Genomic DNA, 57671 nt, shown 5'->3' with positions numbered 1-57671 from the left:
CGCCGCTTCGCGGGCTCCCTGCGGGCCTCGATCGGCTCGCGCGAGGGTGGATTACTGCTCGTGGGCAGCGAGGAGTACGAACCCTGGCACCTGGCCGCGCACCTCGACGACGAGGCCGCCTGGTCCGGGCTCCCGGAGCTGTCCCCGACGCTCGTCCGCCACCGGGTCCCGGCGGGCCCCGCGGTCCCGGCCCATCTGGCGGTCGGCCTGGGCCGCCTGGAGGCCGCCGGGCGCGGCGAGACCCTGCTCGTCGTCGCCCCCGGCGACCCGGGCGCCGGGCTGCTGGAGCGCGTCCACGACGCCCGCCGGGGCGGCGCCACCGTCCTCGCCCTCGACGGCGGCGACGCCGAACTGCACGCCCTGGCCCACGACGCGCTGTCCGCCCCCGAGGGCGCCGACCTCGACCTCGATACGGTTCAGCACCTGGTCAGCGCGGCCGCCGGGGAGAACACCCTCCCGCCCCGCCCCGGCCGCCGCCGCATCCGCGACCGCCTGGCCCGCCTGGCCGACCAGCTGACGTCCCCGCCCCCACCCGGCTGGTAACGGCCCGTTCCCCAGCACACCGCAATCGGGCCTGATCGATACGCGGTGCCGATCTCGCGGCCCACATCACCCCGACCGGCGCCACGACCACCTCGCACCCACAGGGATTCCCCAACAGCCGACCTCAGCGGTCTGCCGCCGCCCACCCCCACGCAATTCGATCTCTGCTACTCGTACGTCCTGAAGCAGTCGGCCGTATTGTTCAGGCTGGAAGGCAGGCTGGAGTTGCGGGTGTGAGGTTTTTCCCACCACAGTTGCTCCGTGCATGAAACGTCGCTTCCGCTTTCGGTGCGCCCCATGACTTGGACGTCCAGGCCGCCCTTGTTCGACCAAGATGACGTCCTGTTGTGGAAGTCGTAATTCGAGAAATAGACCCGGGTGGTGTGATTGGAGTTCCACTGCAGGCGTCGACCCTCGTATTCCTTGGACTGGTAGAAGCAGTACCAGTCCTTACCGATTGCCTCGGTCGGGCACGCGTCTTCACCGAGCGGAGTGGCCTCGGCGTCGGCGGCGCCAGTCCTGTCCTCTTTGATGAGGGACCGGCGGGCGTCTACCGTCTCGGCTTCGAGTCTCTTGGCCGCCGCACTGCTCGGGGGCGCCGTCTTCTGTCCGGGAAACGGGAAGGCCATGATGGCCTCACCGTCGCCCCACGCTATCTCGTACCTGCTGATCTGCACCCCGCCCTCGGTCTTGGCCAAGACGGCGTCGATCTGCTGCTGAAGGTCATCCGGGCCCGCCGCTTCACTCGCCCCGGGAATTGCGGCGACGCCGAGCATCGCGATGAACGCCACAGGCAGCGCCTTGCGCTTGCGGAGCATCATTTTTCCCCCTGGCTGTCGCCTCTGTTCGAGGTCTTCGGTTGATCGAAAAATCTAGCAGAAGTTATATGTGTGGGTAAGGCGTTCGCAAAGAATTCACAAAGGGGTGACTGCTTTCCGGACGCAGTGGTTACCTGGCTGAGATAGATTCCCCGCCCCCTCCAGGCCGCCCTTCCAGCCTGGAGGGGAGCGGCGAGACGACGGCTCCGTCAGACGGGGCGCACGGAAGCCGGCCGGGGGACATAGCCTTCCAGCAGCCAGGTCACGGTCTGGTGGTCCAGGCGCGGACCAGCGACCGGAAGGGGGCGGGGCGGGGGAAGCAACGCCCCGTCAGGCGGAATCGCCCGGGGCGTCGTCCTGCCAGCGGGGGTCGTTCTGCCACTGGGCGTTCCGCTCCTGCGCGGTCTCCAGCGCGCGCCCCGCCTCCGCCGGGGTGGCGTACGGGCCCAGGCGGTCCGCCGCGCGGCATTCGGGGCCCTCTTCGACCTTGTGATGCTTGACGCAGTAGTACCACTCGCCCGGCTTTCCGACGGGACCCTTCCTGAACAGCGCCATTCCGGCCTCCTCTTCCTCGCGGCCATGGTGCCCGATCCGGCGCCGATACACTCGCTGATATGTCTGGCCAGTCACTCCTTGTTCCGGGGAAGCTCTCCCCCGCCCGCCCCGTCCCCGCCTCGATCCCCCGGCCCGAGTACGTCGGGAAGGAGGGTCCCGCGCCGTACGAGGGGCCCGAGGTGCAGGATGCCGAAACGATCGAGCGGATGCGGATCGCGGGGCGGATCGCCGCGCGGGCGATGGAGGAGGCCGCGAAGCTGATCGAGCCGGGGGTGACGACGGACGAGCTGGACCGGGTCGCGCACGAGTACATGTGCGATCACGGGGCGTACCCGTCCACCCTCGGCTACCGCGGCTTCCCGAAGTCGCTGTGCTCCTCGGTCAACGAGGTCATCTGCCACGGCATCCCGGACACCACCGTCCTGCGCGACGGCGACATCGTGAACCTCGACGTCACCGCCTTCATCCACGGCGTGCACGGCGACAACAACGCCACCTACCTGTGCGGCGACGTGGACGAGGAGTCGCGGCTGCTGGTGGAGCGGACCCGGGAGTCGCTCCACCGCGCGATCAAGGCGGTCAAGCCGGGCCGGCGGATCAACATCGTCGGCCGGGTCATCGAGTCGTACGCCAAGCGCTTCGGCTACGGCGTGGTCCGGGACTTCACCGGCCACGGCGTCAACACCTCGTTCCACTCCGGGCTGATCGTGCCGCACTACGACAGTCCGCACCACACGACCGAGATCAAGCCGGGCATGACGTTCACGATCGAGCCGATGCTGACGCTGGGGACGTACGAGTACGACATGTGGGAGGACGGCTGGACGGTCGTCACCAAGGACCGCAAGCGGACGGCGCAGTTCGAGCACACACTGGTGGTGACGGACACCGGGGCGGAGATCCTGACGCTCCCCTGAGCCGGGAGGGTTTTGCCGACAGGGCGTCGGGAAAGGGTGGGGTCAGGTCGCCCTCACCCCACCACGGAGGCTGTTTTGGACGCCGCGCCCACGCCCTTCTCCGCACTCCTCCGCGCCGCCTCGCACGAGCAGCACACCGAGGTCGCCGGGTCGGCCTTCATGGGCGATCTGCTCGGCGGGCGGCTGGGCGTGGACGCGTACCGGCGGTACACGGAGCAGCTCTGGTTCGTCTACCGGGCCCTGGAGTCGGCCCCCGGGCGCCTCGCCGAGGACCCGGTCGCGGGTCCGTTCGTCACGCTCGACCTGGCCCGCACCCGGGAGCTGGAGCGCGATCTGACCCACCTCGGCGGCCCTCGCTGGCGCTCCGGCCTGGAGCCGCTGCCCGCCACGGAGCGGTACGCGGCCCGCGTGGAGGCGTGCGTGCGCGACTGGCCCGCCGGGCTGGTCGCCCATCACTACACCCGCTATCTCGGCGATCTGTCCGGCGGCCAGATCGTGCGCGCGATGGCCGAGAAGACGTGGGGCTTCGACCGCAAGGGCGACGGGGTGCGGTTCTACGTCTTCGAGTCGATCGACAATCCGGCCGCCTTCAAGCGCGACTACCGCGCCCTGCTGGACGCGCTACCGGTGGACGATCTGGAGAAGCAGCGGGTGGTCGACGAGTGCAAGCGCGCCTACGGGCTCAACAGCGCGATCCTCGGCGATCTGGGCCGCCACTTCCCGCTCAGCGCCTGAAGGCCGCGTAACGTCTCCCTGCCGCATTCAGGCCACTTGGCCGAAACTTTGCCATGTGCAGACGGATCTTTGGAAATACTCGGGCGACACACAGGTAAGGCTCAGTTAAGTTAGGTCTGCCTTATTCGTCCCCTGAGTCGTGTCTGGAGCCCGCATGCGAGCCGCTCGCACCCCTGTCGTCGCCGCCATATCGGCGTTGACGACGCTCACCGCCGTCACCGGCTGCGCCGAGAAGTCCGACGCCAAGGGGTCGGACGCCGTCCAGGTCACGGCCTCGGACAGCGCGTGCGAGGTCTCCCGGACGTCGTTCCCGGCCGGGCATGTGAAGCTCGCGGTGGAGAACAAGGGCTCCAAGGTCACCGAGGTCTACGTCTACGCCCCCGGCGACCGGATCGTCACCGAGCGGGAGAACATCGGGCCCGGCACCAAGGCCGTGATCAACGCCGAGGTGAAGGCCGGCTCGTACGAGATCGCCTGCAAGCCCGGGATGAAGGGCCACGGCATCCGGCAGAAGGTGTCCGCCACGGGCAAGGGCGCGGCGGCGAAGCGGGATCCGCGGCTGGACAAGGCGGTGGCCGCGTACCGGGCGTACACGCAGCGGCAGGCCGACGAGACGCTGCCGAAGGCCCAGGCGTTCGCCGACGCGATCAAGAAGGACGATCTGGAGGCCGCCAAGAAGGCGTACGCGCCCTCCCGCGTCGGCTGGGAGCGCACCGAGCCGGTCGCGGAGTCGTTCGGCGACATCGACCCGAAGGTCGATGTGCGCGAGGACGGGCTGGAGAAGGGGCAGAAGTGGACCGGCTGGCACCGGCTGGAGAAGTCGCTGTGGCAGGCGAAGAAGATCACCAAGGCCGACCATGACCTCGCCGACCAGCTGATCAAGGACCTCAAGGACTGGCAGAAGCGGGTCGGCACCGCCGAGATCACCCCCACCGGCATGGCCAACGGCGCCAAGGAGCTGCTGGACGAGGTGCAGACCGGCAAGGTCACCGGCGAGGAGGAGCGCTACAGCCACACCGACCTGGTGGACTTCGAGGGCAACGTCGAGGGCGCCGAGACCTCGTACAAGCTGCTCAGGCCCGTGGCCGCGAAAAACGACCCGGCGCTGGCCAAGGAGCTGGACAAGCAGTTCGCCGCGGTGCGGAAGCTGCTGGACGAGTACCGCGAGGGCGACGGCTTCGTCTCGTACGACACCGTCTCGGAGAGCAAGCGCAAGGAGCTGTCGGACGGGGTCAACGCCCTGGCCGAGCCGCTGTCCAAGCTCGCCGCCGCCGTCGTCTCGAAGTAGGAGAAGGTCATGACCGACGAGGCCACGACCTCCCCTTCCCGCCGCACCCTCCTCGGCTGGGGCGGTGCCGGGCTCGCGCTCGGCGCCGCGGCCGCCGGGGGCACCGCCGCCGCGCTGGGCACCGACGACGGCCCTGGGCAGGCGGCCGACAGCGGCGGCGCCGTCCCGTTCCACGGGGCCCATCAGGCGGGCATCGCCACCGCCGTCCAGGACCGGCTGCACTTCGCGGCCTTCGACGTGACCACCGACGACCGCGCCGAGCTGATCGATCTGCTCAAGGAGTGGACGAAGGCGTCGGCCCGGATGACCCAGGGGCACGCGGTCGGCGGCGGCGCGGTCGGCGACCTGGTCGAGGCGCCGCCGGACGACACCGGCGAGGCGCTGGGCCTCAAGCCGTCCCGGCTCACCCTCACCTTCGGCGTCGGGCCCACCCTCTTCAAGGACAAGAAGGGCAAGGACCGGTTCGGGATCGCGGGCCGCCGCCCCGACGCGCTGATCGACCTGCCCGCCTTCCCCGGCGACGACCTCGAAGCCGCCCGCAGCGACGGCGATCTGTGCGTCCAGGCGTGCGCCGACGACCCGCAGGTGGCCGTGCACGCCATCCGCAACCTGGCCCGCATCGGCATGGGCAAGGTGGCCGTCCGCTGGTCGCAGCTGGGCTTCGGCAAGACGTCCTCGACCACCCCGGACGCCCAGACGCCGCGCAACATGATGGGCTTCAAGGACGGCACGCGGAACATCCCCGGCACCGACGCCGCCGCCCTGGACAAACACGTGTGGGTGAGCGAGAAGGCGGGCCCGGCCTGGATGGCGGGCGGCTCGTACCTGGTGGCGCGGCGCATCCGCATGCACATCGAGACCTGGGACCGCACCTCGCTCAAGGAGCAGGAGGACGTGTTCGGGCGGGACAAGGGCGAGGGCGCGCCGTACGGCAAGCAGCACGAGCGCGACGCGCCGAACCTGAAGGCGATGCTGCCCGACGCGCACGTCCGCCTCGCCCACCCGGACTCCAACGGCGGCATCCGCATCCTGCGCCGCGGCTACTCCTTCACCGACGGTACGGACGGTCTGGGGCGGCTGGACGCGGGGCTGTTCTTCCTCGCGTACCAGCACGACGTGCGCGAGGGCTTCGTACCGCTGCAGCGGCGCCTGGCGCGCTCCGACGCGCTCAACGAGTACATCCAGCACGTGGGTTCGGCGCTGTTCGCCATCCCGCCGGGCGTCCGGGACACGGACGACTGGTGGGGCAGGGCGCTGTTCACCTGACCTCCCACAGCACACAGGGACAGAGAACGAGAGGAAGGCGAACCCCGTGTTCGGCAACTATCTGATCGGGCTGCGCGAAGGGCTCGAAGCGAGCCTGATCGTGTGCATTCTGGTCGCCTACCTGGTCAAGACCGGTCGCCGGGACGCGCTGCGGCCGGTGTGGCTGGGCATCGGCGCGGCGATCGCGCTGGCCCTGTCCTTCGGCGCGGCACTGGAGTTCGGCTCGCAGGAGCTGACGTTCGAGGCCCAGGAGGCGCTGGGCGGCTCGCTGTCCATCATCGCGGTCGGCCTGGTGACCTGGATGGTGTTCTGGATGCGGCGCACCGCCCGCCATCTGAAGCGCGAGCTGCACGGCAGGCTGGACGCGGCGCTCGCCATGGGCACCGGCGCGCTGGTGGCCACGGCGTTCCTGGCGGTGGGCCGGGAGGGCCTGGAGACCGCGCTGTTCATCTGGGCCGCGGTGCGGGTGGGCAACGACGGCTCGGCGGACCCGCTGATCGGGGCGGCCCTGGGCCTGCTCACCGCGGTGGTGCTGGGCTGGCTGTTCTACCGTGGCGCGCTGCGGATCAACCTGGCGAAGTTCTTCACCTGGACGGGCGCCATGCTGGTCGTGGTGGCGGCGGGCGTCCTCGCGTACGGCTTCCACGACCTCCAGGAGGCGAACTGGCTTCCGGGGCTGCACTCCCAGGCGTTCGACATCAGCTCCACGATCGCACCGGACACCTGGTACGGCACCCTGCTCAAGGGCGTCTTCAACTTCCAGCCGGACCCCACGTGGCTCCAGGTCACAGTGTGGCTGCTGTATCTGGTCCCCACGCTGACCTTCTTCTTCGCCCCGGGTAGGGTGGCGCCGTCCAACGCAGCCCCGAAGGAGCCGCAGCCCCATGACACGCAGGTCACCCCGCCGGCCGTCCGTCCTTCCGACCGCAGCGGCGGCACTGGCGCTGGGCATGACGCTGACGGGGTGCATGACGGTGCACGGCGAACGGGAGAACATACCGTCCGTCGACAAGGCTGAGGCCGCCGAAACGCTCAAGGACTTCACCGCCACCTACAACAAGGCGTACCAGGAGCTGGATCCGTCGGTGGTGAGCGAGGTGGAGACCGGCCCGCTGAAGGAGATCAGCACCGCCGATCTGAAGGCGCAGCACGCCAACTCCCCGCAGGGCAACCCGAACTACCCGCCGCTGAAGCTGTCCGACGCGAGCTTCCACATCCCCCGGCAGATCGGGTGGCCGAAGTTCTTCGTGGCGGACACCGACAGCAACCGGGACGCCAACCGGTGGCTGGTGGTCTTCACCCGGGAGGGCGCCGATCAGCCGTGGAAGGCCGCGTACCTGTCGATCCTCAGCCAGGAGGAGGTACCGGCGTTCGCGACCGACAAGGACGGCTGGGCCAAGCCGGTCAAGGCCGCGGGCGCCACGCCCCGGCTGGCGGTACGGCCGGACAAGCTGAGCGGCGCGTACACCGACTACCTGATGACGGGCGAGGGCGACACGTTCGCGGACGGTTCGGCGACGTCGGGGATGCGGGAGTCGCGGGCGAAGTTCAAGAAGACGCCGAAGTTCTGGACGCAGTACATCGACACCCCGGCGGCCGGCGGCGGCTCCGACGCCCCGGTGGGGCTGCGGACGAAGGACGGCGGCGCGGTGGTCTTCTTCACCTCGCACCACCGCCAGAAGCAGACCATGGCGAAGGGTTTCCGGCCCAACCCCGATCCGCAGGTCAAGGCGCTGATGACGGGCGAGGCGAAGAGGGCGGTGACGCTGATCCGGGTCGCCGAGTCGGCCGTCCGCGTGCCCGCGAAGGACGCGGCGGACCCGAAGGTGGTCTTCCTCAACCGCCTGGAAGGCGTCACGGGGGCCGCGGGCGAGTAGCGCGACCCGCTACCGCCCTATCGGCCACGCCGCGCCCTCGTACTCCTCCTCCACGGCCAGGCGGCACGCGTCGGTCAGCGCCTCCAGCAGCGTCAGCGGATCCGGCAGCGGCCGCTCCGGCCCGAGGAGCCACGCCACGCGCCCGTCCCCCGGCAGCCGGGCGGGGGGTACGAGCACATAGCTGCCGCGGCAGTGCCACCGCAGCCCCGGGTGCTCGTCCATCGTCTCGGGGTGGCAGTCCAGCTCGCACGGCCACCACTCGTCCTCGTCCTCCGGCGTGCCGCGCGTGGCCGTGAAGAACAGCATCCGGCCCTGCCGCAGATCCTCGCCGCTCGTCGCGACGGGCCCGACCTCCACCTCCGAGGCCCCCAGCCGCTCCAGGGCCTGCCGCCCCGCCTCGACGGGGACGTCGAGCACGTCGTGGACGAGGCCGGTGGCGGTGATGAAGTTGGCCTGCGGGTCGGCGCGCAGCCACCGGGTGACCTGCTCCGGGTCGGTCGAGGCCTGGGTCGCCCAGGCGAAGGAGACGGGGTGCCGGGCGGGGGTCGGACAGCCGATGCGGTCGCAGGAACAGCCGTAGCCGGAGGGGTACGCGGCCGGCGCGAGCGGGAATCCGGCGGCGGCCGCGGCCAGGAGCAGGTCCTCGCGGGCGCCCGCGGCGCCCGCCCCCGAGCCGGTATCGCCGCCCGTCGCGCTTCTCGGCCGGCGCAGCCACTGGGTGAACCTGCTCTTGCGTTCCATCTATCGCCTCGCTTCACCGCCGCGACCGGCGGTACCGCCGGTACCCGATCAATGCTGCCACCATCCTGCTCCCGAGGTGGCCGGTGTCCGCATCCGGGGTGATGCCGGGATCCACGTCCGGGCGCCGATATCAGGACATAGCCGGACGAGCACCCCTAGCGTTCGCTTTATGATCACCAGGTATTTTCTGACCGGTGCGGCGGTCCTCACCCTTTCCATACCGGCGGCCGTCCTGGCGTGCCCCACCGCCCGTCCGGCCCTCTCCCCCGCCGCCCGCCCGCCGGAACCGCGCCTCGACGACCGGTCCGCCGCCCTCGCCGCCGCCCCGCGGATCATCTACACGGCCCACCGCGGCGGCGCCCTCGAAGTGCCCGAGAACAGCATGGCCGGGCTGACCACCGCCCTGGCCCGCAAGGACGCCCAGGTCCTCGACTTCGACGTCCGCAGCCTGCGCGACGGCACGCTCGTCGTCATGCACGACGCGACGCTGGACCGTACGACGTCCCGGACCGGGCCGGTGAACGCCCTGACCGCCGCCCAGTGGCGCACCGTACGCCTCCGCCCCGCCCCCGCCCTGCGCGGCGCCTGGAAGCCCGAGCGGCCGCCGACGGTGGCCGAGGCGCTGGACCGGCTCGGCGGCCGCACCACGCTGATGATCGAGGCGAAGGACCCGGCCGGGCTGCCCCGGCTGGCCCGCATGATCCGCGACCGGGGCCTGACCCGCTCGGTCTACGTGAACTCCAACCACCCGGACGTGGCCCGCCAGGCCCACCGGATGGGCCTGCCGGCCCAGCTGTGGCGGTCCGCCCGGCAGATGCGCCACGACCAGCCGGGCGACTGGCGCGGGTTCGTGGACCTGCTGGACGTCGACTACCGGGCGCGGGACGCGGACATCCGGCGGGCCATCGCCTCCGGTGTGCCCCATGTGTGGGCGCACACCGTCAACACCCCCCGGCAGCGCGACCGGATGGTGCGGCTGGGATGCGACGGGATCATCACGGACACCCCGAGCCTGATGATCACCACCCCGGTGCGGCTACGGGCCGGCGGAGGACCCGGCGGCGGCCTCAGCGGGGGCTGAGCCCGCGCAGCGCCATCTCGACCACGGCGTCCGCGTAACGGTGGCTGAGCGGCAGCGTCCGCAGCAGCCAGCGGGCGGTGACCGGGCCGGTCACCAGCTCCAGGGCGATCCGCGGATCGAGGTCGGCCGCGACCTGCCCGGCCCGCTGCGCGGCGCGCAGCCGCTCGACGTAGAGCTGGAGCGACGGCTCCATGACCCGGCTCACGAACTCCGCCGCGATCTCCGGGTTCACGATGCCCTCGGCCGCCAGCGCCCGGTACGGCACGTCGTACGTGGGCGACCGCAGCTCGTCGACCGTCGCGCGCAGCACGAACTTGAGGTCGGCCTCCAGGTCGCCGGTGTCGGGGAACGCGTACGGCGCCTCGCCTCCGGCCTCCCGCGCGGCCCGCTCGCCGAGGGCGACGAAGGCGTCCAGGAGGACGGCCGCCTTGGAGGGCCACCAGCGGTAGATCGTCTGCTTGCCGACCCCGGCGCGGGCGGCGATGGCCTCGATGGTGAGTTTGGGATAGCCCAGCTCGGCGACGAGTTCGAGTGCGGCATCGAGGATCGCGCGGTGCGAACGTTCACTGCGGCGGGTCGCGTTGGGAGCCATGCCGGTCAATGTAGCGGCCCCCTTTGCACCCCGTAGAATCGACGGAATGCACGCCCCGCACGCCGCCCCCACCGCCGAGACGCTGCGCACCGCGCTCGCCGGGCTCCTCGACGGGCTGCCGCCCCGCCAGGCGGCCCAGGCGGTCGACCGGCTGATCGCCAACTACCGGGGCCGCACCCCGACCGACGCGCCCGTTCTGCGCGACCGCTCCGATGTCGCCGCGTACGCCGCGTACCGGATGCCCGCGACCTTCGAGGCGGTGCGCGCCGCCCTCGACGCCCTGCGCGAGCGCGCCCCCGAGTGGGTGCCCGCCTCGCACCTGGACATCGGCGGCGGCACGGGCGCGGCGAGCTGGGCCGTGGCCGCCGCGTGGCCGGAGGGCGGCCACACCACCACCGTCCTGGACTGGGCCGAGCCCGCCCTCGCCCTCGGCCGCGAGCTGACCCGGCGCTCCCCCGCCGCCCCGCTGCGCGAGGCCCGCTGGCAGCGGCGGGCCCTGACCGCGGACCTCGCCCTCCCCGACGCGACGGACCTGGTGACCGTCTCCTACGTGCTGGGCGAGCTCACCGCCGCCGACCGCGGCGCGGTCGTCGGCGAGGCGGCCCGGACGGCCCGGGCGGTGGTACTGGTCGAACCCGGCACCCCCGACGGCTATCTGCGCATCCGCGAGGCCCGCGACCAGCTCGTGGCGGCGGGCCTGCACATCCTCGCCCCGTGCCCGCACAGCGCCGCCTGCCCCATCGAACCGGGCGCCGACTGGTGCCACTTCGCGGCGCGGGTGAGCCGTTCGTCGCTGCACCGGCAGGTGAAGGGGGGCTCGCTGGGGCACGAGGACGAGAAGTTCGCGTACGTCGTGGCGACCCGCTTCCCCGCCCCCGCCCCGGCCGCCCGCGTCACCCGCCACCCCCAGACCCGCAAGGGCCAGGTCCTGCTGGACCTGTGCACCCCCGACGAGGGCCTGACCCGCCACACCGTGACCAAGCGCCACGGCCCCCTCTACCGCGCCGCCCGCGACACCGCCTGGGGCGACACCTGGCCACCCCAGGAAAACGACTAGCTAGTGCCGCGTCAGTCAGGGTTTGCCCGGTAGCGAGGCGTCCTGGTGCGGTCAGCTGCAAGGCGCCGGATCGGCCTCGTAGTGGGCCTACTCGGCTGATTCGGCAACGCCGCAGATGGCCGTGCCAGGGCGGCGAGCGGGGCGAACCTTGGCTGACGCGGCACTAGACGGGTGCGGGGGTGAAGACGACGGGGAGGGACGACAGGCAGCGGTACCACAAGGAGGCCAGCCACTCCAGCTCGTCGGGCTCGACCGCCAGCTCCAGATCGGGAATCCGGTCCAGCAGCACCTCGATCGCCGTCTCCGCCATGATCGTGCCGAGTTCGGGGGCGCCCGCCGGACACCCGTACTCGCCGCCGCCGAAGGCCAGATGCGCGTTGTTCCCGGCGTAACCCGCCTGGGGGTCGGGCCACAGTGCCGGGTCCGCGTTCGCGGCGGCGATGCCGAGGACGAGGAGGTCACCGGCGCGGACATGCCGGCCCCCGAGCGTGGCGTCCCGGGTGGCGAAGCGCCCGATGTTGTTCCGGATGGGGGCGTCCGCCCACAGCACCTCGTTCATGGCCTCACCGACGCTGCGGCGATTGCCCGCGAGGGTCAGGGTGAACCTGTCGTCGGTGAGCATCAGACGTACGGTGTTGCCGATCCAGTAGGACGCGGCGGGCATGGCCGCGGCCATCATCACCATCAGGTCCCCGACCAGCTGCTCGTCGGTGAGGCCGGGGCAGTTCTGCAGGTATCGCGAGGTGACGTCCGGACCCGGCGTCGTGCGCTTCTCCGTCACCAGTTGCTGCACCAGCGCGGCCGCGCGCTGCTGGGCCGCCATGGCCTCGTCGGTGGTCATCAGCGAGACGGTCACCGCCTCCGCCAGGGGCTGCAGCCGCTCCTCGGGCATGCCGAATATCGTGCCCATGGCGAGGGCGGGCACCGCGAAGACGTAGTCGAGCACCAGGTCCGCCTGGCCCTTGCCGATGAACTTGTCGATCGTCTCATCGGCGAAGCGCTCGCAGTGCCTGCGCAATTCGAAGGGGTCGACGGCGGCGAGGGCTTCGCTGATGGCCTCCGAGCGCCGCCGGTGCTCTTCCCCCTCCGTGAAGAGGATCATGGGTCCGTAGGCCACCCAGGGCATGAGCTGCCAGTCGGGCGGCACCTCGTCCCAGCGATTCCAGTGGCGTGAGTCGCGGCTGTAGGTCTGGGCATCGGCGAGGACCTGGCGCATCTCGCGATAGCCGAGAACGAGCCAGGCGGGGACATCGGCCTCCAGCAGAATCGGGGCCACCTGTCCGTGATCACGCCTCATCTGCTCGTGGCTCTCGGCCGGGTTCCGCAGGTAGCGCTCCCCGTGGAGCAACGCGGGGCCGGCGTGGGCGGGGCAGCCGGGGGGCGCCGCCGGGCCAGGGCCACCGGATGCGCCCTCCGCGCCTGTGGGGTCCTGAGAGTCCTGCGGATCATGAAGGTTCGTCACAGCGGTCTTCCTCATGGCGGTGGAGCAGCATGCCGTCCAGGCGTACACGGCAGGGGCACAGGCTAACCAAGCGAACGGAACAGGCCAACTGCGACGACATTCCCAGATGTTGAGCAGTCGATCAGCCCAGGGCGCGGGCCAGGGCGTTGGCCGCCGCGGCCCTGGGGGTGCTGTCGCCGGGGCGGCGGCGGGGGTGGACGGTGTTGGCCAGGAGGATCAGATAGCAGTCCCGGGAGCGGTCCAGCACCAGGCTGGTACCCGTGAAGCCGGTGTGCCCGGCCGCGCCGCGGCCCGCCAACCCGCCCATGAACCACGGCTGGTCGACCTCGAAGCCCAGCCCCGGCGCCGTCAGCATCAGGTCCACCGAGGCGGGTGAGAGCACCGGACCCCCGCCCGCCAGCAGGGCGCGGCACAGCGCGGCCAGGTCGGCCGCCGTGGAGAAGAGCCCGGCGTGGCCCGCGACACCGCCGAGCGCGTACGCGTTCTCGTCGTGCACCACGCCCCGCAGCATGCCCCGGTCGAGCTTGCCCCACGGGCGCCGCTGGTCCTCGGTCGCGGCGATGCGCGGCAGCCAGCTCGGGGGCGGGCGGAAGCGGGTGGACGTCATGGCCAGCGGGCCGGTGACGCGGTCGTGGACGAGGTCGGCCGGCGTGCCGCCGGTCACCCGCTCCAGCACGCGCTGCATCAGCAGCAGGTTGAGGTCGGAGTAGCGGCGGGCGGCGCCGGGCGCGGTGCCGGGCGGCTCGGCGTACAGCCGCGCCCAGCGTTCCTCATCGCTGTGGTACTCGTACAGCGGCAGCTCCGGGACCAGACCGGAGCGGTGGGTGAGCAGATGGCGCACCGTGATGCCGTGGGCTGCGGCGGCCGTGCACTCGGGGGCGTAAGCGGCGACCGGGGCGTCCAGCTCGATCTCGCCGCGCTCCAGCGCGCCCACCGCCACGATCGCGGTGAACAGCTTGGTCAGCGAGGCGAGGTCGAAGACCGTGTCGGCGCGCGTCGGGACCCACTGTGCGCGCGGCAGCTCGCGGTCGTGGCGGGCGTACCGCACCGCCCAGCCGAAGGCGCCCTCCGCCAGGGGCCCGGCGCCGGTTCCGGCGGCCACGACGGCGCCCGCGCACCAGGGGCGCTCCCCCTCGGGGAGCGCCTCCACGGTGCGCAGAAGTTGGCTCAGGCCACCGTCAGGCTCTGCTTGGTGCGTCGCTGCCACGGGCGGCAGAGTCCCATGAAGCAGCCCATGGCGGCCAGCGCGCACACCAGCTGGACGACGGCCATCGGCACCGCCGTGGTCTCGCCCGCGATCCCCACCAGCGGCGAGGCGGCGGCCCCGAGCAGGAAGGTGGAGGTGCCGAGCAGCGCGGACGCGGAACCGGCGGCGTGCGGGGTGCGCATCAGCGCCGAGGCGTTGGTGTTCGGCATGGCCAGGCCCATCGAGGACATCAGCACGAACAGGCAGGCCGCGACCGGCGCCAGGCCGACCTCGCCGAAGACCCCGGCGGACAGGACCAGCAGCGCGGTCGCCGCGAGGGCGATCAGCGTCAGCGCCACGGCCAGCACCTTGTCCATGCTGACGCGGCCGACGAGGACCCGGCCGTTGAGCTGGCCCATGCCGATGAGGCCGATCGAGTTGAGCCCGAAGAGGAGGCTGAAGGTCTGCGGCGAGGCGCCGTAGATCTCCTGGACGACGAAGGACGAACCGGAGACATACGCGAAGAGGGCGGCGAAGGCGAAGCTGCCCGCGAGCATGTAGCCGGTGAAGGCGCGGTCGGCGAGCAGCCCGCGCATCGTACGGAGGGTTTCGCCGAGCCCGCCGTCGTGGCGGCGCTCCGCGGGCAGGGTCTCGCGCAGGAAGCGCCAGACGACGAGGGTGAGCAGGGCGCCGATCACGGTGAGGACGACGAAGACGCCGCGCCAGTCGGTGAACCGCAGGATCTGGCCGCCGATGACGGGCGCGGCGATGGGCGCGACGCCGGAGATCAGCATCAGCGTGGAGAAGAAGCGGGCCATCGCGATGCCGTCGTACAGGTCGCGGACGACGGCGCGGGCGATCACGATCCCGGCCGACCCGGCGAGCCCCTGGAGCAGCCGGAAGCCGATGAGCAGCCCGGCGGAGGGCGCGAAGGCGCAGATGGCGGTGGCGATGACGTAGATCACCATGCCGATGAGGAGGGGACGGCGGCGGCCCCACTTGTCGCTCATCGGGCCGACGACGAGCTGGCCGAGCGCCATGCCCAACAGACAGGCGGTCAGGGTGAGCTGGGCGGTGGCGGCGGAGCTGTGGAGCGCGTCGGTGACCTCCGGCAGGGCCGGGAGGTACATGTCCATCGAGAGGGCGGGGAGAGCGGTGAGCCCGCCGAGGACGAACGTGACGAGGAGGCTCGTACGGCGCTGCGCGGTCAGCGGAGCGGTGACCTGGGGCGCGGCGGCGGAGGGGGAGAGAGAAGAGGAGTCGGGTCTGTGGGCCCGGTCGGGAGCGGCGGCCGTTGGGCCGGGCTGCTGCATGCTGGCCTTCCATGAGTCGTTGAATCGTTGTCTATGCTCTCAGCTGAATCGGTGTGCTCACGACCGATTAAGCCGAGGGATCGAGGGTGCAGCGGATGTCCGGAACCAAGGCCGAACCCGTGCGGTGGGGCATCCTGGCGACCGGCGGGATCGCCGCGTCGTTCACGGCGGATCTGCTGGACATGGAAGACGCGCAGGTCACGGCGGTGGGCTCGCGCAGCCCGGAGTCGGCCAAACGGTTCGCCGAACGGTTCGGCATACCCCGCTCGTACGGCAGCTGGGCGGAGCTGGCGGCCGATGACGAGCTGGACGTGATATACGTCGCTACCCCGCACGCGGCCCACCGCGCCGCGGCCGGTCTGTGCCTGGAGGCGGGCCGGGCGGTGCTGTGCGAGAAGGCGTTCACCCTCAACGCGCGCGAGGCGGACGAGCTGGTCGGCCTCGCCCGCTCCCGTGACCGCTTCCTGATGGAGGCGATGTGGACGTACTGCGATCCGGTCATCCGCCGCATGACCGCCCTCATCCACGACGGCGCGATCGGCGAAGTCCGCGCGGTGCACGCGGACTTCGGCCTCCCCGGCCCCTTCGCCCCCGGCCACCGGCTGCGCGACCCGGCCCAGGGCGGGGGCGCGCTGCTCGACCTCGGGGTGTACCCGGTGTCCTTCGCGCACCTGCTGCTGGGCGAGCCCGCCGAGGTACGGGCGCGCGCCGAGCTGTCGCCGGAGGGCGTGGACGTGAACACCGGTCTGCTGCTGGGCTGGGACAGCGGGGCGGTGGCGCTGCTGAGCTGTTCGATCACCGCGGACACGCCGATGACGGCGGCGGTCACGGGCTCGGCGGGCCGCATCGAGTTCCCCCGTGGCTTCTTCAGCCCCGAGCGCTTCGTCCTGCACCGGCCGGGCCGCGATCCGGAGGAGTTCACGGCGCCGGACGGCCTGCGCTCGTACCAGCGGGAGGCGGCGGAGGTGATGCGCTGCCTGCGGGCGGGCGAGCGGGAGTCACCGCTCGTCCCCCTGGAGGGCAGCCTGGCGGTGATGCGCACCCTGGACGCGGCGCGGGCGGACATCGGCGTCCGCTATCCGGGCGAGATCTGATAGCGCTCCGCCGGCCTGTGTCGCGACGGCGTGCGGCACTCCAGCTATGCGGGCTCGAGAAGGTTCACAACCGAAACCCCCGTCTCGCCTCCGACGAGCCGGAGTGCCACCTCTGCACGAGCGGCCAGATCCAGTGGGGTGGTCTGATGGACCTGATCGGCATGGACGATCCGGTCGAGCCCCGCACCGACCAGTGGCGCGGCTGTCCGAAGGGAGGCGTGGAGGGCGACTCCTTGGGTGGACCCGCCGTGCAGCACGATGTTACGAGTGCGGTACAGGCGCCGTAGCGCGATGCGATAGGTACTCATGACTTCTTCCAGGACGCGGCGAGGTTCCGCCAGCAGGGCGACCATCCGTTCCGCTGCTGGACGGTCGCTGTGCTTGGTCCGTGTGCCTGAGAAGTCCAGAGCTTCGCCGCCGGATGTTCGCAACACTTCGGCCACGTATGTTGCCCGCTCGAGGTTTGTTCCGCATGCGGCGAGTCGCCTGCCGAGGTCATCGGGTTGCTGAGGTTTGTGGCGATGTGCCAGAGCGGTGAGTTCAGCTCGTGGCCAGGAGCAGGCGATGACCGCCGCCAGTCGATCAGCGGCAACGGCCTTCCCAGACCGCTCTGTTTCCTGTGGATCATCGGGATGTGACAGCAACGCCTCGATGGCTGCCCATGCGCCGGCGACGGCAGGGCCGAATGCTCCTTGGTTGATGGGAGCCGCCAGTTCAAGTGCATCGTCTATACGGCTGCGTGAGCCGCTGACGCGGTAAAGGTGGCCTTCGTTGACGAGCGTCAGCACATCCGCGCCGCGGGCCGGTGGCGTGAACGGGATTGGCTGTACATGTCCGGCTACCCAGATGAAGGGCAGCGGCGTGATGCCACCACGGTTGCGGCGCAGGAATGAGGAGCGGGCGACCATCCGCTCGACCATCTGCCGGGCCTGCTCAGCCGCACCGTGGGCATCCCGTGCGCTGAACCGGTACAAGAAGCCACCGCCCGGGCGCACACCGGCGGTGTCGTGTCCGTGCTCCCGCAACCAGGCCACCACTTTCCCCTTGGGCAGCCAGTTCGTCAGCGACTCCGCCAGCTCGCGCTGGGGCAGCCCGGACAGGGCGACGAGAACTTCGAACGGTTCACGAGCTGTCCGCGCGAGGCCGGCGGCGCTATCGGCGATATGGGCGATGTCCGCGCGGGCGGCATAAAGCCTCTTCGCCCAAGCGAGCAGGTAGCTCGCGCTGTATCCGAGGTCCAGGAGATGCGCTGCAACCGTACGGGAGAATCGCTCGGGGCCCGGACGGTTCTCCGAGGCCACCGCCACAGCCCAACGCTCCAGGTATCCGGACCGGGCGTGATCGACGACCTCCCGCAACCGCCGCCGAGCAGGACTCGGATCGAGAAGTGGAGCGCTGAGGAGAGTGGTGATTTCCTTGCGCAGCTCGCGCTCCCCTAAGCCACGGTCCGGACCGATCAACTTGCGCAACTCAGCACGCTGCCAGTCACAGGCGGCAGAAGACAGGACACCCTGAGCTTGCCAGCTGCCCGCCTCCCAGAGCTCCTCCAGCGCCAGGAGCGAGCCGATGTCCCACAGCCTTCGTGCCCAAGGAGTGCCTTCATCGGTGAAGTAGTCGATCATGCGCGCGAGAGTGTGGCGCGCATAGAGGCCATCGGGCACGGAAGGTATCGAGCTGGGCACGAAAGGTACGGTAGCGGAGGGAGCGGACCCATGCTAATCTGTACGCAGACTTAAAGGGGCACTCGCTGTTTACAGCCACTGCCCCTTTCTTCATGCCCGGCATCACCCACGCACGGCGACACCCCCGCCGGGGTCCCCAGAAGACGTTTCGACTCGGAGCAGCCGCCTCCCCCTCATCCGGTTGTGCGCACTGGCGTCTTCCCATGACACCTGACCGACCCCCGGGCCGAGGCCGCCCGCTCACGGGTGGAGAGTCGGCTGGCCGGTCCCGGCGGCTGAACGTGTTGTCAAGGCAACGCGATGGCCTCCACCGGAATGGGGCCGAACGACCGTACTTGCGGAGCCGAGCACGGGTACCGTTCTGAGTGTCGCCAGAATGGAGTTCAGCATGCCGTACGGCACCGACGAACACACCGGCGGAATTGGACGGCGTATCGCCGAACTGCGCGTCGTTCGCGGTTACTCACTACGACAGCTTGGTCAACGCGCTCACGTCTCTGCCTCCATGCTCTCCATGGTGGAAAAGGGAGACCGGAACGCGAGCGAGGAGATCGTGGCGGCCGTCGCCCGCGCCCTCGATGTAGGCGTCTCCAACCTGCGCGGCCAGCCGTACCGCGAACAATTGCAGCAGGACCGCATCGACCGCATGATCGAACCCCTCGGCGGAGCCCTTGATAACTGGGACCTCGCCCCGGACCCGGCCGCGCCCCCGCCTCGGCCGCTGGAGAAGCTGCGCGCCACTGTGGCACGCACAGTCGAGATGCGCGCCGCTGCCAACCTCGGCGGACTCGCCGAACTCCTGCCACCGCTCATTGCCGAAATCGTCCATGCCATCCACCTTCACGATCGCCCCGGCCGATCCCGCGAGGAACTGCACGGGCTCCAGGCCGAGGCCGCACGCGGAGTGTGGCGCGTGGCGTACCGGGTCGGCGAGATGCACCTCGCCCGGCTTGCCCTGACCCGCATGGCCCAGGCCGCGGCCGAGTCCGGTGACCCGCGGCAGGTCGCGGTCGAGCGGTGGATGCGCGCGCAGACCTCATGCGAGGGAGGCAGGCCAGGACTGGACGTCGGGCTGCGGCTGGTGAACCAGGCGCTTCAAGACCTCGGCGACGACGGCACCCCGGAGACCCGGGCGGTGCGCGGGGCGCTGCACCTCAAAGGGTCTATCTTGTCGTCCCGCCAAGGCGACAAGGACGCCTCGGACGCGTGGCTGGAAGAGGCACGCGGGCTGTCCCGTGAGACCGGCGAAACGCGATCCTACGAGCTGACGTTCGGTCCGACGAACGTGAAACTGCACGCCGTCGCTGCGGCTGCGGACCGGGACAAGCACGGCTTGGCGTTGAAGCATGGGGCCGGAGTGCACATCCCCGAGGACTACCCGCCGGGTCGTGCCGGGCATTTCTACATCGATCTGGCGCGGGCACAGGTGTGGACTGCTCGGCACGATGAGGCGTTCGCCTCGCTGGTCAAGGCGCGCGAGGTGGCACCGCAGATGACCCGGCATCACCCGCAAGTGCACGAGACAGCGGCGGCGCTGCGCCGGGCGCGGGTGCGAGTTCCGGATCCGTTGCGTGACTTCTCCCTGTGGTGCGGCGTGTAGCGATTCGATCACACTCCGTCAAGAGCGTTGGCGTTCACAACCTGTGAACGCCAGGGCCTTGCCCGGTCGGCACGATGTGACGGTCACAGCACCGTCCGTAATGGAGCCGACCATGATGTCCGAAGCCCTGCCATGGAAGCCGCCGTCCTCCGCAGATGTGGAGGCGTTACCGGTTGGCCACTGGTGGGACGCCGTCCGCGTGGCCGCGACCGTCGGGGACCACGCCCTCAAACTGCTCGGCGACGCGACCGGCGCCGTCATCCAGGACAGCTACACCACCCTGTACTGGCTCATCGCGGTGGGCGGCGCCAAGAGCTGGCACCTGCGCCAGGTCCACGTCCTCACCAAGATCGCCGACGAGGACCACTACCTCGGCGTACCCCCGGTCCACTGGACCACAGGGCCGGGCACCCACTGGCGTGTCCCCCTGGGCCGCGACCGCTTCCTCACCGACACCCGGGCGCTCTGGGACGCACTGGCCGAGGCCGTTCGCACCGAACTCCGGCCCGTACCGGAAGGCCGCCAGCTGTGCTACCGCTGCCAACTGCCCACCGATGAGCCGATCCCGCTCACCGTGGAGCACAGCGGCAGCGTCGCCAGTCCGACGGTCTACGCCTGTCCCCGACATGCCCCCCACCACCGGCAGGAGCGGTCCTGATGACGGGAAGCCGGCGGATCGATCCGGACGCCCTCACCCGCGAGCAACTCCAGGGCTGGGACTGTGTGCTCTGCGGCGCGCGCCTCGCCGCCGACCGGTCGGCCGGAACGGTCACCGTCGACCGGGGGCCGACCCGGACGACGTACGAGGTGTGGGCCTGCGCACCCGCCTGCGGCGGGAGCGCCGCCGCGCAGGAGCCGACGGCCTGGAGCCGGTTCCTCGATCACGCCGCCACCGGATGCGCCGGCTGCCGGACCGGGCGGCGGTGCGCCACCGGGAGCGAACTGCACGGCATGGCCCGGGCCGAAGCGCGCGCCGCCGCGGTCGCGGCCCCCGGTGACCGGCCTGGGCCCGCGGCGTCGGACGTGGCGCCGCGGGCCCTCATCGGTCAGACCTGCTGGAGTCCGGGGTTACCGGCTTCGCTGACGAACGACGCCGCCGTGGTGAGCGGCGCGCCCGGGGTGGTGACCGCGGAGACCGTCTTGTAGTCGGCCCGTGCCTGATGGCCGTCCAGCGTGACCGTCACATAGCCGCGTCGGCCGTTGTAGAACTTCATGTGCGGGTTGGCGGTCGTCATCGTGGACCAGTTGGCCGGTTTGTCGGCGCCGTCCTTCCCGCTGGTGATCGACGTGCCGACGAACTCGACGCCCAGGGTCTTGGACGACGGGTCGTTGAAGTCCTTCTTGATGTCGAAGGCGTAATGGACGTGGACGTCGCCGGTCAGGACGACGAAGTTCTCGATGCCCGCCTGTTCGACCCCGGCCAGGACGCGGTCCCGCGAGGCGGGGTAGCCGTCCCAGGCGTCCATGGAGAGCTTGGAGCGGTCGGCCGTGGTGTTCTTCCGCTGCGAGAAGGTGACCTGCTGCGGGAGGACGTTCCAGGTGGCGGTGGAGCGCCGGAAGCCGTCCAGCAGCCAGCGCTCCTGGGTGGCGCCGGTGAGAGTGCGGGAGGGGTCCTCGGACTCGGGTCCGGGGTACTGCCAGCCGTCGCCGTACGCCTGGTCGGAGCGGTACTGGCGGGTGTCGAGGATGTCGAACTGGGCGAGCCGGCCGTAGTGGAAGCGCCGGTAGAGCCGCATGTCGGGCCCGTCGGGCCGCTGCGGCATGCGCAGCGGCATGTTCTCCCAGTACGCCCGGTACGCGGCGGCCCGGCGGATCAGGAACTCCTCGGGCGGGTCGCCGTTGTCGTCGATGTCGCCCGCGTAGTTGTTCTCGGTCTCGTGGTCGTCCCAGGTGACGAACCAGGGGAAGGCGGCGTGGGCGGCCTGGAGGTCCGGGTCGCACTTGTAGAGCGCGTACCGCAGCCGGTAGTCCTGGAGCGTCATCGTCTCGGTGTTGAAGTGCGCGGGGAGGGTGCGGTCGGTGTAGTTGCGGGCGCCGCCGACCGCGCTGACGGCGTACTCGTACTGGTAGTCGCCGACGTGGAAGACGGCGTCCAGGTCCTCGCCCGCGAGGTGCTTGAAGGCCGTGAAGTAGCCGTCGTGGTACGCCTGGCAGGACACCAGGCCGAACCGGACGTCACGGACCTTGGCGCCGTGGGACGGGGTGGTGCGGGTGCGGCCGACGGGGCTGATCCACTTGCCCGCCCGGAAGCGGTACCAGTAGACGCGGTCGGGGTCGAGCCCCTTCGCGTCCACGTGCACGGTGTAGTTGAACTCGGCGTGGGCGGTGGCGGTTCCGCGCCGGGCGACGCGCCCGAAGTGCTCGTCGCGGGCGACCTCCCACTCGACCCGGACGGCGCCCTCCTCGGGCAGGCCGTTGCCCGGCTCGTAGGCGCGGGGCGCGAGTCTGGTCCACAGCACGACGGCGTCGGGCAGTGGATCGCCCGATGCCACGCCGAGCGTGAAGGGGTTTTCGGTGAGCGCGTCGTTGCGTACCTGCGCGGCCTGGGCGCTGGGCAGGTTGGTGGAGAAGGCCAGTGCGGCGGCTGCTCCGGTGACGGTGAGGAAGCGGCGGCGGCCCAGATGTGCTGCCGCGGCTCGCATCGCCTGCTGATGTGCGGCGTGTGCCATGTGCTCTCCCCTGGCTCGTGGCGTCAGAGGAATTGGAGTGTCGGGGGGAGGCCGCACGCTTGCCTATACACGACGCACACATGTCGGCTTGGTGAGGTCCGTTTCCGGATAGGACGTTTGCCGCCATATACCCGCGCTACGCAGGCATGTGGCGTGGCGTACGCTGCGGCCCCATGAACGGACGCGAGGGTGTGCCGGTGGTGTCGAAGGTCGCCGTGGTGACGGGCGCGGGCTCCGGGATCGGCCGGGCGGTGGCGATCGAACTGAGCGAGTCGGGCTGGTCGGTGGTGCTCGCGGGGCGCCGCGAGGAGGCCCTGGCGGAGACGGCGCGGCGGGCGGGCGACGGCCCCTCGGTCCTCGCCGTGCGGGCGGATGTGACCAGGCCGGAGCAGGTGGACGCGCTGTTCGGGGCCGTACGGGACCGCTTCGGCCGGCTCGATCTGCTGTTCAACAACGCGGGCAGTTTCGGCCCGCGCGGGGTGCCGGTGGAAGATCTCCGCCACGAGGACTGGCAGGCGGTCGTGGACATCAATCTGACCGGTGCCTTCCTGTGCGCGCAGGGCGCCTTCCGGCTGATGCGTGATCAGGATCCGCAAGGCGGACGGATCATCAATAATGGCTCGATTTCCGCCCACGCTCCCCGGCCGCACAGCGTCGCGTACACCGCGACCAAGCACGCGCTGACCGGGCTGACGAAGTCGCTGTCGCTGGACGGGCGGGCGTACTCGATCGCCTGCGGCCAGATCGACATCGGCAACGCGGAGACGGAGATGACCGGGCAGATGCGGGCCGGCATCCTCCAGGCGAACGGTGAGGTGGTGGCCGAGCCGGTGATGGACGTGGCGGACGTGGCACGTACGGTGCGGCACATGGCCTCGCTGCCCCTGGAGGCGAACGTGCAGTTCGCGACGGTGCTGGCGACGGCGATGCCGTACATCGGTCGCGGCTGACGGGCGGTGGGTCGTCACCGATCGTAGATAACCTCCGGCTCGATCGAATAATGTGACTGAGCGGAAATTCACCCCAAGAGATCAGCCCCGCCCGCAGATCCGACCGCCCCACGATCGAAGAAGACCGCCGTGCGTTCTCTCCCGCTCACTCTGGTCGCCCGGCTGCTGCCCGTCGCCGTCCTCGCCGTCGCAGGCGTGGCCATGACCACCTCCGGCTCCGGCGACACGGACGACACCCGCTCCCAGGCGGCCGACGCCTCCCCGACTCCGTCCGCCGCCGCCCCGACCGGGGGCGGGGCGGGGCTCACCCCGGACGGGGGCGGGAGCGGTGACACCAGCGCGCCACCGCGCTACGCCAGGCCGCCGGCCGAGGCGTGTACCGCGCTTCCGGCCGCCACGGTCAAGGAGCTGGTGCCGGGCGCCAAGACCGGCGGCACCGAGATGAAGACCAGCGACCTCACCCGCCGTTCGGGCTGCTCCTGGCACGCCCTGGACGGCTTCGACTACCGCTGGCTGGACATCAGCTTCGACGTCACCGGGCGGGCGCCCGCGGGCTCCGGCGACCCGGTGTCCGGCCTCGGCGACAAGGCGACCGTCGAGGACAAGCTCACCAGCGACGACGACCAGCAGGTGCGCGAGGCGGTGGTGACGGTCCGCAAGGACAACGCGACCATCGTGGCCACCTACAACGGCGGCGACTTCGAGAGCCACAAGGCCCCCTCGTCCAAGGAGATACGCGACGGCGCGATCAGCGCCGCGAAGAATGCGCTCTCCGCGCTCGACGAATGACGCCTGGCGGGCGCTCGACGCGGGATGGAAGGTGCTCTACGTCCCCGAACTGCTCCTCCAGCACCCCCGCACCTCCCCCGCCCGGCACGCGGTCTACCACCGGATGACCGCCCGCAACCGGGTCTGGCTCGCCCGCCGCCACCTCCCGCTGCCCCTGGTCCCCGTCTACCTCGGCACCTGGACCCTCCTCACCCTCGCCCGCACCCGCGCCCTCGACGGGCTGCGGGCCTGGGCGGGCGGCTTCCTGGAGGGCGTCCGCACCCCGTGCGGCACCCGGCGGCCCATGCGGTGGCGCACGGTGTGGCGGATGACCAGGCTGGGCCGCCCGCCGGTGATCTGAGACGCCCTCCCTCCCCTCAGCCTGTCTCCGACGTCTCCGACGTCTCCGGTGCGTCCGCCGGCTCCGGCGCCTCCAGCAGGTCGCGCACCTCCTCCGCCGACGTCTCCCGCAGCTCCTCGCCGACGAGCAGCCAGCGGGTGATGCCGACCGACGCGAGGAACGGCAGGTCGTGGCCGGCGATCAGCAGCGCGCCCCGGTAGGAGGCGAGCGCGCCGGTCAGCCGGCGCACGCTCGCCAGGTCGAGGTTGTTGGTGGGCTCGTCCAGCATCAGCAGCTGCGGGGCCGGGGCAGCGAGCAGGGTGGCCGCGAGGGCGGCCCGGAAACGCTCACCGCCGGAGAGGGTGCCCGCGGGCTGTTCGGCGCGCGCCCCCTTGAACAGGAACCGGGCGAGCTGGGAGCGGATGTGGTTGTCGCTGACGCCGGGCGCCAGACGGGCCACGTTCGCCGCGACGCTCAGCTCGTCGTCCAGCACGTCCAGGCGCTGCGGCAGGAACCGCAGCGGTACGAAGGCCCTGGCCTCGCCGGACAGCGGGGTCAGCTCCCCGGCCAGGGTGCGCAACAGCGTCGTCTTCCCGGCGCCGTTGCGGCCGACGAGCGCGATGCGTTCGGGGCCGTGCACCCGGAGGTCGGCGCCGCGCAACCGGCCGAAGCGGGGGCGCAGCGCGCTGAGGCTGAGCACGGTGCGGCCCGCGGGGACGGCGGTGTGGGGCAGGTCCACCCGGATCTCGGCGTCCTCACGGACTGCGGCCGCGGCCTCCTCGCGCCGCTCGCGCGCCTCCCGCAGCCGGTCCTCGTGCAGCCCTCGGAGCCGGTCCCCCGACTCCTGCGCGGACCGCTTGCGCTCCCCCGCGACGATGCGCGGGGCCCGCCGCTGGGCGTCCATCTTCTTGCTGTGCCGCTCCCGGCGGGCCACCTTGACCCGGGCCTCCTCCAGTTCGCGCTTCTGGCGGCGTACGTCCGCCTCGGCGCCCCGCAGCGTCCGCCCGGCCGCCTCCTGCTGGACGGCCAGCGCCTCCTGGTACGCGGACCAGCCGCCCCCGTACCAGCTCACCGACCCGGACCGCAGCTCGGCGATGCGGTCGACCCGCTCCAGCAGGTCCCGGTCATGGCTGACGACGATCAGCACACCAGAGCGCCAGGAGTCGACCGCCTCGTAGAGCCTGCGGCGCGCGAACAGGTCGAGGTTGTTGGTGGGCTCGTCGAGCAGCAGCACATCGGGGCGCTCCAGCAGCAGCGCGGCCAGCCGCAGCAGCACGGTCTCCCCGCCGGACATCTCGCCGACCGTGCGGTCCAGGCCGAGGCCGTCGAGCCCGAGGGAGCCGAGCGTCGCCAGCGCCCGTTCCTCGACGTCCCAGTCGTCGCCGACCGTCTCGAAGTGTTCCGTGCCGACGTCCCCGGATTCGATGGCGCGCAGCGCGGCCCGCCGCTCGGCGATGCCCAGCGCCCGGTCGACGCGGAGCGTCGTGTCGAGGGTGATGTTCTGCGGCAGATGGGCGAGGCCGCCGGTGACGGTCACCGAGCCGCGCGCGGGCCGCAGTTGACCGGCCAGCAGCCGCAGCAAGGTGGACTTGCCGGTGCCGTTCGTGCCGACGAGCCCGGTGCGGCCCCGGCCGACGGTCAGGGAGAGCCCGTCGAAGAGCGTGGTGCCGTCCGGCCACTGGAAGGTCAGGTCCGAGCAGGTCACGGCGGCGCCGGGCGTGGGCGTGGTGGGATGGGCCATGGTGATCTCGCAGTCGTCAGCGCTGGGATGGGGGCTTCGTATGCGAGCACCACGCGGCGGCCGAGCCGGGAGGGGCGAGGGAGTGCGGGGCCTGTCGGGGTGAGGGACGGCTCATGCACCGAGGTCGCATCCACGCGTACGGCAACGCCGTACCGCGTGATGATCGCGAACCTCAGATGCGCAACGTCCACCTCTATCGGAGACAACAGGACGCGACAACTGTACCGCGACCGGCGACCTCGGGCATGTGTTTTGCACGCGACCGGGCCCCCTCCGCCCTGCGGCGGAGGGGGCCCGGCGGCGCCTGCGAGTGGCCGTCCTCAGATGATCCACTCGTGGTTGCGGTCGGACCTGCACGGCCCGATGGCCAGCTTGGCGGAGGGGTCAGTGGAGCCCCGGTCCGCCTTGATCGCCAGGCACATCTGGTTGCTGGCGTAGTTGTGGATCCACCACGTCTTGCTGCCCCGCTGCTCCAGCCACCACAACTGGTTGTCCTTGGTGGTGCCGTCGCAGTGGTACTCCGTGACCTCGTCCCCGTGCTCGGCACCGCCGTAATACGGCAGGTCCATGCAGAGGCCGTCCTTGACGTTGCGGATCTGGAAGAGGTTGGCGGAGGCGGGCCCCTTGTCCTTGTACCGCACCTCGAAGTTCCAGAGCTGGTTGTCCGCGCTCGTGCCGTCGCAGTAGTACTGCTGGATCTTACCGTCCACCTCACCCTTGCCGTAGCCGGGGATGTCGGCGCACCTACCGGTGACCGCGTTCCTGAGCAGGACGTTCTTCTTGTTGGAGTAGTCGATCAGGGCCATGGCCCGCTTCGGCGAGGCCTTCTTGCTCTTCTTGGGAGCAGGAGCGGGCTTCTTCTCCTCCTTCTGCTTCTCCGTCACGCTCGGGCTCGGCTTCGCCGCCGGGCTCTTCGGGGCCTTGGACTTGTCCTCGGGCGTGGGCTTGGGCCTGTCGGGCGACTTGGGCGCGTAGACCCCGGGGGCCTTGTCCTCGTCGTTCGCCGGCATGGTGTGGGCCGACGCCTTCCGGGCCAGCGCCGCCGGCTCGCTGTCGTCCTTGCTGTTGTTGGTGCCGGCGACCAGGAACGGTATGGCGATCAGCAGCGCACCGCCGATCCCCGCCGCGGCCAGCAGCGCCTTGGTCGGACGGCCGGACGGCGGCTTGTCCCCGCCTTCCCCGCCATCGCTCTCGGACGTGCTGCCCGGGGGGTTGCCGCCCGCGGCGGCCACCAGCGAGCCGACATCGCCCTCGCGGTGCTCGTCGCTCCGCTTGGCGGAGGACGAGGCCGCCTCGGACGACGCGTCGCCCGATGAGGTCTTCATCGTAGCCGTCACCGTCGCGGCGGAAACCGTTTCGGGCTCGGCGGCCCTCTTCGGTTCGTCGCCCTCCACGGGCTCGGCGGCCGTCTTGGAGCCGACGGGCCCGGTGACCTTCGTGCTCTCCTTGGTCCCGTTCGCCTCCTCGGCCTTGTTCACCTCCTGGGTTTCCTTCGCGTCCTTACGCGCCGCCCGGGGACGGAGCGCGGATTCCGGATCGGCCACCGTGCCAGGCATGCTGACGGCACGGCGCACCGTGGGGCCTACGGGCCCCGAGCTGTCCTGATGAGGCATCAAGTCTCCGATTCTGTAGTGCTGGACCGGCGGTCAGGATGCCGCCGACCGGTCTGCGGCGCGCCCCAGCGGACCGTGGCACAACTCCGGCCAGCTGAACGGCCCCGGCGCCACCTGTTGGGCGCCCAGCGCCTGCTCCAGCCGGCCGAGTGCGGCCCGGTCTTCGGCGTCGAGCCCGGCGCCGTGCGGGGGCTGTGCGTTCGGCGTGGTGAGAGGGACCTCGCGCAGCAGGATCAGTGGTGCTCCGTCCTCCTCGCGGACATCGAGCACCCGCAGCACCGTGCCCGGGGAGAACACCACCTCGTCCCGGGCCGGGCCCGCCCCCGGCCGGTCGGTCAGCTGGCGCACCCGCCGCCCGGTGACCGACCAGATCGCGTACCGCGCGCCGCGCGGGCGCGGCGCGCCGGTCGCGAGTGGCAGCGCGCACACCGGCGCCGGATCCCGCAGCAGGTCCCCGGGCGCCGGGACGTCGCCGAGGTCCTCCGCCTCGGCGCCGCGCAACGCCACACCGCGGTAGGAGGGCAGTCGGCGCAGCCCCGAGGTGAGGCAGGCGGCGTACGGCAGCAGCGGCTTGTCGGCGTCGCGGAGCGCACGGGCCAGTTCGGCGTGGCCCAACGGGCCTTCCTTGGTGTGCAGATACAGGTGCACCGCGATCAGGTCAGCGCGGGCCGCCTCCTGTTCCTGCCCGCGCAGCGCGGGCAGCCTGGTGAGCATACGGCCCACGGCGGTCCCGTGCCGGTCCCACACCGTGTCCGCGAGCGCCCGGAACATGCCGCGTTCGGCCTCGGTACTGACGTGGCCGGGCTGAAACGGCACCGGTGCCAACGGCGCTGCCACCCGCCGCGCCGGTGGCTCCGGCTCCGGGTCCGGCTCCGGCTCCGGGTCGGGGTCGGGCTCCGGCTCCGGGTCCGGCTGGGTGGGTTCGGCGGGTTCGGGCTCGGTGGCCCGGGGTTCGGTGGGCTCGGCTTCGGTGGGCTCGGCCCGCTTCTCGTCCGGATCGCCGGAGCCCGAGGACACGCTCATCATCGGCGGACGCGCCGGAGCGGGCGGCGGCTCGGGCACGTCCCCGGCGGGTTCCGGCTCCGGCTCCGGTTCCGGCCCGGGAGCGGACGTGACGGACGGCGGCGTGCCGGGCGCCGGACGCCCGTCGGACGCCGCGTCCGTGCCCGGCCCCGGATCCGCACCGGGCTCCGGGGGCGTACCCGAGGCGGTGTCCGCGCCGGGGGACGGGGCGGGGCCGGACTCCGACGGTGTGTCAGGCACCGGGAACCAACCGGCCGCGGCCCAGGAGTCGGCGCCGAACCGCGGGCCCGGTTCCGGGTTCGCGCCGGGGGACGCAGGCCGGCCGGTCGCTGGCCGTCCACCGGTTCCCGAGGGTTCGGGCCCGGGCCCCTTACGGGGCGCCGGGGAAGTGCCGGACGCCGGAGCCGGATCGGTCGCGGACCCCGCACCGTCCGTCGGGCGCGTCCCGGCGGCGGGTGGCGCACCGGGGGCCGGCGGTACGTCGCCCTGCGGCGGAGTCGTGCCGGGCGCGGGCACCGGAGCGGGCGCGTCCGGGCCGGGCCCCGGAGCCAGGTCCGCATGAGGCGGCGTCGGCGTGCCGGGGGCCGAGGGCGCGCCGACGGCCGGCGGCGGGCCGGCCGGGTCCTGCCCGGACCCCGCACCGGGTGCCGGGGGTGTGGCGTCGGACGCCGGATTCACGCGAGGGGACGAGGGCGTGCCCGGCACCGGGCGGGTGCCCCACCGGTCGGGGGCCGGGGGCATGCCGCCGGGCGGCGGAGGTGCCCCGGGCTCGGGGCGCGGGCCGGGCCCACCCGGGCCGGGACGCGGCGCCCCAGGCGCGCGCGGCCCCGAGGGCGCGTCGGCCGGCGGGCGCGGGCCGGCCTCCGGGCGCCCACCAGGCGCCGGGGGCGGGCCGGTCACGGGGCGCGGACCGGGCCCCAGCCTCGGCCCGGGGCTCAGGCCCGCACCATGCGGCAGCGGCCCGCCCGGCACCGGGCGGTCGCCGGGCGCCGGGGGCACGCTGCCGGGCGGGCGGGAGCCGGGGGCCGACGAGCCGTCGCCAGCCGCGCGCGGGAACGGAGGAGGAGGCGTACCGCCCGCCGGGCGCGGGCCGGGACCCGGGTGCGGTCCACGTCGCGGGCCGGTGCCGGGCGCCGGGCGGCTGCCGGGCTGTAGGGGTGCGCCGGGGCTCGGGCGGGTACCGGGTGCCGAGCCCGTGGCGGTGGCCGGGCTCGCGGCCGCGGCGGCCGAACCGGTTGCGGGGGCCGCGGCGGCCAGGCCGGGGCCGGGAGGTGCGGGCGCGCCGGCGGCCGGGGTGGGGTGGGTGCCCGTTGTGGGGCGGGCGACCGGGGGCGGGGTGGTGCCGGGCGCCGGGCGGGGGGCTGGGGCGGGGGCCGGCCGGGGGGTGAAGCGGAGGGTCCGGACGCCGTGCCGCGCCGCGATCGCGCGCAGTTCGCGGCCGCCGTCCGCGGCCGTGCCGTGTACGTACAGCCGCGCCCGGCCGCGCACATCGGCCCCCAGCCGCTCGAAGAGCCGGGTGAGGTCGGGCCACAGCGACGGGTCCAGCTCCTCGCCGGGGCGGCCGACCTCGATGGCCGGGCCCTCGGCGTCCACCGCACGGGTCGAGGTGGACGGCGCCTGGCCGTCGCGTTCGGTGATCCACAGGCCCGCCCGGGTCACCATCGCCTGCCAGCGGTCGGAGAGCCGTACGATGCCGTGCTCGACGTTGCCGGGGCCCGGCAGCGGCGGGCTCCAGCGGAGCAGGCGCGGGGCCGGGGTGGCTTCGCCCTCGGGGGTCGGGGCGCACACCACGGCGTCCACGAAGGGCCGCCACCGCGGGTTGCCGTCGGCACCGATGAGCATCGCCCGTGCGGTGCCACGGTCCGCGGGGCCGCTGGGCGCCAGGAGCGGCAGACCCGTGTAGACCACGATCTCGGTGTTGAGCGTCTCGGCGGCCAGCTGCCCCGTGCGCAGGATGTCCCGGGGGCTCCCGGGGGCGAGGCGGACCCGGGACCACAGGGACGCGGGCAGGGACGACAGCACCTCGCCGATGTCGGACGCCGAGACGTCCCCGCCCTCGGGGACGCCGACCAGAACGGTGGGCCCCCGGGGGTCGGCCGGCACCGAGTAGCACAGGTCGCCGCGCTGCGGCGCGGTGGCGTGGGGGGAGCGGGCCAGCAGCCCCGCCGGGATCTGCTCGACGACACATCCGCTGTCGGTCCGCTGCGGCACCTGCTCGACGCCGGGCTGCCACGCGGGGGCGGGCTGACGCGCGCCCAGGGCCACCGGCTGGACGCCCGGCGAGAAGCTCCACCAGCCCCTGCGCCGCGGCGGGTCGGGCTGGACGAACAGCGACCCGCCGGGGACGATCTGGACCTCGCCGTCCGGGGCGATCACCTCCAGCTCCCACCCGTCGGCGACCCTGCGGGCCACGGACGGCCGGTCCGGCCGGTCCTCCCCCGCGCCGGACATGACGAGCCGTACGGTGCCGGTGCCCGCCTCGCGCAGCGAGTCGAACACCTCGGCCAGGCGCTCCCAGAACTCTTCCGCCGACGTGCCGTCCCCGCCCGCCGCGCCGGTCACGACGGTGGCGATGCCCGCCTCGGCCCCCATCGTGTCGACGAGTTCGTCCACGGTCGTCTGACTGATCGTGGTGTCCCGGGCCGAGCGAAGCAAGATGAGCGCGCCGTACTCCTCGGCGAGCAGCAGCTCGTCCGGCTCGGCTTCGGTGGCCTCGCCGCCGAAGCCACCGGTCGGGGCTGGGGCGGGGGCGGCGGCGCGCCGTGCCTTGCCGCGACCGCCGAACCACCGCGACCGGCCACCGGAACGGGTCACGTCGTCTCTCCTTCGCACCTGGGTGTGTCACTCAAGCCGTTGTCACCTGGTGGCCGATGGGCTGAAGTGGCCCGCCATACCAGGGGGCTTGGAGTGTACGCAGTAAATATGGCAAACAGGTGTTTCTGTCCAGCCATGGGCCGCAGAACTAGGCTTTCCACTCGTGGTCGGCCACCGCACGGCCGGTGCCGGTGCCGGTGAGGACGGTGCCGACCGCCGCCGCGCTGCCCCGGGGCTGGTTCTTCGACGCGGTCGGCTCACCGTCCCGTCGGCGGACGACACCGCCACCATGCGCCGGCGGCGTCGTCCGCCTCGGTCACCCGCTCTCGCCCTCGCCGGAGTCGGGAAGGTCCACGTCGGTGACGCGCTTGCGGCGGGCCGCCGTCTTACGGGCCGCCGTCTTGCGGGGCGCCGCCGTACCGTTCGCCGCCGCGGTGTCCGTCGCCGCCTCGCCCGCCGTCGTCCCGTCCTCCGCCGGGCCGTCCTCCGCCGGGCCGTCCTCCGCCGTGGCCGGTTCGCCGGCCCCCGGTGCGGTGCCCTCGCGGGGCACCACCGACGGCCACTCGACCCCGGACTCCTCGTCCCCGGCCTCCCCGTCGGGCGCCTCGGCCGCGGCGGCCATGATGTCCGCCAGGCCGTCCGTGGTCATCACCATGCTGACCGGGGCGGAACTGTTGATGCACAGGCTGTGCCCCTCCGGAAGCCGCTCCAGGAACGCGGGCACCCGCACCCGCTCGAACCCCAGGCGTCCGGCCGCGTGCAGATAGCGGGGCGAGGTGTAGATGGGGACGACCGCCGTGCCGTCCGGCGCCGACGCGCTCACCGGTTCGCCGTTCGCCGTGACCAGCACCGCGACCTCCGCCTTGGCCAGCGCGGCGGTGACGTCCTCCGCCGGACCGTAGCCGGTCGTGGCGAGCTGGATGGCGGCGTCCACGTCGTCCTCGGGCTCGGGCCAGCCGAGCGCTTCCGGCGAGGGCTGGTAGTTCTCGTTGTCCTGCCACTCCACGATCTCGCCGTCGTCATCGGAGCGCCACTGGCCCACCACGGCCCAGTCCGGCGGCGGGCCTTCGCCCTGCCAGGCGGGGTCGGTCAGGTAGAGCCAGTGGTTCGGCGCCAGCTTGGCGGCCTTGACGAACTCATCCGGCGGTTCCGGAACTTCGGTCTCGTCGGACGCCCCGGGGGCGGGTGCCGGGGTCTCGGCGGTCGGCTCGAAGTCCGCGAAACCGGTTGACGGCTCGCCCGATTCGGATGGGGTGACCGCGGCGGAAGCGCCGTTGTCGCTCATGCTGTCCTCGCTTACTGGGCCGACTGGCTCACTGCTGGTAATGCTCGGCATGGTCGGTGATGCGGGCGCACCCGTGCGGGATTGCCCGGTGTGCTCCCGCTCCGTTCCCCGGGGCGCCTCGCGCCCCTCCACTGCCCGGCTCACCCGCAACTCGCTCACCGGGACGAGTCGGGCCACCGGGGCGGAGGAGCTGAGGAACACCAGTTCCCGATCCTCGGACAAGCGATCGAGGAGATCGGGTACCCGCATCATCACATGAGCGGGCGGCCCCTCGTCCACCACCTGAGGTGTTCTTGAGACTACGGCCGCCGCCGGATGGCCCCGATCGCGGGGGCGGAGGTAAGGGCACGGACGCGTTCCCTCGCCCCGTCACCACCCCGTCGCCGCCGGCCCCCCGTCCGCGGCCTCCGCCTCGTACCGGTCCACCTCGGCCTTGCCCTCCCGCAGGGCGCTCGCCGTGACGAGCTGCCCCACCGGGGCCGAGGAGCTGAGGAACAGGATCTCCTTCCCCTCGGGCAGCCGGTCCAGCAGATCGGGTACGGACATCACCTCGTGCGCGGGCAGCTTGTCGTCCTCCAACTCCGGCGAGGGGGAGAAAACGGGCACCGCGGGGGTCCCGTCGGGGGCCTCGGTGACCGCCGGTTCGCCCCCCTCGTCGACACACACGGCCACTTCGGCGTCCGCGAGCACCAGGGCGAACAGCTCCTGTGAGCCGTAGCCGGTGGCGACGAGCTGTACGGCGGCGTCCGCGGGGCTGACCGGGCGGGCCCAGCCGTGCGCGTCGGGTGAGGGCCGGTACTCGGTGTTCTCCTCCCACTCGACGATCTCGCCCCGCTCATCACTGCGCCAGCGCCCGAGGATCGCCCAGGACGGCGGAGGCTCGTCCTCGTCGCCGTCCCAGTGCCGGTCGATGATGGACAGCCAGTGGTCGGGGGCCGTCCTGGCGGCCTTGACGTAGTCCCCGGGCGGCTCGCGGAAGCCGGATTCGCCCTTGAGTACCGCGTTCGGGCCGCCCTGCTTCCCGGAAGCACTCGAACTCCCGCCACCGGATTCGCCCGTGGCCGGTGGCTCCGGAGTGGTGTCGTGCCCGTCGTCCGGAGTACCGGAAGAACTGGTCATGGGGAGAACTCCATCGGTGTACGTGGTGCGGAAATCTGGATCAGTTGTCGGTCGTCCGGGCGGGGAGCGGCGGCCTTTCGGCCTGCGGGTTCCCGGCGACAGGCGCGTGCGGCACATCATGACGGCCGCCGGCCTCCGGAAGCCGCATCGAGGTCGGTGTCCGGGGCACGGAGGGCTTGACGTCACGGCTCCGTCCGGTCATATCCCTCCCAGCCAATTCCCCTCCTCCCACAGTGCCACCTCGAACTCCGCCATCGCCGCTTCCAGCTCCGGGAAGACCGCGGACACCTCCCCGCCCTCCAACCAGGCCCGCCGCAGCCGCGACAGGCTCTCGGACACGGCGCGCAGGCGGGCCACGGCCTCCGGCAGGTCGGAGCTGTCGCTCGCGAGGAGGTCGTCGATCTCCGTTTGCAGGCTGCCGAGACCGCGCGCCAGGATGCGCCTGGCGCTGGGGGTGGGCGCTGTGGCGGCCCGCTTGACGGCCGGGACCAACACCTTCAGAGCCTCCCAGCGCGCTTCGAGCCTGCGGGCCTCCTCGACCGCCTCCACCCGGGGCCCAGTGGCGGCGGGCCCCTGCGACAGCGTCGGGTTGTAGCCCATGGCCGTCGTGAACTCCCTCGCCACGAGGGGAACGGTGAGGCCGTTCAGCGGCGCTGAGGGGGGACGGTAGACCGCGGCGCGCGCTTCGAAGAAAATGAGCTGGTTGTCCTCGTCGACACCGAAAGCTCCCATGCCGAAGTCCACGTCCAGATCCCCGGTGTGCAGGGGGAAACCGGGCGGCGGCGAGAGGAGGTCCTTCTTGAACTCGCCCTCTCCCCTGCCGTACACGATCGACCGCAGCCAGTCGGCCTGGGTGGGGCCCTCGTTCAGGTTGTTGTCCTTGTCCTCGTAGGGATTCCGGAACACCCGGTCCCCCGGGGCGTGCCCGAGCGCGCGCAGGAGGTCCGGGATCTCCTGGCCCGGCCGGCTGAGCAGCAGGAGGTCGACGTCCGCGCGTTCCTCGTCGGTGAGCAGCTTGTCGCGCACGGCGCAGAAGTCGCTGCGGGACATCAGGCGGAAGGCCGCGGCCACATGGCGCCGTATCAGCCGGTCCTTCACTGGTCCGTTGGCCCTCCCCGCTCGCTCCAGGTACAGGACGATCAGTCGCGTGAATTCAACGGCGCGGGCCGCCGGGGGCCGGCCGTGTTCCCCGGCGAAGAACCTCTCGACCCGGGACACCTTCCGCCGCACCCCCTCCGCCTCCGCGGCCGGGTACAGATCGGCGATGGCGGTGGCGAGGTCGTCGAGGCCGACACCGTAGGTGGCCTGGAGCGTTGCCCGGAGCCTGAGGTCGTTGGCCGTAACGGTCTCGTCCCGCTCCAGGGTGAGGCCCGCCCGGTCCGGCGCTCCTCCCAGCAGGCCGGACAGCGTGAACCGGTGATCCGGGTCGGTCCGGGCCAGGGTCCGCATCCGCACGACGAGCGCGATGATCTCGCGGAGGGCGTTCTCGGTCTGTCCGAAGTCGGACGCCGGGTCCAGCACGAATTCCAGGTCGGAGCGGGTGTACGGCGGATCGTCGGGGGTGTCGGTCTCCAGCCGCCAGCCGTTGCCGCGGGCGAGCACCACGCCCCGGGCGTAGAAGGGCACCGTGGCACCGAGTTCCAGCTCGATGCCGAACTTCGCCCGCATGGAAGGTGAGTGGCGCGGTGGCTCCGGCCGCGCGGCGACGTCGTCCGGGGCCTCGACCGTGGGAGCGTCGGCCGGCGCGGAGGAGGTCCGGCCGGCCGCCGGCGTGGCCGGCTGCCCGGCCGCTTTGTCCGGCCTCTCCCAGCGGGTCTGTACCCACTTGCCCCGTTTCCCGTCGCCGTCCCTCCGGTGCGCCGCGATGCGCAAGCGTTCCGAGGCATCGGTCCCCACCACGTCGAGGGGCGCCGTATAGCTGTAGGCGAACCGCCCGGTGCGGTAGGAGTACGCCTGTGACACCGGGCGCTGCCGCCCGCCTCCGGGACCGGTGGTGAGGAAGACGGCCGGGGTCTTCACCGGGATCGCGTAGAACCTCGTCATGAGGTCCGTCAGGGCGAGGAACTCCCCCTCGGACACCGGTACGGGGCCGAGTCCGGGCAGGTGCAGCACCATGCCCCCGGCCTGGTCCGTATCGGTGACCAGCAGGATGGGCATGTCCGTCTGCTGCGCCCGCCACATGGGCTGGTACGGCCTGGTCGTTCCGCCGGACTCGGTGGCGACCTCGTCCACGCTCTCCCATGTGATGCCGTTCGGTGCCGGCCTGCCACTCCAGTTGACGCCCCGCAGGGTCTCGCCGCCCGCGTCGGGCGCCGTGTTCTTCAGCAGGATGGAATCGTCGAACGCGCCGTTCTCCTCCAGGTGGTACGCGGCCAGCACATCGGCGTCCGACACCCGCGCGCCGCGGGCGGCGGCCCTGGCCGTCACCCGCCACAGCTCCTGGGCGTTCGGCGCCTCCCACGGGGTGCCGGGCGCCAGGTGGAGCACCTTGCGGCCCAGCTCCTCCACCTCCGGCGGCGGCAGGGCGAGGCGCTGGGACGCGGCGACGCCCGCCCACAGGGCCCGCGCGACCTGCCGGGGACCCACCGGGGCGGAGTCGTCCAGCTTCAGCACGGCCCGTACGTGCGCGTCACCATCCTTCGCCATCCGGTCGAGGGAGTACACCAGGGCGGGGTCGGGGTCCGGGGTGAGCCGGGCGTCCGGCCGGTCGGCCAGCCGGGCGCGGGCGTCGTCGAGCACGGCCAGATAGTCGGCCCGGCTCGGGGCGAACCCACCGGCCCGGCGGGCGAGGAACGTCCACAGGCCCAGGCGGAAGGGCGTCAGCCCGCTCAGCTCGGGGTCGTTCGCGCGCATCCGCTCCAGCGCGCCGATCCCCCGCAACGCCGTGAGGTACTCCGCCCGGTCGTCCTCGATGCCCTTGCCGAGCATCCTCCGCAGTGCCCGCACCAGCCGCAGCGTGGTCGCGCGGGTCTCCGGTGACACGGGCTCCGGGCCGGTGTGCAACTCCGCGTCCCGCGCCAGAGCGTCCAGTTCGTGGTCCAACGGCTCGGGGCGGGCGGTGACCCGGCGTGTGACGGTACCGCCGGGTGCCTCGGACAGGACACGGTTCTGGGGGTTCAGGCCAGTGGGCCTGGTGGGCGCATCCGTGTCACACCGGCTTTCGTTGGCGGTGTACTGGAAGAGCGGCACGTCCTCCAGCGGATCGTCGACGTGCGGAGCCGGCTGAAGCACGGAGACGGGCTGCTTCGGGTCGCCGTCCGTCCCGCTCCAGCAGACCTCCAGGCTTATACGGTGCCCCTTGGGCAGCCGGCGCACCTCCGGCAGCCCGCCGATGTACCGACCGGCGTCCTGCTTGCCCAGCCATACCGTCCGGCCATCGCGGAGGACCAGTTCGAGCCCGCCCAGCGTCCCGTGGCCCGCGTAGACGTAACACGCCGGGTCCGGAGTGATCTCTTCGGTACTGACGACCCGTTCGACGCCACCGGCCGGTGCGACGTGCGCGATCCGCCGCATCCGGCGGTACGTCCGGAACAGGCGCTCACGACGCCGCAGATCTTCCGGCACGGAGATCCGGCCGAAGTGCTCGTGATCATCGGAGAGCAGCGGCCGGGTGTACACATCGCTGTCCCGGAACGTCGTCCCGTCCAGCGCCGTCCACTCACGATCCTCGTACGGCTCCCGTACGGCGGGCGCGTCGAACGGCACCCAGCCGCCGTGCGGCAGATCCGGGTCGCGGTCGACGATGACGGGGCGGTGCCCGCCCGCCGCCGCGTCGGGCTCCAGCCGGGCCGCACCGCTGGGTCCCCACACCTTCCGCCGCAGCCGGTCCTCCACCTCCTCCAGCATCTCCTGGTACTGGTCCCCCGCCTCCGACAGGACCAGCACCACCGGTACGTCCGCGGGCAGCGCCGCCAGCTCCGGATCGGCCGCCAGCACATCGGCCAGCCCCCGCTTGTCCAGCACCCGGCCGTCGGGAAGAAGCATCCGCCCGTTCTCGCCCTCGGCCCAGATGACATACGCCGAATCCGGCCACGGCGCGTCCTCCTCCGACACCACCACCGGGGAGGCGCCGGGCCGGGTCTCGATCAGCCGCACCTTCCCGGGCAGCAGCCGGCTCACGGGCTTCCCCGTGAAGTTGCGCCCCTGCGGCGTGCCGGACGGGCCCGTCAGCACCGTCCGCGACGACAGAAGGGGGTCGTTCGGACCGGTGAAGCTCCCCGACACGGGCGGAGGCGGCGGCGCCTTCACCGTGAGCGGTGGCGCGGAGGGCCCCTGCGGCGGCGGGAAGAGAGCCGTCTCCTCCGGCTGCGCCGAGTAGCCGCCGCCCGGGACCCAGGCGCGCGGGGCGTGGTGGCGGGGGGTCAGGGCGAACCGGGACAACTCCAGATCCATCCCGACCGAGCCCGCCGCCGAGACCAGCAGGAACGGCAGGGCCATGGGCAGCGGCGGCTCGGGCCGGGCGTTGGCGGTGAAGTACGAGCTGATCGAGGATCGCAGGTCGCTCCAGGTCAGCGGGGGCCGGCCCGCCCTGGTCAGCTCCAGGGCCCAGAACCCCCTGAGCAGCGCCCCGAACGCCGCCAGGTCGTTCTCCAGCATCGGCCCGTAGACCAGCCGGATCGCCCGCACCCACCGCAGCACATCCGGGGCGCGGCCCCGGTCGCCGGTCAGCTCCTCGGCCATCCTGCCCAGTTCGGCCGTACTCGGCTCGGGCCGGAAACCCACCCACCAGTCACCCTCGGCGAGCTGGAAGCGCGACGGCGCGTCCCCGGCAGCCGGAACCAGAACCGGCTCCCGCCCGCTCGCGGTCGTCCACACCCACCGGTCCAGACCGTCACCGCCTGCGAGCACCTGACCGGCGAGGGGCCGCTCCAACGGGTCATGCGACGGCGGGCCCGCCAGGTCCGCCCCGGCCACCAGCACCGGCGTCTGTGGCGGCAGCGCCGTCAGATCGCCGTCCACGGCGAACAGGAAGTCCACGATCCGTTCGTAGTCGAAGACCGCGCCACCACCATCGGACAACGCCAGGGAGGCAGCCCAACCGTCCCCGCGCAGACCCACCAGATACGCCGCGTTGAACGGCAGCGGCCGCGGCGCGCTCTCGGCCGGCACCGGCCCCGGCCGCACCCAGGTGAACTGCCCCGTACCGGACACCAGACCATAGGTGTTCTGCCGCCCGTCCCAGTCCCCGGCCGGACGCGAGGAGATACCCACCGGCTTGCCGTCCGGACCCCGGTGCTTGACCACCGATATCCGGTCCAGCTGAACACGGGTCCCGTCCAGCGCCACGAGCTCCGACGCCCAGTGCATGACCGGCGGCGTCCGCGCGGGGTCGTGCAGGACGCCGAGGGCGTTGCGCGCCGCCTCGAAGATGGTCCGGGCCCGCTGCTGCCCGCCCGGGGGCACCTGGGGCAGCAGGTCGAACGCCTCCGCGACGGCGTCCCGCAGACGCCGCGGCGCGGGGTGGTCCGGGCGCAACGGGGTCCCCAGGGCGTAATCGCCCAGCGCGAGCGCGATGTCCGTACTGTCCGACACGGTCATCAGCGTCCTGGTGGCGGCGCCGGCCTGCGGTATGCCCGTCATCGCGGCCACCACGAGGAACCCCGCGACATCCCGCACCACCGGGTTGTTCACGATGCGCAGAACGGACTCGCGGAGGACGTCCTCGGGCAGTGGCGCCCGGAACCTCACCGCCCGCTCGTAGGCGGCCCGGCTGCGCGCCGACAGTTCCTCGACGGCCCGCGACATCTCCTCGGGGGTCATGTACTGGCCCGTGTAACCGAAGTGCCGCAGCTCCTCCAGGGCCACCGCGACCGCCAGCCGGCCGTCGTCGGTGTCCAGGGTCGGATAGTCGGCGTCGCTCATACGGGTCGCGTCCCACTGGCTGACGGTGGTGCCCCGGGACGTGCGCCCGGTGAGGATGGCCGTCCACACCTCGCGAGGCGTCGGCACACCGCCGATGGCGGGGATGTCGAAGAACCTCGGGGTCACGCGCTCGCCCGGGGTGATGCGCCGCAGATAGCGCTCCATCACCGTGAGAAGTTGCCGGGCGACATCATCCGACAGCTCGTCATGGCGCTTTTCGAGGAACGCCCGCGTGCGCGGCCGCAGCGCCCGCCGAACGCGGTCCGGAGCGTGCCGTGAGGCGGTCGGCAGGAAATTCTTGGGGATGAACGGATCCTCGCCCTCGCGCCTGGCCTTGTTGAAGACGGCGAAGAGCGGCCAGGCCGCGACGCTCTGGAAGCCCTGCCATCCGTAGCCCCAGACCTCGTCGATGTCCGGAATGGCCGCGAGGAACGGAACGAAGTGGTCTTCCACCACGCCGTGGCCGAGGACCCGGTTCACAAACGCCGTGGTGGCCGTCTGCCCGAAGACGCGCCCCGCGGCCGTCAGACGGGCGACCGACGGATCGCTCAGCCGCTCGAAGGCGAGGTCCTGGAGATCCCTGAGGCCGAGGACGGGGTATCCCACGGTGAGCTGGGTGTAGGAGGCCCAGTCGAAACCCTCGGGGGCCGGGTTGACCAGCGCCTCCTTGCCCACGTCGGTGAGCGTCCAGCCGCCGAGGGGCAGCAGCACCTCGGAGAGCGGGACCGGGACCTGCCGGTCGTCCGCGATCCGCGCGGCGGCACGCGCCCGCCCCAGCTGGGCCAGCGCCTGCTGCCGGGACTGCCGGCGCTCTCCCGGGAGGGCGGCCATCGGCTCGACGACGAACTCCCCGATGACGTACCTCTTCTGGACGGGTTGCTGCGCCCCCGGTGCCACCTGCGGCCGCCGGATGTGGAGCAGCCCGTCGGCCGTCTCCCAGAAGATGTGGGCCTCCGTGACGAGCTTGAGCCCGGGGCCGTGGGCCAGCACATGCGCCCCCCTGCGGGCCACCCCGCTGACGAAGAGGTCCCGGCGTTCCTCGGCCTCCAGGCCGACGGCACCGTAACGGTCCTCGATCGCCGCGTCGGGTGCCGCGTGCGCCGTGGAGGACGAGTGCGCGAACGGCGGCAGCGCGCGCTCCGCGACCCGCCCGGCGGGGTCGATCACCACCGCGCGGGCGTCGGACGGCGCGATCCGCGGCGGGCGGGCCGACACCCGGCGGCCCTCACCGGCCAGCACGTCCACCCACACCACACCGTCGTCGCCGCCGAGGTGGTACGCCGCCCACGCATGGCCCAGCGCACCGCCCTGACGCCTCGCCAGCACGAACGCCGCGGACCCCGGCCCGGCCGCGGCCACCGCGTCCGCCACCACATCCCACGACCGCACCCCGCGCCACCCGGGCCCGGCCGCGAGCGAGGACGCCGCCGACCTGACGCCCACCGCCGAGTCGTCCAGCGCGACCGCGGGGGCCACCCCCTGCGGATACATCGTGCCCCGCAGCGTGTGCAGCAGCTCAAGGCACCGCTCCACCGTCGCCTCCTCGGACGGCGCCTGCTCCGCCACACCATCCACCAGCCGCCGTAACTCCTCGCGGCTCCGCACCGGCAGGGGCCCGCGGGCCGACACCGGGCCGGGCACCGTCGACGGCGACGTGGTGTCCGTACGGGAGTCCACGCCCCGCCCACCGGGCGTCTCGGGGGCCGGCGAAGCCGGAGGAGCCGGAGAACCGGGCGGGGGCGGAGGACCGGGAGGGGACGGAGGGGTCTCGGGGCCGGGAGGGGCCTCGGGGCCGGGAGGCGGCGGAGGGGACGGGCGGAGGAGGGGGCCCAGCGTGGGGTCGTCCTCCAGACCGTCGGCAAGCTTGCCGGTGTTCTTGTCCACCGGCAGCCCGCCATAGAGACCGCCCGGCACCTTGATCCGTACGGTGCCGTGCGGCCCGTCGACGACCGCGGTCACATCGAAGCGGTAGGCCCGGTAGGGCCGCTTTCCTTCCGCGTTGCGTTCGTCGGTATCGCCCAGCGCGGCGCTTCGGCTCTCGCTGTTCTCCCAGTTCATGATGTCGATCGGCAGGCGTTCCAGCATTTTCTGATCGTCCAGCGGACCGCCGGCCTCGGGACCGGCCGCGATCCGCCAGCCGCTGTCACGGTGTGCCTCGTAGCTGGGTTCCTCGTCGGCCTGGTGGTACCTGCGCTGCTTGAGCAGTACGCCTTCCGGGGGGCCGAGGATCTCGGCGCCGTCCAGCTCCAGGCCCACGACGGCGGACCGGTCGCCGAGCGGGACCCGGTAGGCGTGCCTCAGCAGCTGCTGGACGCGGGGGCGCATCACGTTGCCGCTGGTGCGGTGGTGGTAGCGCACGCCCGCGGTGGTGGTGCGGTCCAGGCCGGAGATCTGCGGCGGCTCGCCCACCTCGGGGGCGGGGGCGGTGCGGTGGCGTACGGCGGTCAGCTTGGCCCAGCGCCCGATCGACGCGGCGGCGGGCACCGTCCACGGGTGGAGGTTGCCGAGGAACGCGTCGGGCAGCGCGGGCGGGGCCGGTGAGGGGTCCGAGTCCCAGGTGACCTGCGTCTCGCGTGGTGCGGTGAGGTCGAGGGGCCACTGCTGCGGACGGTCGGTCAGGGCGGTGAGGTGGCGGGGTACGAGCAGCCGCACGTCGCCGGCCACGAGCTGGTCCGGGCCGTCGCCGGGGTCGTGCCAGGTGAAGACGGACGGGCTGCCCTGGGGTCCGCCGGCCCGGGAGAACAGGCGCGCCAGGGACAGCGCACCGCGGGCGGGGGTGGTGAGGACTTCCGGCAGTTCGGTGGTCATCCCCATCTCGACGCGGAAGGTGACGCCGTGTTCGAACTCCTCGGAGGGGTCCTGGGGGTTGGCCCGGTAGATCCCGACCTTCTTCTCGGCGTTCTCCTCCTTCGTGCCCCGGGAGGCGGAGTACTCGGCTTCGGCCTCGATGCCGCCGTGCCCCTTCTCGTTTCCGGCACGGGCGCGGACATCGACACCGGCGTCGAATTCCCAGCCGGTATCGCTGCTCACGGACTCCTCCTCGACCGCCTCGCCCCGCAGCGTGAGCTTGATCTCGTCGCGGGGACGCTGCTGATGGGGGCGGTCCAGCTCGGTGGCCGTGACGTTCACCCACAGGTAGCGGGTGGTCCCCCACGGTCCGGGCACGGGGAACCAGCGCAGCACGCCCTCGTTGGTCAGGGCGTACCACTCGCTCTGCAAGGCCTCCGAGGCGAAGGCCGCCTTCAGGGACCGCTGGAGGCGGTTGGGGCGGGGTGCCGTGGTCCCGTCGTGCTCGGTGCGGATGATCCCCTTGGCGCGCAGCCGGTCGTTGATGGGCTTCAGGACGTCGACGCGCAGGAGTTCGGAGTGCGCCGTTCCGGAGAGCAGGCCGGTGTCGAGATAGGTCCGGGTCGTCCCGGCGGTCGTAGCGGTGGCCGTAGTGGCGGTCGTCTCGGCGGTCGTCTCGGCGGTCGTCTCGGCGGTCGTCTCGGCCGCGGGGGGAAGGATGTCGGACATCCGCCGCTCGGGGACGAGCAGATCGAGGGCCTCGGTGGCGCGCAGATACCGGGTGGTCTCGGTGAGCTCGTCGCCGTGCCAGCGGACGTAGGTCAGTTCGAAGACCGGGTCGGTGCGCAGCGTGTGCACGGATCCGCCGTAGGTGGCCCGGGTGATGTCGATCCGGCCGGCGCTGTCGGCCGTCCCCTTGCCCCGGGTCCCGGTGGCCGAGGCGCTGCCGACGACGGCCAGCCTGCCGCCGGGGCCGGAGGGGTGGTCACCCCTGCTCGCGTCGGCGCCGAACCGCATCTGGGGGCCGACGGTGCCGGTCACGCCCAGGCCCCATTCGCCCTCCCGCTCGGATTCGTACCTGGCGTTGCCCTTGAGGTAGTGCTCGACCTCCGTGTCCGGGCGGGCCCCGAGGTCGTTCACGTTGTCCACGAGAATCCGCAGCCGCAGCGCCTGCTTGTACTTGCCGTCCTTCGCCAGTTCCTTCTCGTATCCGCCCTGGCCGACCTCCTCGCCGAAGTGGGAGGCGAGAGCGGTGGGGTGGGCCAGGTCGCGGATCTCCTGCGGCCACTCGGCGGGGTTGCCGAGCCAGGCGTCGATCAGCCTCTGCCGCGTGTCCTGGTTCCCTTCCCCGGCGTACAGCCGCTCGGCGTACATCCGGGCGCCGAGTTCGGCCAGCTCGGGCATGAGGTGGAAGACGGGGTAGATCCCCTGGGCTCCGCCGGAGAAGTCCAGCCCCCGGCCGGTCTCGGTCGGCGCCGTCCCCACGACGGTGTGACCGGCCGCCCGTGCCTGCTCCGGTGTGACCGGGGTGGCGGGGGCGTGCTCCTGGGGGACGACCACGCGGGCGACGAAGGGGTTGCGCCCGTTCATGAACCGGCGCCTGCTCAGCCAGCCCGGCTTCCACCGGCTCTTCTTCGCCTCGGGTGTGACCGTCCAGTACAGGGACATCTGGTAGCGGTGCTCGTCGACCCGCTGAGCGGTCTCGGTCCGGCGGTAGCCGCCCGCGGCGCCGCCGTACTTGGCGCTCTTCTTCCTGGACCTGCTGATGACCCCTCGCACGGCACCGAACTGCATGCGTACGGGCGGGGTGGTGAAGTGGAGTTTGCCGAGTGAGAACTCGTACTCGGGGATGGCCAGACGGGCGCCGGCGCCGGCGGTGAAACTCACCCTCCAGCCCGTGCCGCGGGCGCCGACTGTCGTGGCCCCGGTGGCGGCGCGGGTGTTGACCTTCATGGCGAAGTCACCCGCCGGGCCGCCCTCGGTGACCGGATCGGCCAGCGGGCTGGGTCCGTCGATCCGGTGGCCCCACCTCGCCTTCGCGGAGACCTTGTAGCGGCGTCCGCCGACCTGGATGGTGCGGTGGATGCCGAGGAGCGCCGAGGCCGGGTCCCCTTCGAGGGCCGGCCGCCCGTAGAAGGCCGCCAGGTCCCGGTCGGCCTGGGCCCAGTCGCTCTTCTTCGCCGCCTTGGCACCGACGTCCAGGACGTGCAGCCGCTCGATGGCGTCCCGCAGGTCCGGCTGGAGGGTTTCCGCGCCCGGCAGGGCGATCGGCACGCCGAAGCCGAGGCCCCGGCGGGAGGCCAGTGCGAGCGGTTCCCGCGGGTGGGGGGTGAGCAGCCCCGCGACCCGCTCCACGGCCATCCGGAACCGGAACCGCGGCCCGGTCTCCGGCAGCCTCAGCCACCTCCTCGGCGGAGGAAGGGAGACCACACGGTGCCGCGGGGCGTCCGGACCGTCGGCCGCCGGCCGCAGGTCGGCGGTCCACCCCGCGCCGACGGTGCGCCGCACGAAGTGCTGGGCTTCACGCCGCGGGACGCTGAGTTCGCCTTCGGTGGTGACCTGCACCGGGGCGATCTTGTGCGTACTGGATTCCATGGTCACTTCGAGGCGCAGCCCGGCGCGGTAGCGGGACTGCTCGGCGAAGTCGTTGAGGACCGTGTGGCTCGCGCGCGAGGAGTCCAGGGAATGGCCGGTTCCGCGGCTCGCGCCGAATTTCACGCCGAAGGCCGGCAGGAGGCCCGACAGCTCGGTGGACGGCTCGTCCTCGGAGTGGGAGGAGGCGTCCTCGTTCACCTCGGCCGAGGAGTCCCTGCCCGCGCCGACTCCGGCGGTGTTGTACCCGAAGCCGAACGCCGTGTCCGAATCCCCCTGGCTGTCGGCACTGGTGCTGTCGCCCGTGCCGATGTCGTCACGGGTGGCGATCTTGCTGTCCCCGAGGTACTGGAGGCTGTCGATCTCCCGGCGGATCCGCAGATGCCCCCGGAACGTGCCGAACAGGGACCCGGAGACCTCGACTCCGTTGGAGGAGTCCCCGCCGGCCCACCAGAGGTAGCGGCTGCGGGCGGTCGGTTCGGTCAGGAAACCCTGGGCCTGGTCCATCTTGACCTGCCGCAGGATCTTCCTCACGGCCGGGGCGGGCAGCCCGGCGGCGCGCAGGTTCCGGTGCAGCCCGGCGATGGCGGGCGTGAGGTCGACCGCCTGGAGCAGTTCCCGGGCCTGGGAGGGGCGTGTGGCGCGGTGGTGCCGGGAGCGCTCGGCCTCGGGGGCGCCGTAGTCGGGGCGGAGCCCGTCCTCGCCCACGTAGGGGCTGGGAATGCCGACGTGGATCCGGTCGGCCACCGTGACCTGGTGGAAGACGGTCGGAGTGGCGTCCTCGCCGTCGACGAACACCTTCATCCGCAGACCGGCGCTGAAGGGGACGAGCTCGTTGATGAAGGGCTTGCGCCCGGACACGACGGTCCGCGACCAGCCGCTGTCCGTGGACTTGGAAGAGCCCACGTGGAGCTGGGGGGCGGGTACGGCGGCCGCGGACGCGACGATGTTCGTTCCCAGGCTGACGAGGCTGAGCAGGGTCGACTCCACTCCCTGGGCGGTCTCGTGCCCGCTCCGGCCGCCGGTCGTGGTGGAACCGAAGCCGACGGGGTATTCGTTGACGTCCCCCTTGATCCGGGGCAGGGGCTCCAGGTCGCGCAGCACGGGCCGCAGCCACACCAGCCGGCCGTCCACGACCACCGTGCGGCCGGCCGCGAGGATGTCGTCCCAGTCCTTCGGCTTGGAGGTGAGCAGCAGATCGCTGATCGCGGACCTGATGCCCGAACGCAGCGTGGTGTGCGGACCGGGCCCCTGGAGGTCCAGGCGTGCACTGATCTGCTCCGCCCAGAAGTCGGCGTGCTCCCGCCGGAAGTCGATGGTCTGCACCGACTTGGCGACGATGGCCTGGCCCATCGCCCCGTGGGCGAGGTACCACGGAGCGGGATCACGCGTCCCGGCAGCCGGTGCCGGGGCCGCCGTTCCGGTGGGCTCCGCGCCGGGGTCGCGGTCCGCGGTGGGCTCCTCCCCCTCGGGGGGCGTCACCACGATCGCCGGCACCCCGCCGGGCAGCGGCGACGTGCCCTGGGGTCCCGGGGCCGCGGGCGCGGGGGCGTGCGGCAGGGGGCGGTGGACGCCCTCCTCCTGATCCCAGAGCGCGCGGAAGGCCGCCCAGGTCTCGGCGTCCTCCCTGGGGTTGGCGGTGGTCCCCGCGGGGTTTCCGTACAGTCGCCGCAGCAGCGGGAACAGTGTCTTCTCGTGCTGCCGCACCCACGCCGCCCCGTTGTTGCGGGGCAGACCGGTGTACTCGTCCACGCCCCCGTTCGTCCCGAAGTAGACGTTGGTGAGCTGGGCGAAGTACTCGTACTCGTCCCGCGAGGAGTAGTTGGGCCCCCTGCCGTCGCTTCCGTACAGGTCGCCGTCCGGCCACGCGGCCGCGCTCCCCTGCCGCTTCTTCGCGTGGTACGCGTCCCGGATGAGCTGTTGGTCCTCAGTGCTCAGATTCTGATGGATGGCATGCGCGTACTCGTGCCTGCCCGAGGAATAACCGTGCGCGTAGGTCGCGCCGAGCGGGCTGTCCTCGCCGAGGAGGTTCTCCTCCGTGACCGCCGTCCGACCCCGCTCACCGTGGTGGACCCCGCGCGTCTCGTCGTACGGACGGCCGTCCCGCGCGTGCTTTCCCCGGAGGTCGTCAAACTCCTCCAGCGAGGTCATGGCCATGTCCTTGGGCACGACGACGACCCGTTCGCGGGCGAGCATCCTCGCCGCCACCCCGGGGTCCTGGAGCATCTGCGCCACCTGCGCCTCGGCCTCCAGACCCGCCGACACGTTCAGGTTCACGCCCGGCGGCACATGCACCGTCAGCTGGGCGACGACGCGGGCGAACTCGGGCGCGGGCAGAGCGCGGCGCAGGAAGTCCATCAGGGTCGCGTCCGACGCCAGCGCCTCACGGTCCGCCGCCGACAGCGGCGCCAGCGCCGCCCAGCGCCGCTCCGCCGGAATCCCCGGCAGACGTGCCGCCAGGTCCGCCACCGCGGCGGACGGCCGCTCGGTCCGCCGCTGCGGCCCGGGGCCCGGCGCCGGCACGGTGGTGCCGGCTCCGGCCGACGGCCGCGGTGCTTCCGCCGGGGGCGGCGGCAGGAGAGGCAGCCGTCCGAAGCGGCCGGGCCTCAGTGGCCGGGCCGGCGCCGCGGACAGGGAACCGAGCAGCGACGGGCCCTCGCCCGTGCCCTCCGCGCGGCGGCCCGCGTCCAGCGCGGCGACGAGACCCGGCAGCCCGTTCCACGCGTCCGTGTGGCGGCGCACCACGGCCGCCAGCCGCCGCTGGATGTCGTCCAGCTGCCGCTCGATGGCATCGAGCTCGCCCCGGATCGCGTCATGGGCGTTGGTCCTGCGGGTCAGCTCCTCGGCCGCCGCCTCACGATCCTCCCGGGCCTGGATCGCGGCGCCCTTGGCCCGTTCGAATTCCGCGTCGAGGGTCTGTTCCCGCTCCCGTGCCGCGTCGAGGCCGGCGCGGATCTCCTCGGCCTGCCTCCGCGCCTCGTTGGCGGCCGTGAGGTGCCGCTGACGCTGCCGCCCGATGTCGGCCAGTTCCTGGTGCGCGGTGGAGGCGAGCTCCCTGGCCTCGGCCAGTTCCTCGTGATGGCGGGAGGTGGCGGCGGTGTCGGCCGCCGGGGGCGCGGCGATGAGCGCCTCCAGCCGTTCGACCTCGGCCTGCGCCGTGCGCCACCGCTCGGTCGCCTGCCGCTCCGGCGTCGCGGCGGCGTCGTAGCCGCGCTGCGCGTCGCGCGCGGCCGACTCCACCCGATCCCGTTCCCGCTCCGCCTCCCGGATCCCGGACCGGACCCCGGTGAGCGCGGCCTGGACCGCCTTCCCGTGCCGGATGGCGTCGTCCTGGGCCCGCTCGGCCGCCTGGTGGGCGGTGGTGGCGGTGTCCAGTACGGCCGAGGCCGTCGCCAGGGCCCGCCTGGCGCCGGGCTGCCGCCGCAGCAGCCGGGCCTCCAGGTGGCGCCCCGTGGCCTCGGACGCGACCGAACGCCCATGCGTGTCGATCGCCTCCCGCACCTGTCGCCAGACGTCGCCGGTGGCCGGTGTGACATCGGCGAGGGTGCCGTCCGCGGTGAACGGCCAGTTGCGCGGGCCCTCATCGGTCCGCACCACCAGTTCGACCGGCTTACCGGAGAGGGCGGCGGTCCGGGAGGCCGTGTACAGGGCGCGGGCGAGCCGTGTGCCGTTCGGGTCGTCGCCCAGCGCCAGCCAGAGCTGCGCCGCGTCGTCCTGCTCGTCGATCCCGTCGGCGAGCACCTCGGACAGCTCGGTGAGGGGGTGCCGGGCCCAGTCGCGCAGGTCGTCGGCGTCCTGGTCGGCGAGCATGGCGGGCAGGTCGTAGATCCGGGGGCCGGAACGCGCGGGCGTGACGCCGAACCCGAGCACATCGCGTTCCCACAGCCGCACGGTGGCGCTTCCGGTGACGTACCGGGTGCCCTCGGGGCCGTTCACCGTGATGACCATGTCGACCAGGGCCTCGTAACTGCGCATGCCGCGCCGGTCTTCGGGCTCGGTCGTGTTGCCGATCCTGAGGCGGCCGAAGTCGAAGGCGGAGGCGCCGCCCCCCGAGGAGTGGCTGTGGGGCTGTTGCGCCGCCAGGGGCACTTGCAGGGCCAGCAGTTGGACGTTGCCGCTCACGAGGCTGTAGGTGCCGAGCTGGTTCAGGGTGAAGGAGCTGCCGGCCGACGACGTCGTCGAGGAGGCACGGCTCTGCTTGCGCACCCGGTCCACGGCGACGTCACCCGCGTCCGTGAGGGGCCGCGGGTTGTGCAGCGTGATGCCGAGGGACGGGGCGGCACCGGGCTGTGCCAGGGGCCAGCTGCCGGGCATCCGCGAGGTGAGGCCCGCCGCCGCGCGCGGCGCGTCGACCTTGATCTCGCCGGACTGGACCAGTTCGCCCAGACGGGTGGCCGCCGCGCTCGAGGAGGAGTTCGCGGGAAGCCCCCAGGACGCGGCCAGATCCGGTGCGACGGCCCGCAGCGCCTGCGTCAGCCGTGGGAAGGCGTTGTAGTCGTAGACCGGGGTCGGCCCGGTCGGCAGCAGGTGGGCGCCGTGCGGGAACGGCTGTGTGCCGAGGGCCCGCGCCTGCTGCGGCGACAGGTGCAGCGGGTCCTGGGTGAGCAGGGCGGGCAGGTGGGGGGCGGCGTGCCGCAGCGGCGGCGCGGCCTCGGAGCCGGTGAACCGCAACGTGGTCGCGACCGGCACCGTGGCCGAGTTCACCGGCCTGCCGCGCAGTGTGCGCCGCACCCACTGGCGCAGTCTGTCGCCCAGATCGCCGTCGAGGTCGGACAGGTTCAGCAGCGCCGCCTGGACGACCCCGCCGGGGATGTTCGCCGGCAGCCCCCACACCAGCTGGGAACGGACCGACACGGTGTAGTCGTAGTCGATGTCGTCGAACTCGGCGGCACTGTCCGAACGCAGCCAGTCGCGGTCCTCCCCGGTGGCGTCGGTCCGGGTCGTGCGGGAACGGGTGTTGGTCAGGGCGAGGGACGGGCCCTCGCGGTCCGTACGCCCGGTGGTATCGGGGCGCGGGTAGCGGAAGATGGGGTTGACCGCGGCCTGGTGCGTCGTGCTGACCGTGGAGGAGTCCGCCTTCGCCTGCGGGACGTGGGTGTGGACCTGCTCCAGGCCGGGCCCCTCACCGGCCGGGCGGCCGAGTACCCCGCGCAGGGCCGGGGTCTGCATCGCGGGCTCCGCCGAGAAGGTCACCTCGACCAGTCGCGCTCCGCCGAAGGCGACGTGCAGGAAGTGGAACCGCACGAAACCGTCCGGGCCGCGTCCTGGCAGGGCGCGGAGCGCCGAGGGTTCGGTGAGGTCGGCGATCCTGGCCGGCACCCAGGCCAGATGGGAGGCGTGACCGGGCCGGGTGACGCCCGGTGCCTCGTTCTCCACCAGGGCGATGGCCTCCTGGCGGAGCCGGTCCCTGCGTTCCCTGCGGTTGGTCCTGTCGTCCAGCTGGGTGACCGACAGGACGGTCGCGAAGCCGAGCTCGCGGGTCCTCACGAACCGGGCGGGCAGCGGAACGCTCGGCGGGGGCAGCGTCATGTTCGTGAGGCCGGACACGCCCTGGTACCACATCGCGTAGCGGGCCAGCATGCGGGGAGAGGCCAGGAACCCCACCCCGCGCGGCACGTCGATGGCGACCGTCACCGGGGCGTGGCCGCCCAGGCCGACCGCGTTCCCGAAGGCGTTGCGCACGCCCCGCTGGAACGTCAGCAGCAACGTCACGTCGTTGTCGATCCACTCGTAGTCGCCCACCTCGTTGGGGACCCTGGTGATCGCCGTGGTGGCGCTCAGCGCGCTGGTGTCGTCGGTGCGGCGGGAGTAGGTGTAGCGGCCGCTCGGGTTCCCCTGCCGGGCGAGTACCTGGGGCGGGGTCGCGGCCGTCTCGAGGGCGGTGAGCTGGAAGGTGCCCTGGCGCGCGCGGCCGACGCCGCGCCGCTGCCCCGACGTCTCCGACATGACGACGCCCTGCTCGGAGTACATCATCCGCACGGAGCCGCGGTGGCGGGGGTTCGACAGATAGCCCTCGACCTCCACCATCATGACCTCGTCCACCGCCATGCCGGGCAGCGTCAGAGCGCCCAGGCGGTAGCGGCCCTCCAGGATCTGCGGTGCCCGGGAGATGAACTGGGCCGGCCGGATCCCGTCATACCGGGCCTCGGCGGCGAGCGTGCCCTGGTCGTTCAGTGCCGCGCCCGCGACGGCCGCCGACGTCCACTTGTACGTCGCCGCCGCTCCGGTGGCGGTCGCCGTGGCCGCCCAGGTCACCGGCGTGGCCGCCCATGTGACGCCCGCCCCGATCCGGTTGACGGCACCGGTCGCGCTCGCGGGCAGCGCCCGCTTCAGCACGTCGCTGCCCCGCCTGGCGGTGGTGGCCAGGCCGGTCACCGTCTCCGAGGCGCGCCGCACGGCCCGGCCGACCGGTCCCGGTTCCGGGTGCCCCGGATAGGTTCCCGCGACGATCTGCCGAAGCGCCTCCATCACCGCGGCGGTGCCACGGAAGGAGTCCACGAGCGCGCCCGGCGGAATCCGGGTGATGCCGGGCAGCGGACGGCCCTGCGCGTCCACCATGGCCAGCCGCCGGTAGTCGTCCCTCGGCCCGCCGTCGGTGACGGGCTGCCGGATGACATGTCCCCGGGACGCGGTGAGCGCCGCATCGCCGCCCGGTGCGCGGGTGCGGTAGCGGGGGACGAGGAACCGGACGGCGCCGGGCGCGGTGTGCGGGGTGACGGCGGGGAGCTGGATCAGCGCGGTGCCGCCGGCGTCGTCGGTGTTGTCGGTGTTGTCGGTGTTGTCGTCGGCAGCGTTGTCGTCTGCGGCGGGGAGGTGGTCGGCGAAGTGGACGCGCGGCTGGTCGTCGGTGCCTTCGTAGAGGTCGAGGGCGAGCCTGGCGGGCACGCTGAAGATCTCGCTGCCGTCCTCCGTGGTCATGGCGAACTGTTCGAAGCCGACGGCCTCGCCGGTGGTGGCGGTGTCGGAGAGCTGCCCGGTGCCGGTGTAGTCGGGGCCGGTGTTGACGGTCCAGTCGCCGTCGGCGAGCGGGATGTTGAATCCGCCGCCGCCCCCGAGGGAGCCGCCGAGCGCCGTGCCCCGCTGCCGCCCGCCGCTGGATTCGTAGGCGCTGAATCCCATCTGGTGGACCTTGGGAAGCCTGCGGGTGTGCCGCGAGGTCCGTCGGGCGTCGCGGGTGAGGGAGAAGCGCAGCTGCACCCGGCGGGTGCCGGTGACGGTGCCCGGCAGCTCGAACCAGACGGGGTGACCGCCGTCGACGGCGTCCGGGACCGACGAGGCGAGACCGAACCGGGTGCGCATCTGGCCCAGCCGCCGCAGGTTCTCCAACTGCGCCAGGACGCGCGGCTCGTCCAGAACCCTTCCCCTCTGGTGCGTGGCGGGCGGCAGGAAGCCCTCCTGCCGCAGCCAGGCTTCGGCCCGCTGGAAGAGCGGGTCGGCGCCGTCGACCCTCAGAGGCGTCTCGGAGAAGCCGACGTTGTCCAGGTTCTCCAGGTGCTCGGGCAGGTCCCGCACTTCGTGCGGAAGGGGCTCGTGGCCCTCCATCGTCTCCCGCGTCGCGGACCGCAGCCGCAGGCCGTCGTCCCAGGGCCCGAACGAACCCTTGACCTCACCGCCCCGGGCGCGGAACAGCGTCACCTCATACGTCACCCGGTTGGAGCTGGCCACATGGCTGCTGCCCGTGTAGACCCCGTGCATCAGCGTCGCGCTGTTGGCGGCGCTCTGCGCCTCGCTCTGCTGCCAGCTGACGCCCGCCTTGCCCACGAGGTTGCCGCCGAACGACGCCGCTCCCCGGGGGTGTTCCGGCGCGTGGTCGGTGGTGAACGTCGGCCCGCCGGCGCCCTCGATCCCGATTCCGCTGGTCAGCCTCGCCGACCGGTCCACGCTGGAGGAGTGCGAGAGCCACGTCTCCAAGAACGCCTGGGCCTCGGGGCTCTTCACCGTCGGCCGGCCCGGCTCGATCCGCACGGTGAGGCCGAGCACACCGACCGCGTTGCCGTCCGCGTCCAGCAGGGTCGGGGAGAACACCCCACCGCTGTTCTGGAGCTGCGCGCCGCCCCGCAGCATCCGCTCGGACACGAAGTCCCTGAGCGCCCTGTCCGAGCCGGCTCCCAGATGGTTCAACGCGGCGAAGCGCGGATCCGCGCGGAGTTCGGCCAGCAGCCGGCCCGGCTCCCCGACGCTCTCCGCGCTCCACAGCGGGAGGTCGTCCACGTCACCGGGCTCCGGCAGGTCCGTGGCATCGGTGCCGTCGTCGAACACCACGTGCTCGGGGAACCACGCCGTGACCGTCCCGTGCGACTGTTCCGGCGACCAGTGGGCGGTGAGGCTGCCCTCCGGGGCGTCCACCCGGACCTGCCACTGCCCGGCGAAGTCCATCGGGTGCGCCAGTTCCGTGGACTTCTGCTTGCTCGTGACCAGGAAGGTCTCTCCGACCGTGAGGGACTCGGCCAGCTGGTTGTGCGTGATGGACAGCGAGATCGTGCCGTCCCACCAGCGCACCGCCCCGGCACCGTCGGACGGGTAGATCGCGGTCCACGGCACCGAGCCGCTGCGCACCGTCCCCGAGCTCTCCGCGTCCGAGGACGACTGTGCGCCCTCGGCACGGCGCTCCAGCTGCACATCGGGGACCGTCGGGGGATTGTCATCGGCACCCCGGCCGTACTTCGCCGACCGGTCGGCGTCCTTGTAGGCCAGCCGTACGTCGACGCTCCGTTCGCGGTCTCCGTGGCGGACGGTGATCCGATGGCCCCGGCTGCTGCGCAGGGCCGGCCGGTTCAGCTCGACTTCCTCCGCGCTCAGCACATCGTCCAGCTGCGCGCGTACGGCCTCGCCCCCGGCGGTGTCCGGGTCGACCCCGAGGGCCCCCATGATCTGCCGGTACAGCCCCTCCAGAACGCGGTCGGGGGTCGGCTCGTGCAGGACCAGCCCGACGTGCCCGTCGTGCCGCGAGCCATAGGCCCGGATGTACTCCGACAGCTCACCGGAGCGGCCCGGCGACAGCGCGGCCACCGGCCCGGACAGCGTCCGGGTGCCGCTCGGGCCCGCGGCCTCCTCGTCCGGACCCAGGTGCGCCGGCGGCGCCCCCGGGGGCGGCGGCGCGGGGGCGTCCAGCACGGCGCCGACCGGCTGTACGGGGGACGGAGGCGGCGGGACGACGGCGTGGGGCTGCGGCACGTGGATGCCCTCGGCCCGGTCCCACAGCGCCCGGACCGCCTCGTACGTCTCGTTCTCCGCCTGGGTGGCCCCCAGCGGGTTGGCCGTGGCCACGTCCCTCGCCGCGTCCTGGTCCCTCGCCGCGTCCTGGTCCGTCGCCGCGTCCTGGTCCGTCGCCGCGTCCGTCGCCTGCTGAGCAGGCCCGTACAGCCGCTCCATGAGCGGGAACAGCGTCGGCTCGTTCCTGCGGACCCAGTCCGCGCCGTTGTAGCGCTGGTGCTGGGTGTAGGGGTCCCTCCCCTTGTTCGTCCCCAAGTAGGCGTTGGTGAGCTGGGCGAAGTACTCCTCCTCGTTGAGGGACGAGTAGTTGGGCGCCGTGCGGTTGCCTTCGGCGTCGTAGCCGTACAACGGGCCGTCGGGCCATATGCCGTAACTCCCGGCGGCCCGGTTCTCCTCGTACGCCCTCGTGATCAGCTCCCGGTCCGCCTCGCTCAGTCCGTGCCGGTGGATCATGTGCGCGAACTCGTGCGTGGTCGTGGAGTACCCGTCGGCATAGGCCGGGGTGTCGCTCGGCACGCTGGTGAACTCGCCGAGGAGGTTCTCCTCCGTCACCGCCGTCGTCCGGTCCCCCGAGCCCCGGACCTGGTCCCACAGCCGATCGCCCAGCCCGGTCCGCTTCCCCTCCCACTGGCGGAAGGCGTCCAGGGAGGTCATCGCCTCGCTCTTGGGCACGACCACCAGCCGCGATCCGCCCTTGAGGAGCGTCGCCGCCACGTCGGGGTCGCGCAGCATCCGCGCCGTCCACGCCAGCGCCTCGGTCCGGGAGGACACCGGCTGGTCCACCCCGGCCGGCATCTGCAGCATCAGCCGCGCCGCCGTCTCGGCGAACTCCGTGGCGGGCAGCGCCTCGTCCCGCACCTTCTTGTGCAGCACGTCGGCCAGGGCGCGGTTGGACGCCAGCCGCTCGCGTTCGGCGGGCGACAGCCCGGCCAGTTCCCGCGCCCGGTCGGCGGGGGCCATCTCGGGCAGCCGGGACGCCAGTTCCCCGAGGGGATCGGAGGAGAGCGGTTCCGCCGCGCGCAACGCGTCGTCCAGCTTGGTGAGGGCCTGGCCCAGCCAGCCGATGTCGAGCTGCTCGGCGCCGAATTCGTCCACCCACGTTTCCTCGTGCGCCTTCAGGAGGCCGGGGTCCCGCTTCAGCTCGCCCACCACCTGGTGGAGCCGTGCGGCAAGCCCTCCCACGGCCCCGGGTGAAGCCGCCTGCCGGTACGCCGCACCGCGCAGCAGCTCCAGCTCATCGACCGGCAGCTCATGGGTGTACGGCGTCTCCGACAGCCCCCAGAGCAGGTCGAACAGGTCCTCTCCGCGCCGCTCCTCGTCGGTGCGCAGCGCCAGCGAGTACGCGGTGTCCGCCAGCGACTCGGTGCGGGCCGGGAGCGTGAAGCCGTCGATCTCGACGGTGGCGGTGGAGACGGGCGGCGCGGTGCCGACGCTGATCTCCACGCCCTGGACCACCCCGGACAGCGTACGTCCGTCCGCGCTCGCGCTCAGGCTCTCCTGCAACGGTCCGGGGAACCACTGCGCGAGGGCCCGGTTGATGACGTCGGCGAGCTGCCCGGCGTTCGCGGGGAGGTGGAACTCCAGGATCTCGAAGGGGCGCGGATTGTCGAACTGCACGTTGCCCCGCGCCCCGCCGGCGAGGACCACGGGGTGGCCGATCTCTCGCATGAGCGCGCTGAACCGGCGGCCGACTCCCAGTTTCACGTCGTCGAGAGACGGTACGGCGGACGCTGCCGCGGGGGCAGCGGCGGGACCGGGGCCGGCGGCGGGCCCGGAGGTGGCGGCCGGCGCGTACGAGGCATCCGGCGCCGGCGGGGCGAACGGCGCTGCCGCGTGGACGGGGGTGGCCTGGGTGGCCGGCGCCGGCGCCGGCGCGGCGGACGAAGGCGCCGCGGGCGGTGCGGCGGTCAGGCGTGATCCGCGGACCTCCGCCGGGCGTACGAGGCGGAGGTCGGTCGCCGGGCGCGGGCGGCCGGAGGCGTCCGGTTCCAGGGCCACCGTGGTCTTCCCCGTCGCCGGGTCGGTGTAGAGGACCGGTTTGCCGTACGCGGCGAACGCCTGCCGGCCCGACAGCAGGGCGATCTGACCCGGCAGGCTGTTCACAACCGGCTCGCCGGGGCGGGAGCGGGCACCGTCGACGAGCAGGACGACCGGGGCCTCCAGCCAGATCCGGCCCAGCACCGGGTCGCGGTAGAACATCTCGCCGATCTCGTCGTGGGGCACCGGGCCGCCGATGGAGACCGTGCCGCCCTTCCGGTCGGCCCGGAACAGCCAGGGCCCCGGAACATCCGGGCGGTACCAGGGCGCCGGGACCGTGGAGTCCACCCGGAGCGTCCCGTCGGGCTCGCGGCGCAGGAGGGTGAGCGTGGTCCGGTCGAAGTCGATGGCGCCGATCGGGGTGCCGGTGTGGTCGCGGCCGATGCCCTTGCCGTCCGGGCCGGTGATGAGCGTGTTCTTGGAGTGCGCGCCGCGGGCCGCCAGCGCGTACTCGCCGATCTCCCGGGGCACGCCGAGGTTGCGGCCGCCGTGGGCCACGGCCTTCCTCATCAGCTGGATCATCTCCGCGCGCCGCGCGGGATCGGGGGTCTCCAGGTGCAGGACGCGGGCGGCCAGGTCATCCTGGGCCTGATCACCGCCGTTCCGCTTCACGATGTTCAGATGCCGCTGGACCTGCTTCTCGGCCCACAGCATGCGTGACCGCTCCGCATCGCCCACCCGGCCCGGGTCCGGCAGCTCCAGGGCGGTCGCGGTGACGGCGTCGAAGCCGGGGCTGGTGACCAGGTTCGTGGCCCGTTCGACCAGCGGCAGCCGGACGAAGGCGGAGAGCGCGAGCCCCGGGGTCTGGGCCAGCCGCTCGCCCATGCGCGTCAGCACGTGCGTGTAGGCGTCCCGGCCGGTGGGCTTGGACGGACCGGCCGGCTGCTGTGCCATGTACGTCAGCACCACCTCGCTGAGCAGCCTCGTGGTGACCACCGGGACCCGGCCCAGCGAGGGGTCGTTGCGCAGCATCACGTCCAGCGCGCCCGCGCCCCGCAGCAGGGGCGGGTACTGCGATGTCCCATCGATCCGGGCGTTGAACGCCGTGCGC

The 57671-nt window shown here is 72.7% G+C and carries 30 protein-coding genes and 1 pseudogene (2 of these 31 running past the window's edge); 16 read left to right on the top strand and 15 right to left on the bottom strand.

All coding sequences use genetic code 11. The features are described from left to right. On the top strand, positions 1-543 hold the 3' portion of the coding sequence (locus ASC60_RS14895) for a hypothetical protein (protein ID WP_055550879.1). The gene continues 66 nt to the left of window position 1, outside the view; 543 of the gene's 609 nt are visible here — the last part of the coding sequence; its start codon lies beyond the left edge, outside the window; its stop codon occupies positions 541-543. Between the two features lie 167 nt (positions 544-710). Here ASC60_RS14895 and ASC60_RS14890 read toward each other — a convergent pair whose 3' ends face one another. Both ASC60_RS14890 and ASC60_RS14885 read right to left on the bottom strand, forming a co-directional pair. Beyond that, the gene (locus tag ASC60_RS14890; RefSeq protein WP_234356948.1) at positions 711-1364 is read right to left on the bottom strand and encodes a peptidase inhibitor family I36 protein; all 654 of its coding nucleotides are present in this window, start codon (positions 1362-1364) and stop codon (positions 711-713) included. Positions 1365-1691: 327 nt separating this feature from the next. Further along, on the bottom strand, positions 1692-1916 hold the full coding sequence (locus ASC60_RS14885; RefSeq protein WP_055550877.1) for a hypothetical protein: 225 nt from the start codon (positions 1914-1916) through the stop codon (positions 1692-1694). A 59-nt stretch (positions 1917-1975) separates the two neighbouring features. On the opposite strand from ASC60_RS14885, the gene map reads away from it, so the two are divergent. From map to ASC60_RS14855, 6 genes are all read left to right on the top strand, one after another. Further along, positions 1976-2833 carry a type I methionyl aminopeptidase gene (gene map, locus ASC60_RS14880; RefSeq protein WP_055550875.1) on the top strand — a complete coding sequence of 286 codons (858 nt, stop codon included), beginning with the start codon at positions 1976-1978 and terminating at the stop codon, positions 2831-2833. A gap of 75 nt (positions 2834-2908) precedes the next feature. Next, the gene (locus tag ASC60_RS14875; RefSeq protein ID WP_055550873.1) at positions 2909-3568 is read left to right on the top strand and encodes a heme oxygenase (biliverdin-producing); all 660 of its coding nucleotides are present in this window, start codon (positions 2909-2911) and stop codon (positions 3566-3568) included. A gap of 154 nt (positions 3569-3722) precedes the next feature. Then, entirely contained in the window at positions 3723-4856 is a 1134-nt protein-coding gene (efeO, locus tag ASC60_RS14870) for an iron uptake system protein EfeO (protein WP_055550871.1), read from the top strand. Positions 4857-4865: 9 nt separating this feature from the next. After that, positions 4866-6122, top strand: a complete 1257-nt coding sequence (gene efeB / locus ASC60_RS14865; RefSeq protein WP_055550869.1) for an iron uptake transporter deferrochelatase/peroxidase subunit — start codon at positions 4866-4868, stop codon at positions 6120-6122. 46 nt (positions 6123-6168) lie between these two features. Beyond that, a complete protein-coding gene (efeU, locus tag ASC60_RS14860) occupies positions 6169-7140 on the top strand; it encodes an iron uptake transporter permease EfeU (RefSeq protein WP_055550867.1) in 972 nt (323 codons plus the stop codon). Further along, entirely contained in the window at positions 7091-7999 is a 909-nt protein-coding gene (locus ASC60_RS14855; protein WP_055550866.1) for a hypothetical protein, read from the top strand. The genes efeU and ASC60_RS14855 overlap by 50 nt, the downstream gene beginning before the upstream one ends. Positions 8000-8008: 9 nt before the next feature. Here the strand turns inward: ASC60_RS14855 and ASC60_RS14850 are convergent, their stop codons facing one another. After that, positions 8009-8740, bottom strand: a complete 732-nt coding sequence (locus ASC60_RS14850; protein ID WP_055550864.1) for a bifunctional DNA primase/polymerase — start codon at positions 8738-8740, stop codon at positions 8009-8011. A 169-nt stretch (positions 8741-8909) separates the two neighbouring features. Between ASC60_RS14850 and ASC60_RS14845 the strand changes: the two genes are divergently transcribed. Further along, complete coding sequence (locus ASC60_RS14845; protein ID WP_055550862.1) at positions 8910-9821, top strand: glycerophosphodiester phosphodiesterase; 912 nt, start codon at positions 8910-8912, stop codon at positions 9819-9821. On the opposite strand, the gene ASC60_RS14840 is transcribed toward ASC60_RS14845, so the two are convergent. Then, positions 9808-10413 carry a TetR/AcrR family transcriptional regulator gene (locus tag ASC60_RS14840; RefSeq protein WP_055550860.1) on the bottom strand — a complete coding sequence of 202 codons (606 nt, stop codon included), beginning with the start codon at positions 10411-10413 and terminating at the stop codon, positions 9808-9810. The genes ASC60_RS14845 and ASC60_RS14840 overlap by 14 nt on opposite strands. 46 nt (positions 10414-10459) lie before the next feature. Between ASC60_RS14840 and ASC60_RS14835 the strand changes: the two genes are divergently transcribed. Then, entirely contained in the window at positions 10460-11470 is a 1011-nt protein-coding gene (locus tag ASC60_RS14835) for a small ribosomal subunit Rsm22 family protein (RefSeq protein ID WP_055550858.1), read from the top strand. Positions 11471-11633: 163 nt separating this feature from the next. Here the strand turns inward: ASC60_RS14835 and ASC60_RS14830 are convergent, their stop codons facing one another. From ASC60_RS14830 to ASC60_RS14820, 3 genes are all read right to left on the bottom strand, one after another. Beyond that, positions 11634-12932: a cytochrome P450 gene (locus ASC60_RS14830; protein WP_370592916.1), complete on the bottom strand. Its 1299-nt coding sequence runs from the start codon at positions 12930-12932 to the stop codon at positions 11634-11636. A gap of 121 nt (positions 12933-13053) precedes the next feature. Further along, a complete protein-coding gene (locus ASC60_RS14825) occupies positions 13054-14139 on the bottom strand; it encodes a serine hydrolase domain-containing protein (protein WP_370592915.1) in 1086 nt (361 codons plus the stop codon). Beyond that, the gene (locus ASC60_RS14820; protein ID WP_055550853.1) at positions 14100-15431 is read right to left on the bottom strand and encodes a multidrug effflux MFS transporter; all 1332 of its coding nucleotides are present in this window, start codon (positions 15429-15431) and stop codon (positions 14100-14102) included. Before ASC60_RS14820 ends, ASC60_RS14825 begins: the two co-directional genes overlap by 40 nt. A 95-nt stretch (positions 15432-15526) precedes the next feature. On the opposite strand from ASC60_RS14820, the gene ASC60_RS14815 reads away from it, so the two are divergent. Further along, a complete protein-coding gene (locus ASC60_RS14815; protein ID WP_055550851.1) occupies positions 15527-16525 on the top strand; it encodes a Gfo/Idh/MocA family protein in 999 nt (332 codons plus the stop codon). A gap of 44 nt (positions 16526-16569) precedes the next feature. On the opposite strand, the gene ASC60_RS42220 is transcribed toward ASC60_RS14815, so the two are convergent. Then, positions 16570-18147, bottom strand: a complete 1578-nt coding sequence (locus ASC60_RS42220; RefSeq protein WP_199830959.1) for a hypothetical protein — start codon at positions 18145-18147, stop codon at positions 16570-16572. Between the two features lie 448 nt (positions 18148-18595). Between ASC60_RS42220 and ASC60_RS14805 the strand changes: the two genes are divergently transcribed. From ASC60_RS14805 to ASC60_RS39225, 3 genes are all read left to right on the top strand, one after another. Next, the gene (locus ASC60_RS14805; protein ID WP_055551128.1) at positions 18596-19807 is read left to right on the top strand and encodes a helix-turn-helix domain-containing protein; all 1212 of its coding nucleotides are present in this window, start codon (positions 18596-18598) and stop codon (positions 19805-19807) included. Positions 19808-19919: 112 nt separating this feature from the next. Next, positions 19920-20465 carry a hypothetical protein gene (locus ASC60_RS14800; RefSeq protein WP_063787134.1) on the top strand — a complete coding sequence of 182 codons (546 nt, stop codon included), beginning with the start codon at positions 19920-19922 and terminating at the stop codon, positions 20463-20465. Then, a complete protein-coding gene (locus tag ASC60_RS39225; RefSeq protein ID WP_199830958.1) occupies positions 20465-20953 on the top strand; it encodes a hypothetical protein in 489 nt (162 codons plus the stop codon). The genes ASC60_RS14800 and ASC60_RS39225 overlap by 1 nt, the downstream gene beginning before the upstream one ends. Here ASC60_RS39225 and ASC60_RS14795 read toward each other — a convergent pair. After that, the gene (locus tag ASC60_RS14795) at positions 20854-22476 is read right to left on the bottom strand and encodes an alkaline phosphatase (protein ID WP_055550840.1); all 1623 of its coding nucleotides are present in this window, start codon (positions 22474-22476) and stop codon (positions 20854-20856) included. The genes ASC60_RS39225 and ASC60_RS14795 overlap by 100 nt on opposite strands. 173 nt (positions 22477-22649) lie before the next feature. Between ASC60_RS14795 and ASC60_RS14790 the strand changes: the two genes are divergently transcribed. From ASC60_RS14790 to ASC60_RS14780, 3 genes and pseudogenes are all read left to right on the top strand, one after another. Next, a complete protein-coding gene (locus ASC60_RS14790; RefSeq protein WP_055550838.1) occupies positions 22650-23426 on the top strand; it encodes an SDR family oxidoreductase in 777 nt (258 codons plus the stop codon). Positions 23427-23555: 129 nt separating this feature from the next. Continuing rightward, positions 23556-24215, top strand: coding sequence for a hypothetical protein (locus tag ASC60_RS14785; protein WP_055550836.1), 660 nt, complete (start codon positions 23556-23558; stop codon positions 24213-24215). Next, a pseudogene (locus ASC60_RS14780) lies at positions 24208-24555 on the top strand (glycosyltransferase family 2 protein); the annotation flags it as partial. The gene ASC60_RS14785 and the pseudogene ASC60_RS14780, both read left to right, overlap by 8 nt. 16 nt (positions 24556-24571) lie before the next feature. Here ASC60_RS14780 and ASC60_RS14775 read toward each other — a convergent pair. The 6 genes from ASC60_RS14775 to ASC60_RS14750 form a co-directional block, all read right to left on the bottom strand. Further along, entirely contained in the window at positions 24572-26275 is a 1704-nt protein-coding gene (locus ASC60_RS14775) for an ATP-binding cassette domain-containing protein (protein ID WP_055550834.1), read from the bottom strand. A gap of 320 nt (positions 26276-26595) precedes the next feature. After that, positions 26596-27819, bottom strand: coding sequence for an RICIN domain-containing protein (locus ASC60_RS14770; protein ID WP_159043269.1), 1224 nt, complete (start codon positions 27817-27819; stop codon positions 26596-26598). Positions 27820-27921: 102 nt separating this feature from the next. Continuing rightward, a complete protein-coding gene (locus tag ASC60_RS14765; protein WP_055550830.1) occupies positions 27922-31725 on the bottom strand; it encodes a hypothetical protein in 3804 nt (1267 codons plus the stop codon). 316 nt (positions 31726-32041) lie between these two features. Next, positions 32042-33010 (bottom strand): type VII secretion system-associated protein, encoded by a 969-nt coding sequence (locus ASC60_RS14760; RefSeq protein WP_079038401.1) that lies wholly within the window; start codon positions 33008-33010, stop codon positions 32042-32044. Between the two features lie 369 nt (positions 33011-33379). Continuing rightward, complete coding sequence (locus tag ASC60_RS14755) at positions 33380-34129, bottom strand: type VII secretion system-associated protein (protein ID WP_063787133.1); 750 nt, start codon at positions 34127-34129, stop codon at positions 33380-33382. A 198-nt stretch (positions 34130-34327) separates the two neighbouring features. Beyond that, positions 34328-57671, bottom strand: the end of a protein-coding gene (locus tag ASC60_RS14750; protein WP_267892795.1) for a lonely Cys domain-containing protein. 49085 nt of this gene lie beyond the right edge of the window; 23344 of the gene's 72429 nt are visible here — the last part of the coding sequence; the start codon falls outside the window, past its right edge; it ends in the stop codon at positions 34328-34330.

The organism is Streptomyces sp. NBRC 110028, from assembly GCF_001417735.1.
Lineage (GTDB): Bacteria > Actinomycetota > Actinomycetes > Streptomycetales > Streptomycetaceae > Streptomyces.
Note: the sequence above shows the minus strand (reverse complement) of the source record. Positions and strands in the feature narration are given on the sequence as shown.

Coding starts and splice junctions, on each gene's coding strand:
- ASC60_RS14890 (WP_234356948.1), bottom strand. CDS start 1,364: ATGATGCTCCGCAAGCGCAAGGCGCTGCCTGTGGCGTTCATCGCGATG.
- ASC60_RS14885 (WP_055550877.1), bottom strand. CDS start 1,916: ATGGCGCTGTTCAGGAAGGGTCCCGTCGGAAAGCCGGGCGAGTGGTAC.
- map (WP_055550875.1), top strand. CDS start 1,976: ATGTCTGGCCAGTCACTCCTTGTTCCGGGGAAGCTCTCCCCCGCCCGC.
- efeO (WP_055550871.1), top strand. CDS start 3,723: ATGCGAGCCGCTCGCACCCCTGTCGTCGCCGCCATATCGGCGTTGACG.
- efeB (WP_055550869.1), top strand. CDS start 4,866: ATGACCGACGAGGCCACGACCTCCCCTTCCCGCCGCACCCTCCTCGGC.
- ASC60_RS14855 (WP_055550866.1), top strand. CDS start 7,091: ATGACGGTGCACGGCGAACGGGAGAACATACCGTCCGTCGACAAGGCT.
- ASC60_RS14850 (WP_055550864.1), bottom strand. CDS start 8,740: ATGGAACGCAAGAGCAGGTTCACCCAGTGGCTGCGCCGGCCGAGAAGC.
- ASC60_RS14845 (WP_055550862.1), top strand. CDS start 8,910: ATGATCACCAGGTATTTTCTGACCGGTGCGGCGGTCCTCACCCTTTCC.
- ASC60_RS14840 (WP_055550860.1), bottom strand. CDS start 10,413: ATGGCTCCCAACGCGACCCGCCGCAGTGAACGTTCGCACCGCGCGATC.
- ASC60_RS14835 (WP_055550858.1), top strand. CDS start 10,460: ATGCACGCCCCGCACGCCGCCCCCACCGCCGAGACGCTGCGCACCGCG.
- ASC60_RS14820 (WP_055550853.1), bottom strand. CDS start 15,431: ATGCAGCAGCCCGGCCCAACGGCCGCCGCTCCCGACCGGGCCCACAGA.
- ASC60_RS14815 (WP_055550851.1), top strand. CDS start 15,527: ATGTCCGGAACCAAGGCCGAACCCGTGCGGTGGGGCATCCTGGCGACC.
- ASC60_RS42220 (WP_199830959.1), bottom strand. CDS start 18,147: ATGATCGACTACTTCACCGATGAAGGCACTCCTTGGGCACGAAGGCTG.
- ASC60_RS14805 (WP_055551128.1), top strand. CDS start 18,596: ATGCCGTACGGCACCGACGAACACACCGGCGGAATTGGACGGCGTATC.
- ASC60_RS14800 (WP_063787134.1), top strand. CDS start 19,920: ATGATGTCCGAAGCCCTGCCATGGAAGCCGCCGTCCTCCGCAGATGTG.
- ASC60_RS39225 (WP_199830958.1), top strand. CDS start 20,465: ATGACGGGAAGCCGGCGGATCGATCCGGACGCCCTCACCCGCGAGCAA.
- ASC60_RS14795 (WP_055550840.1), bottom strand. CDS start 22,476: ATGGCACACGCCGCACATCAGCAGGCGATGCGAGCCGCGGCAGCACAT.
- ASC60_RS14790 (WP_055550838.1), top strand. CDS start 22,650: ATGAACGGACGCGAGGGTGTGCCGGTGGTGTCGAAGGTCGCCGTGGTG.
- ASC60_RS14775 (WP_055550834.1), bottom strand. CDS start 26,275: ATGGCCCATCCCACCACGCCCACGCCCGGCGCCGCCGTGACCTGCTCG.
- ASC60_RS14760 (WP_079038401.1), bottom strand. CDS start 33,010: ATGAGCGACAACGGCGCTTCCGCCGCGGTCACCCCATCCGAATCGGGC.
- ASC60_RS14755 (WP_063787133.1), bottom strand. CDS start 34,129: ATGACCAGTTCTTCCGGTACTCCGGACGACGGGCACGACACCACTCCG.